This window comes from Achromobacter sp. NPDC058515 (genome assembly GCF_042721735.1).
In the GTDB taxonomy this organism is placed as follows: Bacteria; Pseudomonadota; Gammaproteobacteria; order Burkholderiales; family Burkholderiaceae_B; genus Achromobacter.
On the sequence record NZ_JBHXNI010000011.1, the window covers coordinates 1 to 56,077 of the forward strand.

The 56,077-nt window shown below is 67.4% G+C and carries 50 protein-coding genes (1 of these 50 cut by a window edge); 16 read left to right on the forward strand and 34 right to left on the reverse strand.

Translation table 11 applies throughout. The annotated features are described in order from the left end of the window. Positions 1-694: DNA mismatch repair endonuclease MutL (gene mutL, locus ACFWP0_RS18845; RefSeq protein ID WP_377844558.1), on the reverse strand; the 694-nt coding region annotated here is incomplete at its 3' end. Positions 695-792: 98 nt separating this feature from the next. On the opposite strand from mutL, the gene ACFWP0_RS18850 reads away from it, so the two are divergent. Continuing rightward, the gene (locus ACFWP0_RS18850) at positions 793-1,428 is read left to right on the forward strand and encodes a VTT domain-containing protein (RefSeq protein WP_377844560.1); all 636 of its coding nucleotides are present in this window, start codon (positions 793-795) and stop codon (positions 1,426-1,428) included. Positions 1,429-1,617: 189 nt separating this feature from the next. On the opposite strand, the gene ACFWP0_RS18855 is transcribed toward ACFWP0_RS18850, so the two are convergent. Both ACFWP0_RS18855 and tsaE read right to left on the reverse strand, forming a co-directional pair. Beyond that, on the reverse strand, positions 1,618-3,003 hold the full coding sequence (locus tag ACFWP0_RS18855; RefSeq protein ID WP_377844561.1) for an N-acetylmuramoyl-L-alanine amidase: 1,386 nt from the start codon (positions 3,001-3,003) through the stop codon (positions 1,618-1,620). Continuing rightward, a complete protein-coding gene (gene tsaE, locus ACFWP0_RS18860; protein ID WP_377844563.1) occupies positions 2,931-3,470 on the reverse strand; it encodes a tRNA (adenosine(37)-N6)-threonylcarbamoyltransferase complex ATPase subunit type 1 TsaE in 540 nt (179 codons plus the stop codon). The genes ACFWP0_RS18855 and tsaE overlap by 73 nt, the downstream gene beginning before the upstream one ends. A gap of 163 nt (positions 3,471-3,633) precedes the next feature. On the opposite strand from tsaE, the gene fumC reads away from it, so the two are divergent. Beyond that, positions 3,634-5,031, forward strand: coding sequence for a class II fumarate hydratase (gene fumC, locus ACFWP0_RS18865; protein WP_377844565.1), 1,398 nt, complete (start codon positions 3,634-3,636; stop codon positions 5,029-5,031). 57 nt (positions 5,032-5,088) lie between these two features. On the opposite strand, the gene ACFWP0_RS18870 is transcribed toward fumC, so the two are convergent. After that, the gene (locus ACFWP0_RS18870; protein ID WP_377844567.1) at positions 5,089-6,072 is read right to left on the reverse strand and encodes an AEC family transporter; all 984 of its coding nucleotides are present in this window, start codon (positions 6,070-6,072) and stop codon (positions 5,089-5,091) included. A 164-nt stretch (positions 6,073-6,236) separates the two neighbouring features. Here ACFWP0_RS18870 and ACFWP0_RS18875 point away from each other — a divergent pair, with 164 nt between their 5' ends. Beyond that, positions 6,237-7,229, forward strand: coding sequence for a tripartite tricarboxylate transporter substrate binding protein BugE (locus ACFWP0_RS18875; protein WP_377844569.1), 993 nt, complete (start codon positions 6,237-6,239; stop codon positions 7,227-7,229). Positions 7,230-7,318: 89 nt separating this feature from the next. Here the strand turns inward: ACFWP0_RS18875 and ACFWP0_RS18880 are convergent, their stop codons facing one another. Beyond that, positions 7,319-8,224, reverse strand: coding sequence for a LysR family transcriptional regulator (locus ACFWP0_RS18880; protein WP_377844570.1), 906 nt, complete (start codon positions 8,222-8,224; stop codon positions 7,319-7,321). 94 nt (positions 8,225-8,318) lie between these two features. Between ACFWP0_RS18880 and ggt the strand changes: the two genes are divergently transcribed. Next, entirely contained in the window at positions 8,319-10,076 is a 1,758-nt protein-coding gene (ggt, locus tag ACFWP0_RS18885) for a gamma-glutamyltransferase (protein ID WP_377844572.1), read from the forward strand. 10 nt (positions 10,077-10,086) lie between these two features. Here the strand turns inward: ggt and ACFWP0_RS18890 are convergent, their stop codons facing one another. The 4 genes from ACFWP0_RS18890 to ACFWP0_RS18905 form a co-directional block, all read right to left on the reverse strand. Next, a complete protein-coding gene (locus ACFWP0_RS18890; protein WP_377844574.1) occupies positions 10,087-11,478 on the reverse strand; it encodes an APC family permease in 1,392 nt (463 codons plus the stop codon). 222 nt (positions 11,479-11,700) lie between these two features. After that, positions 11,701-12,810 (reverse strand): CaiB/BaiF CoA transferase family protein, encoded by a 1,110-nt coding sequence (locus tag ACFWP0_RS18895; RefSeq protein WP_377844576.1) that lies wholly within the window; start codon positions 12,808-12,810, stop codon positions 11,701-11,703. An 11-nt stretch (positions 12,811-12,821) separates the two neighbouring features. Continuing rightward, complete coding sequence (locus tag ACFWP0_RS18900; protein ID WP_377844578.1) at positions 12,822-13,805, reverse strand: Bug family tripartite tricarboxylate transporter substrate binding protein; 984 nt, start codon at positions 13,803-13,805, stop codon at positions 12,822-12,824. Positions 13,806-13,849: 44 nt separating this feature from the next. After that, positions 13,850-15,550, reverse strand: coding sequence for an acyl-CoA dehydrogenase family protein (locus ACFWP0_RS18905; RefSeq protein ID WP_377844580.1), 1,701 nt, complete (start codon positions 15,548-15,550; stop codon positions 13,850-13,852). A gap of 121 nt (positions 15,551-15,671) precedes the next feature. Here ACFWP0_RS18905 and ACFWP0_RS18910 point away from each other — a divergent pair, with 121 nt between their 5' ends. Next, positions 15,672-16,562, forward strand: coding sequence for a LysR family transcriptional regulator (locus ACFWP0_RS18910; protein WP_377844582.1), 891 nt, complete (start codon positions 15,672-15,674; stop codon positions 16,560-16,562). A 10-nt stretch (positions 16,563-16,572) separates the two neighbouring features. Here ACFWP0_RS18910 and ACFWP0_RS18915 read toward each other — a convergent pair whose 3' ends face one another. Genes ACFWP0_RS18915 through ACFWP0_RS18940 form a run of 6 tightly spaced genes read right to left on the reverse strand, consistent with a single transcriptional unit; the run spans position 16,573 to position 22,118 of the window. After that, on the reverse strand, positions 16,573-17,343 hold the full coding sequence (locus ACFWP0_RS18915) for a fumarylacetoacetate hydrolase family protein (protein WP_377844584.1): 771 nt from the start codon (positions 17,341-17,343) through the stop codon (positions 16,573-16,575). A gap of 11 nt (positions 17,344-17,354) precedes the next feature. Next, positions 17,355-17,783 carry a nuclear transport factor 2 family protein gene (locus ACFWP0_RS18920; RefSeq protein ID WP_377844586.1) on the reverse strand — a complete coding sequence of 143 codons (429 nt, stop codon included), beginning with the start codon at positions 17,781-17,783 and terminating at the stop codon, positions 17,355-17,357. Beyond that, on the reverse strand, positions 17,780-18,973 hold the full coding sequence (locus ACFWP0_RS18925) for an alpha-hydroxy acid oxidase (protein WP_377844587.1): 1,194 nt from the start codon (positions 18,971-18,973) through the stop codon (positions 17,780-17,782). Before ACFWP0_RS18925 ends, ACFWP0_RS18920 begins: the two co-directional genes overlap by 4 nt. A gap of 31 nt (positions 18,974-19,004) precedes the next feature. Further along, positions 19,005-19,988 carry a Bug family tripartite tricarboxylate transporter substrate binding protein gene (locus tag ACFWP0_RS18930; protein ID WP_377844589.1) on the reverse strand — a complete coding sequence of 328 codons (984 nt, stop codon included), beginning with the start codon at positions 19,986-19,988 and terminating at the stop codon, positions 19,005-19,007. A gap of 20 nt (positions 19,989-20,008) precedes the next feature. Continuing rightward, positions 20,009-20,884, reverse strand: a complete 876-nt coding sequence (locus ACFWP0_RS18935) for a TauD/TfdA dioxygenase family protein (protein WP_377844591.1) — start codon at positions 20,882-20,884, stop codon at positions 20,009-20,011. 43 nt (positions 20,885-20,927) lie between these two features. Then, a complete protein-coding gene (locus ACFWP0_RS18940) occupies positions 20,928-22,118 on the reverse strand; it encodes an iron-containing alcohol dehydrogenase family protein (RefSeq protein WP_377844593.1) in 1,191 nt (396 codons plus the stop codon). A gap of 86 nt (positions 22,119-22,204) precedes the next feature. Between ACFWP0_RS18940 and ACFWP0_RS18945 the strand changes: the two genes are divergently transcribed. Next, positions 22,205-23,110 (forward strand): LysR substrate-binding domain-containing protein, encoded by a 906-nt coding sequence (locus ACFWP0_RS18945; RefSeq protein WP_377844595.1) that lies wholly within the window; start codon positions 22,205-22,207, stop codon positions 23,108-23,110. A 6-nt stretch (positions 23,111-23,116) separates the two neighbouring features. On the opposite strand, the gene purU is transcribed toward ACFWP0_RS18945, so the two are convergent. The 6 genes from purU to ACFWP0_RS18975 form a co-directional block, all read right to left on the reverse strand. After that, positions 23,117-23,971: a formyltetrahydrofolate deformylase gene (gene purU, locus ACFWP0_RS18950; RefSeq protein WP_377844597.1), complete on the reverse strand. Its 855-nt coding sequence runs from the start codon at positions 23,969-23,971 to the stop codon at positions 23,117-23,119. A 40-nt stretch (positions 23,972-24,011) separates the two neighbouring features. Continuing rightward, positions 24,012-25,121 (reverse strand): NAD(P)/FAD-dependent oxidoreductase, encoded by a 1,110-nt coding sequence (locus ACFWP0_RS18955; RefSeq protein ID WP_377844599.1) that lies wholly within the window; start codon positions 25,119-25,121, stop codon positions 24,012-24,014. After that, positions 25,118-25,642 carry a flavin reductase family protein gene (locus tag ACFWP0_RS18960; RefSeq protein ID WP_377844601.1) on the reverse strand — a complete coding sequence of 175 codons (525 nt, stop codon included), beginning with the start codon at positions 25,640-25,642 and terminating at the stop codon, positions 25,118-25,120. Before ACFWP0_RS18960 ends, ACFWP0_RS18955 begins: the two co-directional genes overlap by 4 nt. 53 nt (positions 25,643-25,695) lie before the next feature. Continuing rightward, positions 25,696-26,325 (reverse strand): pyridoxamine 5'-phosphate oxidase, encoded by a 630-nt coding sequence (gene pdxH, locus ACFWP0_RS18965; protein WP_377844603.1) that lies wholly within the window; start codon positions 26,323-26,325, stop codon positions 25,696-25,698. Between the two features lie 115 nt (positions 26,326-26,440). After that, complete coding sequence (locus ACFWP0_RS18970) at positions 26,441-27,097, reverse strand: gamma-glutamylcyclotransferase (protein WP_377844605.1); 657 nt, start codon at positions 27,095-27,097, stop codon at positions 26,441-26,443. Between the two features lie 8 nt (positions 27,098-27,105). Then, entirely contained in the window at positions 27,106-28,314 is a 1,209-nt protein-coding gene (locus ACFWP0_RS18975; protein ID WP_377844607.1) for an MFS transporter, read from the reverse strand. Between the two features lie 389 nt (positions 28,315-28,703). Here ACFWP0_RS18975 and ACFWP0_RS18980 point away from each other — a divergent pair, with 389 nt between their 5' ends. The 4 genes from ACFWP0_RS18980 to ACFWP0_RS18995 are packed head-to-tail and all read left to right on the forward strand — an operon-like array spanning position 28,704 to position 34,179. Next, the gene (locus ACFWP0_RS18980) at positions 28,704-29,888 is read left to right on the forward strand and encodes an efflux RND transporter periplasmic adaptor subunit (protein ID WP_377844609.1); all 1,185 of its coding nucleotides are present in this window, start codon (positions 28,704-28,706) and stop codon (positions 29,886-29,888) included. Between the two features lies 1 nt (position 29,889). After that, positions 29,890-31,848, forward strand: a complete 1,959-nt coding sequence (locus ACFWP0_RS18985; protein WP_377844611.1) for a MacB family efflux pump subunit — start codon at positions 29,890-29,892, stop codon at positions 31,846-31,848. Positions 31,849-31,853: 5 nt separating this feature from the next. Further along, on the forward strand, positions 31,854-33,287 hold the full coding sequence (locus ACFWP0_RS18990) for an efflux transporter outer membrane subunit (protein ID WP_377844613.1): 1,434 nt from the start codon (positions 31,854-31,856) through the stop codon (positions 33,285-33,287). Between the two features lie 52 nt (positions 33,288-33,339). Beyond that, positions 33,340-34,179, forward strand: coding sequence for a ThiF family adenylyltransferase (locus tag ACFWP0_RS18995; protein ID WP_377844615.1), 840 nt, complete (start codon positions 33,340-33,342; stop codon positions 34,177-34,179). 16 nt (positions 34,180-34,195) lie between these two features. Here the strand turns inward: ACFWP0_RS18995 and ACFWP0_RS19000 are convergent, their stop codons facing one another. The 3 genes from ACFWP0_RS19000 to ACFWP0_RS19010 are packed head-to-tail and all read right to left on the reverse strand — an operon-like array spanning position 34,196 to position 36,257. Next, positions 34,196-34,507 (reverse strand): non-heme iron oxygenase ferredoxin subunit, encoded by a 312-nt coding sequence (locus tag ACFWP0_RS19000; protein WP_377844616.1) that lies wholly within the window; start codon positions 34,505-34,507, stop codon positions 34,196-34,198. A 15-nt stretch (positions 34,508-34,522) separates the two neighbouring features. Further along, positions 34,523-34,996, reverse strand: coding sequence for an aromatic-ring-hydroxylating dioxygenase subunit beta (locus ACFWP0_RS19005; RefSeq protein ID WP_377844618.1), 474 nt, complete (start codon positions 34,994-34,996; stop codon positions 34,523-34,525). Between the two features lies 1 nt (position 34,997). Further along, positions 34,998-36,257 (reverse strand): aromatic ring-hydroxylating dioxygenase subunit alpha, encoded by a 1,260-nt coding sequence (locus tag ACFWP0_RS19010; RefSeq protein ID WP_377844620.1) that lies wholly within the window; start codon positions 36,255-36,257, stop codon positions 34,998-35,000. Between the two features lie 212 nt (positions 36,258-36,469). Here ACFWP0_RS19010 and ACFWP0_RS19015 point away from each other — a divergent pair, with 212 nt between their 5' ends. Continuing rightward, the gene (locus ACFWP0_RS19015) at positions 36,470-37,372 is read left to right on the forward strand and encodes a LysR family transcriptional regulator (protein WP_377844622.1); all 903 of its coding nucleotides are present in this window, start codon (positions 36,470-36,472) and stop codon (positions 37,370-37,372) included. Here the strand turns inward: ACFWP0_RS19015 and ACFWP0_RS19020 are convergent. The 3 genes from ACFWP0_RS19020 to uvrA form a co-directional block, all read right to left on the reverse strand. Continuing rightward, a complete protein-coding gene (locus ACFWP0_RS19020; protein ID WP_377844624.1) occupies positions 37,369-38,001 on the reverse strand; it encodes an aminotransferase class IV family protein in 633 nt (210 codons plus the stop codon). The two genes, ACFWP0_RS19015 and ACFWP0_RS19020, sit on opposite strands and share 4 nt — an antisense overlap. A gap of 68 nt (positions 38,002-38,069) precedes the next feature. After that, positions 38,070-39,206: an aminodeoxychorismate synthase component I gene (locus ACFWP0_RS19025; protein ID WP_377844625.1), complete on the reverse strand. Its 1,137-nt coding sequence runs from the start codon at positions 39,204-39,206 to the stop codon at positions 38,070-38,072. 2 nt (positions 39,207-39,208) lie between these two features. After that, entirely contained in the window at positions 39,209-45,004 is a 5,796-nt protein-coding gene (gene uvrA, locus ACFWP0_RS19030; RefSeq protein ID WP_377844627.1) for an excinuclease ABC subunit UvrA, read from the reverse strand. A 240-nt stretch (positions 45,005-45,244) separates the two neighbouring features. Between uvrA and ACFWP0_RS19035 the strand changes: the two genes are divergently transcribed. The 4 genes from ACFWP0_RS19035 to ACFWP0_RS19050 all read left to right on the forward strand — a co-directional run bounded on the left by ACFWP0_RS19035 (position 45,245) and on the right by ACFWP0_RS19050 (position 47,950). Next, a complete protein-coding gene (locus ACFWP0_RS19035; RefSeq protein WP_377844629.1) occupies positions 45,245-46,030 on the forward strand; it encodes an IclR family transcriptional regulator in 786 nt (261 codons plus the stop codon). Between the two features lie 22 nt (positions 46,031-46,052). Beyond that, a complete protein-coding gene (locus ACFWP0_RS19040) occupies positions 46,053-46,703 on the forward strand; it encodes a bifunctional 4-hydroxy-2-oxoglutarate aldolase/2-dehydro-3-deoxy-phosphogluconate aldolase (RefSeq protein ID WP_377844631.1) in 651 nt (216 codons plus the stop codon). Next, a complete protein-coding gene (locus ACFWP0_RS19045) occupies positions 46,696-47,634 on the forward strand; it encodes a sugar kinase (RefSeq protein ID WP_377844633.1) in 939 nt (312 codons plus the stop codon). The genes ACFWP0_RS19040 and ACFWP0_RS19045 overlap by 8 nt, the downstream gene beginning before the upstream one ends. Positions 47,635-47,821: 187 nt before the next feature. Then, positions 47,822-47,950: a hypothetical protein gene (locus tag ACFWP0_RS19050; RefSeq protein WP_006226408.1), complete on the forward strand. Its 129-nt coding sequence runs from the start codon at positions 47,822-47,824 to the stop codon at positions 47,948-47,950. A gap of 80 nt (positions 47,951-48,030) precedes the next feature. On the opposite strand, the gene ACFWP0_RS19055 is transcribed toward ACFWP0_RS19050, so the two are convergent. After that, positions 48,031-48,990 carry a LysR substrate-binding domain-containing protein gene (locus tag ACFWP0_RS19055; RefSeq protein ID WP_377844634.1) on the reverse strand — a complete coding sequence of 320 codons (960 nt, stop codon included), beginning with the start codon at positions 48,988-48,990 and terminating at the stop codon, positions 48,031-48,033. A 223-nt stretch (positions 48,991-49,213) separates the two neighbouring features. On the opposite strand from ACFWP0_RS19055, the gene ACFWP0_RS19060 reads away from it, so the two are divergent. Then, positions 49,214-50,149, forward strand: a complete 936-nt coding sequence (locus tag ACFWP0_RS19060) for a glycosyltransferase family 2 protein (protein ID WP_377844636.1) — start codon at positions 49,214-49,216, stop codon at positions 50,147-50,149. A 129-nt stretch (positions 50,150-50,278) separates the two neighbouring features. Here the strand turns inward: ACFWP0_RS19060 and ACFWP0_RS19065 are convergent, their stop codons facing one another. The 6 genes from ACFWP0_RS19065 to ACFWP0_RS19090 form a co-directional block, all read right to left on the reverse strand. Beyond that, positions 50,279-51,040: an ABC transporter ATP-binding protein gene (locus ACFWP0_RS19065; RefSeq protein ID WP_377844637.1), complete on the reverse strand. Its 762-nt coding sequence runs from the start codon at positions 51,038-51,040 to the stop codon at positions 50,279-50,281. After that, positions 51,041-52,834: an ATP-binding cassette domain-containing protein gene (locus ACFWP0_RS19070; RefSeq protein WP_377844639.1), complete on the reverse strand. Its 1,794-nt coding sequence runs from the start codon at positions 52,832-52,834 to the stop codon at positions 51,041-51,043. Further along, the gene (locus tag ACFWP0_RS19075; protein ID WP_377844640.1) at positions 52,831-53,871 is read right to left on the reverse strand and encodes a branched-chain amino acid ABC transporter permease; all 1,041 of its coding nucleotides are present in this window, start codon (positions 53,869-53,871) and stop codon (positions 52,831-52,833) included. The genes ACFWP0_RS19070 and ACFWP0_RS19075 overlap by 4 nt, the downstream gene beginning before the upstream one ends. Before the next feature lie 97 nt (positions 53,872-53,968). After that, a complete protein-coding gene (locus ACFWP0_RS19080; RefSeq protein ID WP_377844642.1) occupies positions 53,969-55,120 on the reverse strand; it encodes an ABC transporter substrate-binding protein in 1,152 nt (383 codons plus the stop codon). 176 nt (positions 55,121-55,296) lie between these two features. After that, positions 55,297-56,025, reverse strand: coding sequence for an SDR family NAD(P)-dependent oxidoreductase (locus ACFWP0_RS19085; RefSeq protein WP_377844643.1), 729 nt, complete (start codon positions 56,023-56,025; stop codon positions 55,297-55,299). Between the two features lie 36 nt (positions 56,026-56,061). Continuing rightward, positions 56,062-56,077 carry the final stretch of a cyclase family protein gene (locus ACFWP0_RS19090; protein WP_377844645.1) on the reverse strand. It continues 770 nt past the right edge of the window, so 16 of the gene's 786 nt are visible here — the last part of the coding sequence; the start codon falls outside the window, past its right edge; the stop codon is at positions 56,062-56,064.

The window sequence follows — 56,077 nt, forward strand, 5'->3', positions numbered from 1 at the left end:
GGCTGACGGCGCCCACCGAGTGCGACAGCAGCAGGCCGTGTTCGGCGAACTCCGCGCCCAGCACATCGCGGATGCGCTGCGGCGGTTCGGCGGGCAGCCATTGGCGCTGCGCGCGGTCATGGTGGAACAGCCGGAACGCGATCTGCGGATGCGCCAGCGCAATGCGCTCCATGGCGTCGACGCAGTGACCGAATTCGGTAGCCTCCGAGCGCAGGAACTTGCGGCGGGCCGGCACGGCGTCAAAAAGCTGGCGCACGTCCACCGTGGTGCCCGGCGGGCCCGAGGCGGGGCCGACCTGCATGCTGCCGGCGTCGATCTGCCAGGCATGCTCGCCGTCGCGGGTGCGGGAGATGATGGACACCTGGGCGACCGAGGCGATGGACGCCAGCGCTTCGCCGCGGAATCCCATCGAGGCCACCGATTCCAGCTCGTTCAGCGATCGGATCTTGCTGGTGGCGTGGCGCGCCAGCGCCAGCGGGAGTTCGTCGGGCGGGATGCCGCCGCCGTCGTCGGTGACGGCGATGCGGCGGATGCCCCCGCCCTCCAGGCGCACCTCGATGGCGCGCCCGCCCGCGTCGATCGCGTTTTCAAGGATTTCCTTGAGCACGGACGCGGGCCGCTCGATCACCTCGCCGGCGGCGATCTGGCTGATCAGCAGGTCGGGAAGCGCAAGGATGGAACGGCGTTCAGTCATGGGGCTCGAGTCTGGTAGCTATGTGGATGATTTTAGCGTCATGGCCCGGTGGGCTATAGTCGCTGACAAATTCCCCTTCCGATATCAGGGCTGCTTCAATGCTTGAGTTCTTCAATATGGTGCTCCACATCGACCAGACGCTGGGCGTCTGGGTCGAGCAATACGGCGTGTGGGTGTACCTGGTGCTGTTCTTGATCGTCTTCGCGGAAACCGGGCTGGTCGTGCTGCCCTTCCTGCCGGGCGATTCGCTGCTGTTCATCGCCGGCGCGTTCGGCGCCACGGGGCACATCGATCCGATCCTGATGTCCATCCTGCTCATCATCGCCGCGGTGACGGGCAACACGCTGAACTATGCGATCGGCCGTTACATCGGTCCGCGCGTGTTTTCGATGAACCTGCGCTTTCTGGACCGCGGAGCCTTGATGCGCACGCATGCGTTCTACGAAAAGCACGGGGGCAAGACGATCGTGATGTCGCGCTTCATTCCGGTGGTCCGCACCTTCGCCCCGTTCGTGGCGGGCGTGGCCGACATGTCGCTGGCCCGGTTCCAGATGTTCAACATCCTGGGCGCGCTCATCTGGGTGATCAGCCTGGTGGCGGCCGGCTACTTCTTCGGCAATATCCCGCTGGTCCGCGAGCACCTGAACACCATTGTCCTGCTGGGCCTGGCCGCGGCCATCGTGCCGGTGGTGGGAGCAGGCCTGTTCAAGCTGTTCCGGTCGCGCCGCGCCTGATCATGCACGGTGTCTGACACCCTTGATGATGCACGGTGTCTGACACCCTGGGGAGACCGTCTTCAATCCGAGGCGGTGCGGAAAGGGTGTCAGACACCTTGGTTTTCGGTGTCTGACACCTTGGTTTTTGTCCGCGAAAAAAAGGCTGTGCGCCGTCAGGCGCACAGCCTTTTTCATTGCTCCGGCGGGCTAGCTGACGTCGCCCAGCCGCGCCAGCGGCGGATTGGCCGTGAAGTAGCGCTGGATGCCGGTCATCATGGCTTGCGCCAGCTTGTCCTGGTGCGAGTTGCTGCGCAGCAGCGCCTCTTCCTGGGGATTGCTGATGAAGGCGGTCTCGACCAGCACGGACGGAATGTCCGGCGCCTTCAGCACGGCAAAGCCGGCCTGTTCGACGCTGTTCTTGTGCAGGCGGTTGATCTTCTTGATTTCGTCCAGGAAGGCGTTGCCGACCTTCAGCGAATCGTTGATCTGCGCGGTGGTGGACAGGTCCAGCAGCACCTTGGCGACCTGGCGGTCGTGGCTGCCCAGGTTGACGCCGCCGATCAGGTCGGCCGCGTTTTCCTTGTCGGCCATCCAGCGCGCCTGGGCGCTGGTGGCGCCGCGCTGCGACAGGGCGAACACCGACGAGCCATTGGCCGAGGGCTTGACCCAGGCATCCGCGTGGATGGAGATGAACAGGTCCGCATGCACGCGGCGCGCCTTCTGCACGCGCACGTGCAGGGGCACGAAGTAATCGTCGTCGCGTGTCAGGTAGGCGCGCATATAGGGCTGGCTGTCGATCAGCGCCTTCAGCCGCCGCGCGATGCGCAGCACCACGTCTTTCTCGCGCAGGCCGCTGCTGCCGATGGCGCCGGGGTCCTCGCCGCCGTGGCCCGGGTCCAGCGCGATGGTCAGCATGCGCTGCTTGCCGCGGCTGGCGGTGGACGGCGGCTTGGCGGGCGCCGTGGGCAGCGCGGGCGCGGGCTGCTGGCCGCGCACGCGGGGCGGCTCGGGCGGATCCGCGCGCGTCACCGGGTTGCGCTGGATGTCTTCCAGGATGCGCGCCAGCGGATCGTCCACGTCGGGGCCGCTCTGCTTGTTCAGGATGGCGATCAGGGGATCCTGGGCGATTTTCGGGTACAGGTCCAGCACCAGCCGGAACTGGTAGTCGGCCACCGGCTTCAGCGTGAACACCTGGGGCGCCACGGGTTGCTTCAGGTCGAACACCAGCCGCACCACGTTGGGGCGGTTCTGGGCGACGCGCAGGCTCTGGATGTAGGGATCGTCGGGGCGGACCTTGGAGACCAGGTCGTTCAGCGCTGCGCTAAGGGTCAGTCCCTCGATATCGACCACCAGGCGGTGGGGATTTTCCAGCGTGAATTGTTCGGCCTTGAGCTCGCTGTCGAGCTCGAGCGTGACCCGGGTGTATTCCTCGGCCGGCCAGGTGCGGACGGCCAGGATCGTTGCCGCCTGCGCCAGGCGCGGCAGGACCGGCAGGACGAGCAGGGTGGCAGCAACGCTGATCAGGCGGCGCCGGGTGGCGCCTGCCGAGGGGAGGGCGCCGTCAGAGGCGGGGGGACAATCGCGTTCAACCATGTTTGTCCTCGAGCGGTGTACGCGGTCAGGGTGGCGTCACGTCCTTCGCCGGCATAGGCAAGGGAAATAAGCAGGTCGGGCGGGGGTAAAAGACCCTCTGCCCGCTCCGGCCATTCGATCAAAACGACCGCATCGTCACGCAGTAAATCCCGAAATCCTGCGTCCAACCATTCGCGCGAATCACTAAATCTATAAAAATCAAGATGATAGAAGTATAAGTTAGAAATTTTATAGGATTCAAGCAGCGCGTAGCTAGGACTTTTGATTCGGCCGGTGATGCCACATCCGCGCAACAATGCCCGGGTGAAGGCCGTTTTGCCTGCGCCCAGGTCTCCCTGGAGGTGGATGCAGGCGCCCGCCGGGCCGGTTTGGCCGCCGGACACCAGAGGGGCGAGCTGCCGCGCCAGCGCTTCCGTGGCGGCTTCGTCGGGCAGGTGCAAGGTCAGGCTGCAAAGAGGGGCGGACATGGCGCGGAGCGAGTGGTAAAAAACGATGATCGGAGCACAGATTGGAGCAATTATAGGAATGCGGGTTTCTGCTAACCTATAAGTGATTGCTATTCTCAATAATGTCGTGAATGACGGCCGCCCCGCCGCCCGCGACTGACGCCGCCACGGAGTTGTACGCGCCATGAAGACCCGCATCGAAAAAGATACGTTTGGCCCCATCGAGGTTCCTGAAGACCATCTTTGGGGCGCGCAGACCCAGCGTTCCCTGCATTTCTTCGCGATTTCCACCGAGAAGATGCCGGAACCGCTGGTCAATGCGATGGCGCGGCTCAAGCGCGCGGCCGCCAAGGTCAACGCCGATCTGGGCGAACTGGACCCGAAGGTCGCCGACGGCATCATGCGCGCCGCCGACGAAGTCATCGCCGGCAAATGGCCCAATGAATTTCCGCTGTCGGTCTGGCAGACCGGCTCGGGCACGCAAAGCAACATGAACATGAACGAGGTGCTGGCCAACCGCGCCTCGGAGCTGCTGGGCGGCGTGCGCGGCGAAGAGCGCAAGGTGCACCCGAACGACCACGTCAACCGCGGCCAATCCTCGAACGACACCTTCCCCACCGCCATGCATGTGGCCGCCGCCGTGCAGGTGGAACATCACCTGCTGCCGTCCCTGAAGGCGCTGCGCGCCACGCTGGCGGCCAAGAGCGCCAAGTTCTACGACATCGTCAAGATCGGCCGCACCCACTTGCAGGATGCGACGCCGCTGACCCTGGGCCAGGAGCTGTCGGGCTATGTGGCCCAGCTGGATCTGGCCGAACAGCAGATCCGCGCCACCCTGCCGGGCCTGCATCAGCTGGCCATCGGCGGCACGGCCGTGGGCACGGGCCTGAACGCGCATCCGCAGTTCAGCGCCAAGGTATCGGCCGAACTGGCCCACGCCACCGGCACGGCCTTTGTGTCCGCGCCCAACAAGTTCCAGGCGCTGGCGTCGCACGAAGCGCTGCTGTTTGCGCATGGCGCGCTGAAGTCCCTGGCGGCCGGCCTGATGAAGATCGCCAACGACGTGCGCTGGCTGTCCAGCGGCCCGCGCTCGGGCCTGGGCGAGATCAGCATCCCCGAGAACGAGCCGGGCAGCTCGATCATGCCGGGCAAGGTCAACCCGACGCAGTGCGAGGCCATCACCATGCTGGCCGCGCAGGTCATGGGCAATGACGTGGCCATCAACATCGGCGGGGCCAGCGGCAACTTTGAGCTGAACGTGTACAAGCCGCTGGTGATCAACAACTTCCTGCAGTCGGTGCGCCTGCTGACGGACGGCATGGCCAGCTTCGACCAGCATTGCGCCGCGGGCATCGAGCCCAACTGCGAGCGCATCGCCGAACTGGTGGACCGTTCGCTGATGCTGGTGACGGCGCTGAACCCGCACATCGGCTACGACAAGGCCGCGCAGATCGCCAAGAAGGCGCACAAGGAAGGCTTGTCGCTGAAGGAATCGGCCCTGGCGCTGGGTTATGTGACCGAGGCGCAGTTCGCCGAATGGGTCGTGCCGGGCTCCATGACCAACGCGCACAAGCCGTCGTAGTCCGCGGCGCAGTCCGTGCAAAGGCTGCCCCTGCGGGCGGCCTTTTTTTCGCGCGCCTTATGCCTGCCCGGCGAACAGCAGCCACAGCGGAATCGTGGCCGCCGACAGCAGCGTGCCCAGCGAGACCAGCACCGCCACCATGCGGCCGTCGCCGCCCATGCGCATCGCCAGCACGTAGGCGGCGGAGGCCGTGGGCAGCGCGGCGAACAGCAGCAGCATCCGCGCCTCCAGCGGCGGCAGGTCCAAGAGGCGCGCCACCAGCAAGGCGACGGCGGGAAGCGCGACGAGCTTGACCGCCAGCATCCACGCGATCAGCGCCCCGTAGCCCTTGCCCCCTTCCCATGCCAGGCTGGCGCCCACGCAGATGATGCCCAGGGCGATGGCGGCGGCGCCCAGCCGGGCCAGCACCGTGTCCACGGGGCCGGGCAGGTGCAGGCCGGCCAGGTTGCAGGCCAGGCCCAGCAAGGTGGACACCACCAGCGGATTGCGCGCCAGCTCGCGCAGCAGGTTGCCGCCGCTGTGGCGCGCCAGCCCGTAGACCGCGGCCACATTGGCCATGGGCACCGCGAAGCCGACGATCAGCGCCATGACCGTCTGGCCTTGCGCCCCCGCCAGGCTGGCCGACAGCGCCAGGCCGATATAGGTGTTGAAGCGGTAGCCGCACTGCGCGGAAGAGGCCAGGCCCAGCGACGAGGGCCGCAGCGCCAGGCCGGCCAGCCAGGCCAGCGCCACGCCGGCGGCCACCACGGCCGCGGTGGCCTGCAACAGCATGGCGGCGTTGCCCGCCGTGATGGGGGTGCGCAGAATGGACTGGAACAGCAGCGCGGGAAACAGGACGAAGTAGACCAGGCGCTCCGTGCCGGCAAAGAACTCGCGCGCGAACCCCAGTTTGTGACGCAGCGCCCAACCCAGCGCAACCAGCATGAAATCAGGGAAAACCAGAAGGGCAACCGACATGGGGCAAGTGCGTTGTTTATCCAGCGTCAAACCGGGGATCGGCGCGCTATGCGTATGTAAGCATTTGCTGCTATTCTCCGTCATTCTGGCGGGCGCGTGTGTGCCACAAGCAACCTATAAAAGCAGTGCTTAAGACGCTGCGCACAAGCAACGCGCCCCCACCGTTATCTGCTGACCCGTCTACAGGCGGGTACGTCGCACAACGGTCCGTTCACATACGGGCTCGCAATCTTGGAGGAAACACACCTATGAATAAAGTTCGCTCCCTGGCAGTGGCTATCGCGTTGGCCACCGGCGCCGCCGGCACGCTTGGCGCCTCCGTCGCCCACGCCGCCGACAAGTACCCCAGCAAGGCTATCCGCGTGATCGTTCCGTTCGCGCCTGGCGGTTCCACCGACATCATTGCGCGCCTCGTGACGCAGCGCATGAGCCAGGAACTCGGCCAGCCGATGGTCGTGGAAAACAAGGGCGGCGCAGGCGGCGCCATCGGCGCGGTCGAAGCGGCGCGCGCCGATGCCGACGGCTACACGCTGTCCATCGCCACCGTGTCGACGATGGCCGTGAACCCGGCTTGCCGTCCGAAGGACCTGCCGTACGATCCGATCAAGGATTTCCAGCCGGTCACCAACTTCGCCAACACCGCCAACGTGGTCGCCGTGAACCCGAAGTTTCCCGCCAAGGACTTCAAGGGCTTCGTCGAAGAGCTGAAGAAGAACCCGGGCAAGTACTCCTACGGCAGCTCGGGCACCTGCGGCGTTCTGCACCTGATGGGCGAATCGTTCAAGATGGCCACGGGCACCGACATCGTGCACGTGCCCTACAAGGGTTCGGGCCCGGCGCTGGCGGATGCCGTCGGCGGCCAGATCGAAATCCTGTTCGACAACCTGCCTTCCTCGATGCCGCAGATCCAGGCGGGCAAGCTGCGCGCCATGGCCATCGCCTGGCCCGACCAGATCGCCGCCGTCAAGGGCGTCCCGACCTTCAAGGAAGCGGGCTTCCCCGTGCTGAACCAGCCCGTCTGGTACGGCCTGCTGGCGCCCAAGGGCACGCCGATGGAAATCGTCAACAAGCTGCGCGACGCCGCTGTGGTGGCCCTGAAGGACCCGAAGGTCATCAAGGCGCTGGACGAGCAGGGCTCGGCGCCGTCCGGCAATACGCCGGAAGAGTTCGCCAAGGAAATCAAAGAGCAGTTCGACTGGGCTCAGGACGTCGTGAAGAAGCAGAACATCAAGCTGGACTGATGCTGCGCGGGGCGGGCCATGCCCGCCTCGGCCGACCATGCACAACGGGCGCCTTCGGGCGCCCGTTGTGCATTCAGGCGGTGGACCGCTCAGGCCTGTGCGTCCAGTCCGGCCAGGCGCGCGTCGCAGGCGGCGCGCAGGCGCTCGATCAGTTCGCGGTGCAGCGCGGACAGGGGGTCCTGGCTGCGCGCCATGATGCTGAGCGGCACGCGCAGCGCGGGCTCCAGCCGGCGCAGGCTCATGCCCGGGCGCAGCATCGCCTGCGCGGTGATGGCGTCCACGATGGCGTCGCCGCAGCCCGCCTCCACCAGCGCGCATGCGACGTAATGCGTCTGCACCTGGATGGCGACCTGCGGAGCCAGCCCTTGCGCATCCAGCGCCAATTGCAGCAGCGCGCCCGAGGCGTCGCTGGCGTCCAGCACGATCAGGGTGTCGCCTGAAAGATCCGCAAGGTCCGACAGGCACATGGGGCCGGTGGCGGGCTTGCGGCTCAGGTGCACCAGTTCGGTATGGCCCAGGCTTATGCGGGTCAGGCCCGGGTAATCGTTGGTGTCGAACGTGATGGCCAGGTCCAGTTCCCGGGTCAGCAGGCCCTGCACCAGCTCGGCGCTGTGATGCGTATGGATGTCGAAGGTGATGCCGGGCTGCGCCTCGCGGCTGTCGCGCACCACGCCCGGCAGCAGCCCCAGGCCCAGCGCGGGGGCGCAGCCCAGGCGCAGGTGGCCGTTGGGCCGGTCGCGCAGGTTGGAGGCCAGCCTGCGCACGCTGTTGAGGTCCTGGCTCAGGCGCGCGATCTCGGGCGTGAGGATGTCCGCCTCGCGCGTGGCGACCAGCCGGCCCTTAACGCGGTCAAACAGCTTGAAGCCCAGCTGGGCCTCGGCATGGGCCAGCAGCTTGCTGGCGGCGGGCTGGGAGATGTGCAGCGCGGCGGCGGCTTCCGTCAGGGAGCCGGTGCGGCGGATCGCTTCGAATATCTCGATGTGGCGCAGGCGCATGACGCGGTTGGGGGAAGGTGGACCGGAACCGCGATTCTATGTCGGATCTATCATGAACCCCTGCCGGACGTCCGGCGCCACCCTGGAGCCACTCATGCGCGTACGCCTCCACGCCGTCCTCCTTGCCGCCGCGATGGCCGCCATGCCCGTTCTCTCCACCTCCTGGGCGCGCGCGCCGCAGGCGGCCGAGGACCTGAACCCGGAAGCCGCCAGCGGCGTCCAGGAGCGCCGGCTGGTGCGCGCGCCGCATTTCATGATGGTGTCGGCCAACCCGCTGGCCACCCGGGCGGGCGACGAGATGCTGCGGCGCGGCGGCAGCGTGGTGGATGCCGCCATCGCGACGCAGCTGGTGCTGAACCTGGTGGAACCGCAGTCGTCCGGCATAGGCGGGGGCGCCTTCCTGGTGCTGTATTCGGCCAAGGACGGCCGCATCCATACCTACGACAGCCGCGAGACGGCGCCCGCGGCGGCGCGTCCCGACCGCTTCCTGGATGCCGAGGGCAAGCCGCTGCCCTTCGCCCAAGCCGTCAACAACGGCATGTCCGTGGGCGTGCCGGGCTTGCTGCGCGGCCTGGAACTGGCGCACAAGGAGCAGGGCGCGTTGCCTTGGGCCGATCTGTTCCAGCCCGCCATACGCCTGGCCGAGCAGGGCTTTGCCGTATCGCCGCGCCTGCACGCGCTGCTGGCGGGCAACAAGGCCTTGCCCGCCCAGGCTGCCGCCGCCGCCTACTTCTATGCGCCCGACGGCGCGCCCTGGCCCGTGGGCCATGTGCTGAAGAATCCCGAATTCGCGCGCACGCTGCGCGCGGTCGCGCAACAGGGCGCGGACGCGTTCTATCAGGGCGACATCGCGCGCGACATCGTGGCCGCGGTGCATGGGCACGCAGTGCCCGGAGACCTGAGCCTGGCGGACCTGGCCGGCTACCGCGCGAAGACGCGCGAGCCGGTCTGCGGCGCCTACCGCGGCTACGAGCTGTGCGGCATGGGGCCGCCCAGCAGCGGGCCCATCGCCGTGCTGCAGATGCTGGGCGCGCTAGAGCAGTTTCCCCTCGGCCGCTATGCGCCGGGCAGCGCGCAAGCCGTGCATTATTTTTCCGAAGCCGGCCGCCTGGCGTTCGCCGACCGCGATTTCTACGTCGCCGATCCCGACTTCGTGCGGGTGCCGGTGCGCGCGATGCTGGATCCGGCCTATCTGCGCGCGCGCGGCGCCTTGATCCAGCCCGACCGCAGCATGAAGGTCGCCCTGCCCGGAGACCCGGAGGGCAAGCTCCTGTCCCTGGGCCGCGACAACGCGCTGGAGCTGCCCTCCACGAGCCATCTGGTGGCGGTGGACGCCCGCGGCAATGCGCTGAGCATGACGACCACGATCGAAAGCGAATTCGGCAGCAAGATCTTCGTGCGCGGGTTCCTGCTGAACAACGAGATGACGGATTTTTCCTCGTCGTTCAAGGACCCCGAGGGCCGGCTGGTGGCGAACCGGATCGAGCCGGGCAAGCGTCCGCGCAGCGCGATGGCGCCGATGATCGTGCTGCGCGACGGCAAGCCCTACCTGCTGGTGGGGTCGCCCGGGGGCAGCGCGATCATCAACTACGTGGCCAAGACCATCGTGGGCGTGCTGGACTGGGGCCTGGACATCCAGGCGGCCATAGCCCTGCCCAACATGGGCAGCCGCAACAAGGACACCGAGCTGGAGAAGGGGACGCCGCTGGAGGCGCTGGCGCCGGAACTGGAGCGCATGGGGCACCCGGTGCGCATCACCGAGTTTCCCAGCGGCATCCACGGCATCGTCATCGACGGCGGGCTGCAAGGCGGGGCGGACCCGCGCCGCGAAGGCCTGGCCGAGGGCGGCTGACGCCGCGCGGTCATTCCAGCGTGGACGGGTCCATCTCCATCTTGCGTTCGCGGCGGTGCGCCAGGTAGGTCACGCCCCACATCGCGACGCCCAGCAACAGCAGCCAGCCCGCGACCTGGTACTGGATCACATCGCGCCCCGTCAGCGGGGTGACGAGGAACAGGCAGGCGGCCGCGCCCAGCCACGGGACAATGCGGTTGATGGTGAAGTGCTCATGCTTGACCTTGTCGCGCCGCAGGACCAGCACCGCCACGTTGACGAAGGCGAACACGCCCAGCAGCAGCAGGGCGGTGGTGCCGCCCAGCGCCCGGATGGCTTGGGAGTCGGCCAGCGCCACCAGGATGATCAGGCCGAAGGCCAGCGCGGTGGTGAACAGGATGGCGGTCCAGGGCGTCTGGTTCTTGCGATGCACGTGGGCCAGGAAGGCCGGCAGCACCCCCTGGCGCGACATGCCGTACAGCAGGCGGCTGGCCATCATCATGTTGATCAGCGCGGAGTTCGCCACGGCGAACATCGAGATGATGGGCATGATGTATTCCACCGGCAGTCCGGGCGCGGCGCGCTTGACCACCAGCACCAGCGGCGTGCTGCTCTTGGCCAGCTCGCCCACCGGCACCAGCGCCACGGCGCAGATCGACACCAGCACGTAGATCACCGCGGTGATGCCCAGCCCCGTCAGCATGACCTTGGGAAAAATGCGGCTGGGTTCGTGCGTTTCCTCGGCCATATTGACCGAGTCCTCGAAGCCGACCATGGCGAAGAACGCCAGCGCGGTGGCCGAGGTCACCGCCAGGAACACGCTCTTGTTCTCGGGCGTGTCGAACGCGACGACGCGCGAGAAATCCGCCTGTCCGCCGGAGATGGCGTAGAAGCCCAGCACGATCACCATCAGCAGGCCGGACAGCTCGATCAGGGTGAGCACCACGTTGGCCTTGACGCTTTCCGCGGCGCCGCGCAGGTTGACCAGCATGACCAGCAGCATGAACCCCAGGGCGCCGAACGTGATCCAGCTCTTGTCGGCCTTCACGCCCATGGCGACGAACAGGTTGGCGGCAAAGGCCTGCGAGGCGGTCGCGGCCGAGGTCAGGCCCGAACACATCACGGTGAAGCAGACGATGAACGTCAGGAAGTGCAGGCCGAACGCCTTGTGGACGTAGAGCGCCGCGCCGGCGGCCTTGGGATACTTGGTGACCAGTTCAAGATAGGACAGCGCGGTCAGCAAGGCGACCGCGAAGGCCACCAGGAACGGCAGCCAGGCCGCGCCGCCGACCTCGGCGGCCACCTGTCCGGTCAGGGCATACACGCCGGTGCCGAGGATGTCCCCCACAATGAACAGCAGCAACAGCTTGGGGCCCATCACCCGCTTGAGCGGGGCGTGGTCCTGCGGATCTTTCGTGGCCATAGTCCTTTCTCCTCTTTCTTTGGTTTTCGGGAGGCGCGCCAAGGCAACGCGAGGTGATGGAAAAGTCTAAGGCGGCGAGCGGCCGAGTGTTGCAACGAAATGTCTAAGTTGTTGGAGGCTGTGAGATGCCGGTCAACGTTTCGCGGCACGTTGTGCCAGCGGAAAAAAAGCCCGGCATGAGCCGGGCTGGAAACGCGCTTGCCTGTCGTCCGGCCCGGAGGACTAGGCCAGCGCGGGCGGCAACTTGCGCAGCGCGGCAGGTGTGCGCGACAGCTTGATCGGCGATCCCACGCCCTTGTAGTCGCCCTGCTCCAGCACCATGCCGCGGTGCCGGGTATGCGGATGTGCAAGCGCCTGATCCACCGTTTGCACGGCCGCGGCGGGCACGCCCGCGCGCAGCAGGCGATCGGCCAGCGCGGCCGCGTCGTGGCCGGCCAGCAGCGCGGACAGTTCGTCCCGCAGCGCCTGGCGGTTCTGCAGTCGGTCGGCATTGGCGGCATAGCGCGTGTCCTCCGCCAGCCCCGGCGCGTCCAGGACCTGCGCCAGCAGCGCGAACTGCCGGTTGTTGCCCACGGCCAGGAAGATAGGGCCGCTGGCGGTGGGCAGCGTCTCGTAGGGCGCGATGTTCGGATGCTGGTTGCCGCTGCGCTTGGGCGTCTTGCCGCTATAGAAGTAGTTGGGCGCATGCGGGTGCAGCAGCGACAACGCGCAGTCGTACAGCGTGATGTCCAGGAACTGGCCCAGTCCGCTGCGGCCGCGCTCGTTGAGCGCCAGCAGGATGGCCACGGCCGCGTTCAGGCCGGTCACCATGTCCACCACGGGCAGGCCGACGCGCGTGGCGTCGCCGTCCGCTTCGCCGTTCACGCTCATCAGGCCGCACATGGCCTGCGCGCAGGCGTCATAGCCTGGCAGCCCGCCCAGCGGGCCGTCCGAGCCGAAACCGCTGACGCGGCAATGGATCAGCTTCGGGAACGCCTCGCTCAAGGCTTCGTAGCCCAGCCCCCACTTCTCCAGCGTGCCGGGCTTGAAGTTCTCGACCAGCACGTCGGCGTCGGCGAGCAGGTGGCGCAGCAGCTCCTGGCCCGCGGCTTGCGACAGGTCCAGCGTCATGCCTTCCTTGTTGCGGTTCACGCCGATGAAGTAGGACGCCGTATCGCCCAGGAAGGGCGGTCCCCAGCCCCGGGTCTCGTCGCCGCCGGGCGGTTCTATCTTCAGCACGTCGGCGCCGTGGTCCGCCAGGATCTGCGTGCAGTAGGGTCCGCCCAGCACGCGGGACAGGTCGATCACCTTGCAGCCCGCCAGGGCGCCGGCGTTGGGTAGGGATGGGGCCATTATGTTCTGCTTCAGTCGATGGAAACGTTGGCGCTCGTGATGAGCTCGCGCCACTTGGGGACTTCCGTGGTGATGAACGCGGACAGGCCCTGCGGCGTCTTGTCCTGGGCTTCGACGATGCCCTGCGTGCGCAGGGCCTGTTCGATGGCGGGGTCGGACAGCGCCTTCTTGAAGGCCTGGTTCAAGGTGTCCACCACCTCGGCCGGCGTGCCCTTGGGGGCGACGATGCCGAAGAAGACGCTGACGTCATAGCCCGCCAGGCCCTGCTCGGACAAGGTGCGCAGGTCCGGCAGCGCGTCGGACCGCTGGGCGCTGGCCAGGCCGATGGCGCGCAACTTGCCGGCCTTGATGTAGGGCAGCGCGGTCAGGATGTCGGTGAACGACATCGACACCTGGCCGCCCAGCAGGTCGTTCAGCGCGGGGCCCGTGCCCTTGTATGGGATATGCATGATCTTGGTGTCGGCCATGCGGTTGAACAGGATGCCGGCAAGGTGCGACGAGGCGCCGTTGCCCGACGAGGCGTAGCTCAGCTTGTCCGGGTTCTTTCTGGCGTAGGCGATGAGTTCCTGCACGCTGTTGGCCGGCACCGAGGGGTTCACCACCAGGATGTTGGGCAGGTGGCCGATGCGGATGACGGGCGCGAAGCTGGTTTCGGGGTTGTAGCCCTGGTTCTTGTACAGGCTGACGTTGATGGCCAGCGGGCCCGAGGTGCCGAACAGGATGGTGTAGCCGTCGGGCTTGGCTCCGGCAACGTATGCGGCGCCGATATTGCCGCCGGCGCCGCCGCGGTTCTCGACGATGACGTTCTGCTGCAGCGGTTCGCGCAGCTTCTCGGCCAGCCGGCGAGCCAGAGCGTCGGTGGGGCCGCCGGGGGGAAAGGGCACGATCAGCGTCACGGGGCGCGCGGCAGGGTAGGCATCGGCGGCCAGCGCGGGCGACGTGGACGCGGCGGCGGCGGCCGCCGCCAGCAACAAGGGGGCGAAGTAGCGTTTCATGTTTGTCTCCTGAGGGGCGCGCCGGCTGTGCCGCCGGCGTCGATTTACAGCGCGTATTGCAGGATGGCCTGGCAGGCCGCGGTTTCGTCGGGGGGAATGGCGTAAGGGTCGCGCGGCGCCAGGCGGTGCAGCAGCACCTGGTCTGCCAGCCGCGCGCGGCTCTCCAGGCCGGCGCCGGCGGCTTCCCAGCGCAAGGCGGCCATGGACACGGCGTGATAGAGCAGCGAGGCGGCCTGGCGCGCCAGTTCGGCGTGGTCGCCCTGCGCGGCGTGGTCGGCCAGCGCATACGTCTGCTCCAGGGCGCGCGCCTGCGCGTCGGCCAGCGCGGGCGGGCAGGGCGCGCCATCGGCCAGCAGCCGCTCGATATGGCTGCGCAATGCGGGCAGCGAGTTTTCTTTCTTGATGGCCCGCAGCACGTCCAGGGCAACGATGTTGCTGGTGCCCTCCCAGATGGAGCCCAGGTGCGCGTCGCGGACCAGGCGGGGCTCGGTCCATTCCTCGATGTAGCCGCAGCCGCCTCGCACTTCCATGGCGTCGCCGGTCACCTTGCGCGCGTCGCGGCAGGCGCGGAACTTGATCAGCGGCGTCAGGATGCGGGCCAGCGCGGGATCGGCCGCGCCCTGGTCGGCGTCGGCCAGCGCGCGCGCCGTCTGGAACATGACGCTGCGCGCCTGCTCGGCCCAGACCGTCATCTTGACGAGCTGGCGCTGCATCAGCGGCATGTCGATCAGGCGCTTGCCGAAGGCGCGGCGGTGCTGGGACACGTAGATGGCTTCGGTGACGGCCCGGCGCATCAGCCCGGCGGCGCGCATGCCGTTGGACAGGCGCGAGTTGTTGATCATGTCGGCCATGTGCTTGAAGCCGCGGCCGCGCTCGCCCACCAGCCAGGCGACCGCGCCTTCCAGGCGGATCTCGCCGCTGGCCATGGAGCGCGTGCCGAGCTTGTCCTTCAGGCGCAGGATGCGGTAGTGGTTGTGCGTGCCGTCGGCCAGGTCGCGCGGCAGCAGAAAGAGCGACACGCCCTTCAGGCCGGCCTGCGGCTCGCTGCGCGCCAGCACCATGGCGTAGCCCGCGTCCGGGTTGGAGCAGAACCACTTGTCGCCATGGATGCGCCAGGTGCCGTCGTCCTGCGCCTGGGCCGTGACCTCGGTGGCGCTCACGTCCGAGCCTGCGGCCTGCTCCGTCATGAACATGGCGCCCTGGCGCAGCGTGTCGAAATCCTGGGAAGTGACCTGCGGCAGCACCCGCTCCACCAGGGCGGGGTCGCCGAACTTGCGCAGGGTGCGGGCCAGCGAGTCCGTCATGCTGACCGGGCAGCACAGGCCGAACTCGGCCTGCACGAACAGATGGCTGAGCGCGTACTTGGCGGCGGCCGGCATCGGCTCGGGCCAGCCCAGCACGCCGCCCCGGTGCGACAGCGCGGCCAGGCCGAATTCGCTGTAGGCCAGGCGCTCAAGCTCTACATAGGCCGGGTGCTTGTCGATGCGGGATTCGTCCGTGCCGGCGCGGCTGCGCACCGACAGGGTGGGGGGATGCTTGTCCGCCGTGGACGCCAGCTCGTCCATGACGCCGCCGGCCAGCTCGCCCAGCCTTTCCAGGTGGGGCAGCAGATGGGCATGCAGCGCCGGGGGAAGGTAGCGCCCGCTGAGCGCCGCCGCATACGGGTCCGCGTTGAACAGGTTCAGCCCGCGGGAGTCCGGGACGGCGGTGGCGGTGGGGGCAACGGTCATGACGGGGGTATCCATGGCGGCATCCAGGTCGAAACGGGAAAGATGCCCCGATGTTGCTTGGCTAGATTAATCTATGCAAATACTGTTTTGATTTAGAACAATCCAAAAAAAATATAGATAGGGTAAGGAGCGACGCATGGACCTGGACCCGCGCCTGCTGCGCTATTTCATCGCCGTGGCGGAGGAACGCCATTTCAGCCGGGCGGCGGCGCGCCTGCACATTTCGCAGCCGCCGCTCAGCTACGCCATCCGGCAACTGGAGGAAAACGTGGGCGCGCGCCTCCTGGCCCGCACCAGCCGGCATGTGGAACTGACCGACGCCGGGCAGGTGTTGTACCGCGAGGCGCACATCCTGCTGCGCCAGGCGGAAGAGGTGCGCACGCTGGTGCAGCGGGTGGATGCGGGACTGCGCGGCAGGCTGCGCATCGGTTTTGTCGGGTCGATGCTCTATCGCGGCCTGCCCGCCCTGCTGAACGCGATGCGGACGGAACTGCCGGACGTGGAGCATGTGCTGACGGAACTGAACTCGCACGACCAGATCGAGGCGGTGCGGCGCGGCGAGCAGGATTTGGGCTTTATCCACGCCAACCCGGTGCCCGCCGAGGTCCAGGCGCGCGACCTGATGGCCGAGCCCTTCGTGGTGTGCCTGCCGCAAGCGCATCCGCTGGCCGGCCGGCGGACGCTGCGCCTGGCGGAACTGGCGGGGGACGACTTCGTGTTCTTCGCCCGCGCGGCCTCGCCCAGCTATTACGAAACCGTGTTGTCCATGTGCGTGTCGGCGGGCTTCATGCCGGTCATCCGGCACGAAGTGCGCCACTGGCTGAGCGTCGCGTCGCTGGTGTCGCAGGGGCTGGGGGTGTCCATCGTGCCGGCCTGCCTGTCGCGCAGCGGGCTGGCGGGAACGCGCTTTATCGCGTTCGAGCATGAGGCCCGTTCCGTCAGCCAGGCGATCTGGCCCGCGGCGGCGCGTTCGCCGCTGCAGGAACAGGCAGTGGCCCTGGTGGCCCGGCAGTTTCCCGCCCAGTGATCCGGCTGGCCTAGCGGGCGTCGGCGATGCGGACGAACCGGTTCGCCAGCGTTCCCAGCCCGGTCAGCGACACGTCGACCACGTCGCCGTCCTGAAGGTCCGGCGAGTGGCCGTCGGTTCCCATCCACAGGATGTCGCCGGGGTACAGGGTCAGGTGCCGGCTCATCGCGCTGATGAAGGCGTCCACGCCGAACAGCATATCGTTGGTTCCGAAGCGGGTTGTTTCCCTGCCGTTCACGCGGACCACCGTTTCCATGCGGTCCAGGTCCGCGCTGGTCTCGATCCAGGGGCCCATCGGCTTGAACGTGTCGCTGTTCTTGGCCCGCCAGAATGTCCGGTCCGAGGCCTGCCAGTTTCGCTCGCTGACGTCGTTGCCGATCGTATAGCCCAGGATGCATGACCGCGCATCCTCGGGGCTCAGGTTTTTCGCCTGCTTGCCGATCACCACCACCAGCTCGCCCTCGTAGTGCACCCTGGCCGCATCGGCGGGCATGAGCACATCCTGTCCGTGCGCCAGCAGCGCGTTGTTCGCGCGGTAGCCGACGTCGGGCTTCTCGGGGATGTTCTTGCCTTCGGCGCCGATATGCTTGACGTAGTTCAGGCCGACGCAATAGAAGGTAGGCGGAATCACCGGCACCTCGATCCGGACGTCGGCCAGGCGCAAGATCTCCGCCCGCTTTTCGTAGCCCTTGAACGGGTCTCCCTGCACGGGAATGATCCTGTCGTCCTCCAGGATGCCGTAGAACGTCTTGCCGCCCTGCGAACAGCGTATCCATTTCATGGTGGGTTCCTTCAAGCCGCCTGCGCGGAAAAACTGGGATCGTCGCTGGCCATCCGCGCAATGAGCCATTGGCCGCCGATGCGCGCCAGTTCAATGCGGGTAGTGCGGATGTTCTCCACGCCCGCCAGCGGCGCCGGGCCGGACAGCGGCATGCCGCTGTCGTGCCGCACAACCAGCATGTAGGCGCGCATGGCGCACCGGTCCCCGTCCCAGGCGTCCGCCACCAGGTTGCAGATCAAGTGGTGGATGCGCTGGGTCGCGGACCGCCCGGAGAGCGCGGCTAGCGCCGCGTCGCGGCCTTCCAGCGTCCTGCCTTGGCGCAGCCAGATCCCGTCGGGGGCCAGGCGCCGCGCCAGGTCGCCGTACCGGTTCTCGTCAAGGTCGCGGAAAAACGCCATGACCTGGTTATGGCACAAGCTCAAGGTGTCGTTCATGGTCATGCGTTTCCCGTGGCGGCGGCAGCCGCGATGCTCGCGGCGCCATCCATTCTCAGCATGTCGCCGCCTATGTCGTTCAGGGCGCTTGCGCCGCAAAGCTGCATGGTGCGCGCAAGCTCGTCGCGCAGGATCTGCAGCGCCTTGCACGCGCCGGGGTAGCCGCCCGCCAATACCCCGTAGAGCGTGGCGCGCCCGGTCAGGACGCCCGCCGCGCCCAGCGCGAGCGCCTTGAAAATGTCGCTGCCGCGCCGGATTCCGCCGTCCAGCAGTACGGGCACCCGTCCGCGCGCGGCGGCAAGCACCTCGGGCAAGGCGGACATCGAGGCGATGCCGGTGTCCAGTTGGCGCCCGCCATGGTTGGAGACGACCAGCGCGTCGGCCCCGATGCCCACGATCGCGTCCACGTCCAGCCCGTTGACCACGCCCTTGACGATGAGCCTGCCCGGCCAGCGGTCGCGCAGCCGCGCCAGATCCTCAAGCTTGAACGCGGGATCGTAGTTGCGGCCCGCGACGGATTTCAGCGCCTTGCGGTCGGATTCGATCCGGTCCAGGCCCGCGAGGCTGGGCATGGCCGGGGGGCGCCGCAGCAGCATGTCCAGCGACCAGGCGGGCTGGCGGGCGAACTGGCAGAAGTTGCGCGGGGTGATTTTCATGGGGAACGCCAGCCCATGCGCCAGGTCGCGTTCGCGCTTGCCGCCCACCGGCAGGTCCACCGTGATCACCAGCGCCTCGTAGCCGGCCGCGCCGGCCCGCCGGATCAGGTCGGACAGCCTGGCCTTGTCCTGCAGGATGTAGGCCTGGAACCAGAGCCTGCCCGGGGCCCGGTCGGCGATCTCCTCGATGGAGGCCGTCGCGGAAGTGGACAGCGCATAGGGAATGCCCGCTGCCGCGGCGGCCCGGGCCAGCGCCACGTCGCCGCCGCGCCAGCCGAAGCCCACCGCGCCGGTGGGGCCGATGGCGCAAGGCAGGGCTGCCGGCGCGCCGAGGAGCGAAGCCGCCATGTCCACCTGCGAGACATCACGCAGCACCCGCGGCGACAGCCTCAGGCGCTGGAAAACGGCGGCGTTGTCGCGCAGCGTGATTTCATCCTCCGCGCCGCCGTCAAAGAAATCGAACACCGGGCGCGGCAGGCGCGACCTTGCCGCTACCCGCAGGCGTTCGATGGAATAGCAATCGTCCAGTCGCAATGTCATGGCAGTTTTTTCCCAGGCTGCAAGCGCCCAATCACTCGCCCTTGACGTTGCCTTTCTTGATCACGTCCGCCCAGCGTGTCCTGTCCTGGATCAGGAATTGCCGGAATTGCTCCGGCGTCCCTCCGTCCACCATCGCGCCCAGCGAGGCGAACTGCTGGTGCACCTCGGCGCTGGCCAACGCTTCGCCGGCGGCCTTGTTCAGCTTGTCGACGATGGCCTTGGGCGTGCCGGCAGGGGCAAGCATGCCGACCCAGGACGCGCTTTGCTCGAATCCCTGGTAGCCCAGGCTGTCCAGCGTAGGCACGCCGGGAAAGTCCTTCTGGGGTTCCTTGGTGCCGATCGCAAGCACGCGCAACTGCTTCTGCGCGACATAGTTGGCGATGCCGACGCTGGGATAGAACATGAAGGAGATGCGCCCCGCCAGCATTTCCTGCAAGGCCGGCCCGTTGCCTTTGAAGGGAACGTGCATCATCCGCGCGCCTGTCATGGCGGCCAGCATCTCCGCCGCCAGGTGCGCCGAACCGCCGATGCCCGACGATCCGAACGTGAGCTTGTCCGGATTGGCCAGGCTGGCGGCGACCAGTTCCCGCATGTCCTTGTATGGCGAGTCGTAGCTCGTCACCACCACCATGGGCAGCTTGGCGAAATTGCTGACGGGCGCGAAATCCTTGACCGCGTCGTAGTTGTAGCGGTCCGGGTACAGCAGCGGATTCACGTTCAGGGTCAAGGACGTCACCAGGACCTTGTAGCCGTCAGGGTCCGCGCGCATCACGTCGTTGGCGGCGATCGAAGCGCTGGCGCCAGGCTTGTTTTCCACCACCACCGAGACCTTCAGGCTCTCCGACATGTGTTTGGCGATGATGCGCGCAATCACGTCGGTGGGCCCGCCCGCCGCGTAGCCCACCTGCATCCGGATCGGGCGCGACGGATAGTCGTCGGCCCAGGCCGGCGCTGCGGCGCCCGCGGCGAAAAGCGCCGCACAGAACAGGGTTATCCAGTTTTTCTTGTTCATCATGTCTCCTCCTCTTTCCTGCATCAGTATTGTTCGGGGAAATACTTGTCGGCCATGACCTGGCAGCGCTTGATCAGGCGCGGCTCTTCCGGCCGGTAATCCGCCACGGCGTTGTGTATGGTCCCCATGTTGTCCCACATGAGCACGTCGCCTTCCTCCCAGTTGTGGCGGTACCGGTACTTCTCCTGCAACTGGTGCTTGAACAGGAACTCCAGGACCTCGGCGCTGCGCGCCTCCGGCAGTTCGTTGATCCTCACCGAATAGCCCGGGTTCGCGTACAGGACCTTCTTGCCGGTGATGGGATGCGTGAGGAAGACGGGATGCGACACCGGCGGCTTGCGGCGCCTCTGCTCCTCGGTCAGGGCAGGGCGGGTGCTGCCTTTTTCACGGCGCATCATTTCCCAGAACTTGTTGAAGTCGTGGGTGATGGTCATGCCGTCCAGCTCGTCCTTGAGCGCATCCGGCAGGTCTTCATAGGCCGCATGCATGTTGGAGAATTCGGTATTGCCCAAGGACCTGCCGTCGCGCATTGGAATGCGTATGCCATAGAGCACGTTGCTGAACGCGATGGTGCGGCTGTAGGACATGTCGGTGTGCCAATCCTGGCCGGCATCGCTCAAGCCCACCGGCTTGCCGTTTTCCACGATGTTCGACAGGATCATCACCTCGGGCAGGCCGGGTTCGAAGTACATGTTCGCAACGTTCAATTCCAGCGTTCCGAAATTCTCCGAGAACGCCTTCAGGGCCTGCGCGCTAAGCGCCTGCTTCGGAAAGCTGACCACGCCGTGCCGGCCCAGCGCCGCCTCGATGGCGCCGTAGTCCTCCACGGCCAAGGGCTGGGCCAGGTCGATATCCAGAATGCGGACGCCCAAGGAACTCCCGCTTGCAACGATCTTCATAATGTCTCCTGTCTTTGAGATTTCCAGGGCCTGTCGGCGGCCCCTAGAATGCGGCTCGCAAAATCGCCAGCACCTCGGCCGCGCTCGTCAGCGGCCGGGGGTTCAGCGCCAGCCCCCTTTCCGTCATGACGGCGCGCGCCATCGGCTCCAATTCGTCCCGCGGCACGCCCAGGTCGGACAGCCGGGCCGGCATCGAATGGCGGCGCTGGAGCGCCGCCACCCACGAGGAAAGCGCGGGATAGGGCTCGGGCGACTGCCGGTTGACGGCATCCAGCGCGGGACGCAGCGCATCCGTTGCCGCCGGCTCGTTGAATGCCAGCGCATGCGGCAGGATCACGCTATTGACCGCGCCGTGGGAAAGCCGCTGGCGCGAAGCCACGACGTGGCAGATCGCGTGGTGCAGGCAGCTGCGCGCCATCGACAGCGCAAGGCCGGCCAGGTGCGCCGCCTGCAGGATGCCGCGGCGCTGGTCCGCCTCGGCCGGAGCGTCGCGCCCCAAGGCCTCCTGGAACATCCCGAGCGCCTGTATGGCGACGCAGTCGGACACGGGGGAACGCCCCTTGGAGTACAGGCCCTCCAGCGCATGCGCAATGCCGTTCATGGCCGTGTCGCGCATCATGGAGATCGGCAGGTCTGCGCTCAGCAGCGGGTCGATCAGCAGGGTTGCCGCCGCCACGCGGCGGTTCCAGAACATCAGCTTGTGCCCGTCTTCGCCGCGCACGCCGAACGAGGATGTGGTTTCCGCGCCGGAGGCGGTCGTGGGTATCCCGATGATGGGAAGCTGCGGGCGGACGCGCCGCGGAATGTGCACCGTGGCGGGCGGGACGAACGTGGTCACGTGGTCCGCCAGTTGGCCGCCTTCGGCCAGCAGCAGGGCCAGGGCCTTGGCCGAATCGGCCACGCTGCCCCCGCCGACGGCCACCAGGCAATCCGCGCCGAAATCCGCCGTTTTCCTGGTCATTGTTTCCACAAACTCTACGCTGGAGTGCGTAGGAACGCCGGGAAGCTCCAGGAAATCCAGCCCGGCCCAAGACCGGGACAGCGTCCTGTACTGGTCCGAGCGCGCCATCCTGTCTTGCGCCAGAATGGCTGGCCGGGAACAGCCAAGCGCCGTAAGTTCTTTTAGAATCAAGGATGAAACGCCATCGCCGAAACAGACGTGCGTGCCGAACAGGTGGTAATCGAATGGGCGGGAGACGCTCGCGGCTGCGGCGCTGTGGTTGTCTTGAATCATGCGGCCAGTATAGTTAGCCGCCTTCGGTCAAAAAATCACCAAAAAAGGAAATGTTTTTTTCCTTTTTGGAAACACACGGGTTCTGGATGAACGTAATCGACTGTCTTGAAGTGTTCGTCGAAGTCGGCAAAAGCCTGAGCTTTTCCAAGGCCGCCGAAAGCCTGGCTTCCAGCCGGTCGGCGGTCACCAAGAAAATCGCGTGGCTCGAAGCGCACTTCGAAGTGCAATTGCTCAACCGCAATACCAAGCACGTCAGCCTGACCGAGAGCGGCCGCCTGCTGCTGGAGAATGCCGATTCGCTCGCGCTGAGCCTGCGCAATCTCAAGGAACTCGTGCAGGGGCCTGTGCTGACGGCAAGCGGCCGCATCCGGATCGGAACGCCGCCGTCCTTCGGCACGGTGCACATGGTTCCGGCCATCCAGGATTTCCTGGCCCGCTACCCCGCGGTCAAGGTGTCGTTGCTGATCGACGATGGCCGCAGCGATCTCATCGCGGAAAACATCGACCTGTCAGTGCGCATCGCTCCGCGCCTGAAGGACTCCAACCAGATCGCCTACAAGATCACCGTGGTGCCGCAGGTCGTCGTTGCAACCCAGGCATACGTGGCGCGGCACGGCATGCCGGAAACCCCGCAAGACCTGGAACGGCACAATTGCTTGGTGCACAACCTGAAGGCGCCCACCGGGCAATGGAGCTTCATCGACGCGCAGTCAAACACCCACGCCGTGCGCGTGGGCGGCTCGTTCAATTCGAATCTGGGCGAGGCCATCCTGAACATGGCCAAGCGCGGGGGCGGGATCTCCATGCATCCGCGCTACATGGTCGAAAAAGACCTTGCCGAAGGCACGCTGCAGGTATTGCTGCCGGGCTATGAGCCGGAGGGGCTGGATATCCACGCGATCGTGCAGACCAGGCGCAACCAGCCAGACAAGGTCAGGCTGATCGTCGAGCATTTGCGCAATTGGTTCAGGGACGCCGACTGGAAGCGTTGAACAGGCCTAGCGGAAGACCACCGTCTTGTTGCGGTTCAAGAGGATGCGGTGCTCGACATGGCTGCGCACCGCGCGCGACAGAACGAGGGATTCGATGTCGCTGCCGACCTGGGTCAGGTCCTGGGTCGTCATCGTGTGGTCCACGCGTTCGATGTCCTGGTCGATGATGGGGCCTTCGTCCAGGTCGGACGTGACGTAATGGGCGGTGGCGCCGATGATCTTCACGCCGCGCGCATGCGCCTGGTGGTAGGGGCGGGCGCCCTTGAAGCTGGGCAGGAAGCTGTGGTGGATGTTGATGGCGCGGCCGGTCAGCGCGCGGCACATGCCGGCCGACAGGATCTGCATGTAGCGGGCCAGCACCACCAGGTCGATGCCTTCCTTGTCCACGATGTCCAGCACCTGCTGCTCCTGCTCCAGCTTGGTCTCGGCCGTAACGGGCAGGTGGTGGAACGGGATGCCGTAAGACGCCGCCAGGCTGGCGTAGTCGTTGTGATTGGAGACGATCGCGGCCACTTCCGCGTGTAAATGCCCGCTATGCACGCGGAACAGCAGGTCGTTCAGGCAATGGCCCTGCTTGCTGACCATGATCAGCAGGCGTTCCTTGCGGCGGGCGTCGTGCAGTTTGAGCTCCATGCCGTACTCCGTGGACATGCCGTCCAGGCGGGCGCGCAGGTCGTCGGGCGACGCGCTGACGGGCAGGTCGAAATGCACGCGCAGGAAGAAGCGGCCGGTTTCCTCGTCGCCGAATTGCTGCGAATCCAGGATGTTGCAACCCAATTCGAACAACAGGCCGCTGACGCGGTAGACGATGCCCGTGCGGTCGGGGCAGGACAGGGTCAGGATGTAGTCGTTGTGCTGCATGATGAGGAGGGGCCGAAATAGGAAAATGGAACGGGCGGGATCAGGCGGCCAGGCGCGCCAGGGTCTCTTCCGCCAGGGCCAGGCTGGAGGTCAGCCCGGGGGATTCAATGCCGAACAGGTTTACCAGGCCGGGCACGCCATGCGCGGCCGGGCCGGCGATGACGAAATCGGCGGCGGGTTCGTGCGGGCCCGAAATCTTGGGCCGGATGCCCGTGTACCCGGGAGCCAGCGCGTCGTCGGGCAGGGCCGGCCAGTAGCTGCGGACGGCCGCGTAGAACACGTCGGCGCGAGCCGGGTCCAGCGTGTAGTCCTCGGTGCCGACCCATTCGGTGTCGGGGCCGAACTTGGCCTGTCCGCCCATGTCCAGCGTCAGGTGCACGCCCAGGCCGGCGTGCTGCGGCACGGGGTAGATCAGGCGCGAAAAGGGCGCGCGGCCGGCCAGCGTGAAGTAGCTGCCCTTGCACAGGTAATCGGTGGGGATGCTGTCCGCCGGAACGCCGTCGATGCGGCGGGCCAGCGCGGGCGCCTGCAGGCCGGCGGAGTTGATCAGCACGTTGCAGGTGAGGCTCATGGCCTCGTCGCCGCCGAACTGCAGTTCGAAGCCGCCTTCGGGGCGGACGCGCCCGGACACGAGCGGAGTGTGGAACACGCATTGGGCGCCGGCGTTCTCGGCGTCGCCCTGGAAGGACAGCATCAGCGCGTGGCTGTCGACGATGCCGGTCGACGGCGACACCAGCGCCGCCGTGCATTGCAGCGCGGGCTCCAGGCGCATGGCTTCTTCGCCGGAGATGTACTGCAGGTCGTCCACGCCGTTGGCGCGGGCGCGCTGCGCGATGCTTTCCAGCTGCGCGGCCTGTTCCGGGCTGGTGGCCACGATGAGCTTGCCCAGGCGCTTGTGCGGCACGCCCCGTTCGGCGCAATACGCGTAGAGCAGGTGCTTGCCGCGCACGCAGAGGCGGGCCTTGAGGCTGCCCGCCGGGTAATAGATGCCGGCATGTATGACTTCGGAATTGCGCGAGCTGGTGCCGGTGCCGATGGCCTCGGCCGCTTCCGCCACCAGCACCTCGCGTCCCGATTGGGCCAGCGCGCGCGCGATCGCCAGGCCCACCACGCCGGCGCCGATGACGACGCAGTCGACGTCGGCGCTCATGGCGTGTTCCTTTCGGATCGGGTGCCGGCCGGCGTCAGGTCGAATCCGCCGGCATGGAAGACCAGCGGCGGTTCGCCGCTATGTCCGCAACGTTCGACTTCTCCCACCATGATGACGTGATCGCCCTCCACGTAGCGGCTGCGGTTGCGGCATTCGAACCAGGCGGCGCAGTGGCGGTCCAGCATGGGCGTGCCGCCCGGCGCGTGATGCACCGTCAGTCCCGCATAGCGGTCCGGCGTCTTGCCCGTGGCGAAGCGGCGCGCCAGCGCGATCTGCTCCGCGCTCAGCACATTGACGACGTAGCGTTCGCATTGCTCGAACGCGGCCAGGGACGATGAACCCAGCGACAGGCTCCACAGGACCAGCGGCGGGTTCAGCGAGACCGAGTTGAATGAGCTGACCGTCAGCCCGATGGGGGCGCCGTCGAGGCCGGCGGTCGTCACGACCGTCACGCCCGTGGCGTAGCGGCCCAGCGCGGTGCGGAAAAAAGCGGCGTCAAAATCAGGGAAGGAGGCGGACATTCAATCGATATTCGGGCGGGTGCGCTGGGCGCCCGCATCAGGGGCGCCCGGCATCAGGGCGACAGGCGTTCGATCTTCCAGGCCTGACCGTCGGCGGCATAGCGCAGGCGGTCATGCAGGCGCGACGGCCTGCCTTGCCAGAATTCAAAGGCGGTGGGCTTCAAGCGGTAGCCGCCCCAGTGCGGCGGGCGCGGCGGCTGCTCGCCGAAGCGCTCGCGGAATTCCTGTTCGCGGGCTTCCAGCTCTTCGCGGGTGACGGGCTGGCTCTGGCGCGAAGCCCAGGCGCCGATGCGCGAGCCCGCGGGCCGGCTGTGGTAGTAGGCGTCCGACTCTTCGGCGGCCACTTTTTCCACTACGCCTTCGATCCGGACCTGGCGTTCCAGCGGCTGCCAGAAGAACAGCAGGCAGGCGCGCGGTTCGGCCTGCAGATCCAGGCCCTTGCGGGATTCGTAATTGGTGAAGAATGTGAAGCCGTGCTCGTCAAAGCCCTTGATCAGGACGATGCGCGCGCTGGGCTGGCCGTTGGCGTCCACCGTGGCCAGGGTCATGGCGTTGGGTTCGGGCACCTTGGAGGCCAGCGCTTCGTCGAACCACCGGGTGAATTGCTCGAACGGAGAGGGGGCCGCCTGGCTTTCCAGGAGCACGTTCTTTTCGTAGCTTTGACGCAAATCTGAGACGGACATGGGGCGTGGGATTCAGCGTTGATAACAGGGAGTTTATACCGCTTGGGCCATGGCTCCCCTATTGACCCCGCGCAGGTCTCAGGCAAGTTCGCCGCCCGGGGGCGGCGGGGGCTTCCTATGCGCCTTCCGGCAGGGGGCGCCCGTCCAGTTCGAGCCGGCGGGCGATGGCGTCCAGGCGGGCGTCATGGATGCCGGCGGCGCGCAGGGCCTGGGCGGTCTGCACCACATAATCCGTGCAGGGGCCGTAGCGCCCGGCGGCGCGGCGCACGATGGCCAGCAGCTCGGCTTCGGGCAGGGCGCGGATATAGGCGGGGTTGTCCCGGTTCATGATGAAGACCAGCGCCCGGACGGCGCCGGTGTCGGTCGTGCAGTTGATCCAGCGGGGCAGGTAGGCGCCGGTGGACATCTCGCGCTCCCAGAGCGCGGGGAAGTAATGGGGAACCTGATCGCCGGCCAGCCGGTAGACCACGCCCCGGCAGGAGCCGCCGCGGTCCAGGCCGAACACCAGGCCGGGGCACTCCGGCGTGCCGCGGTTGACCCGCGACCACAGGCACAGCGCCCGGTGGTGGCCGCGCAGGGTCGCCAGCCTGCGTTCCATGAAGTCGAAATCGGGGCGCCAGATCAGCGAGCCGTAGCCATACACCCACACATCCTCGCCCGCCTGCCAATGCCGCAGGGCGTCGTCCAGCGAGGCCTGCCGCTCCTCCTGGGTCCAGAGGCGAAAGGGCAGGCTGGCGCCAGGGACGCCGGGGGCGGGTGGGGAGGACTGCATGTTCACGACTACGTTTTCCGGTCAGACTCGAGCGGGGGATTGCGATTGGCCCAGCCCCCGGCCATCAGTGCCACGGAGTAGGCCCAGAACAAGGGGGCAACGCCAATTACCGCACCCAGCGCGCCGAAGGTCAACGGCAGCGACACCTGCGATCCGTTGATCAGCGCCATCCGCAGGCCCACGGCCTCGGCGGCGCGGCCCGGCGGCGAATGCTGGTGCAGCAGGGACAGCATGCTGGGCTGGCAGCAGCCCAGGGCGAGCCCCAGTATGAAAGACAGCGCGATCAGGACGCTAACGTCCGTGAACAGCGGGTAAAACATGAAGTCGATGGCGGCGGTGGCCATGGCCACGCGCACCAGCGTCCATGACCGCACGCGGCGCTGGATCAGGGGCAGAATCAGGCGGATGACGAAAGTTGCCGCCGCGAAGGACGCCAGTATCACGCCGATCGTGGTGGCGGACAGGCCGATCGCCACGCCGAAGATGGGGACAACGAACAAATGCGTGTCCCAGGCGCCGGACAATATGGTGTTGACCATCAGGATGCGGCGCAGGGCCGGCACCGCCAGCAATTCGGTGACGCGGCGGCGCTGGGCTTCCCGGACGCCGGTCAGCTGGGAATCCACGGCCTTCAATTGGTGACGCAAGGCATACAGGCCGGCCGCCGACAGCAGCGGGCCCAGGGCCAGCAGGCCGAAGGCCGTGCGGGTGCCCAGGTGGTCGATCGCCAGCCCCGCGATAAGGGGGCCGGAGAAGCCCGAGCCCGCCAGCGCCAGCGACATGAACGAGAAATTGCGCAGGCGCTGGGCCGGCTCGGCATGGCCGAGCAAATCCTGCGTGGCCACCTGGTGCAGCATGAAGCCGATGCCGATGCAGCAGGACGCCACCAGCAGCGCGGTCTGGGTTTGGGAGATAAAGGGCAAAGCGGTGCCGATCGCGACCAAAGCCGTCCCGATGACGAGGGGACGCACGATGCCGACTCGGTCGACCCAGCGTCCGGCGCGCACCGAGAACAGCATCGGCAGCACCGCGAACACGGCGACCAGCGTGCCGACCTTGAAAGTCGACAGGCCCATCTGCAACGCCGTCAGCGAGACTGTGATCCGTCCCCCTGTCAACGCCACATGATTCATCATTGCCAGCAGGCACAAAAGCACCGCCCCGGAAAATTCCGGGGAACTGGAAGGCGAGGAGGGGGATCTGTTGGAGGTAGACACGGCTTAACTGCAGCCATTCTGGTCGTAACATCCGTCTATGTCGAGGCGAGGATTTTTTGCGCCGCCGCAATCCGGTCGTTCGCGTGGTAACGAGATAGCTGTCATCTAGAGGCGAAGTCGCGTGCTTACGATGCAAGATGGCGGCACGTTCGCCGCAGGTGCGGGAAAAGGGCTCCGCCAGTGACACATAGCCGTTGTATCGTTCACGCAACGGAACAATTGTGCGTCGTACGCCCGGCTTTACCGTTTTTCACTTTTCAGGCGCAGATTGGCCCTGTTTTGAGCCAGGGCGCCGTTTAGCATGTGCAGGCGCCGGGCATCGTCCCTTTTGTCTAATTCGTCAGTCGCAGGCATTACCGGCAACGCCGGCTTCAATCCGATCAGGTTCAATGAAAAAGTCCCGCAGCAAATTCAAGCGCTACGCCCTGATAGCCGTACTACTCCTGGTGGTCGTTTTTGGCGTCCGGGCCGCATTCTTCACGGCGCCGCCGCCGCCCACGTTCGCCGTGGCCGAGGTCACCCGCGCCAATCTTGAAGACAGCGTGCTGGCCAGCGGCACCATCGACGCGGTCGAGCGCGTGAGCGTCGGCGCGCAGGCGACCGGGCAGCTGAAGTCCCTGAAGGTGGCGCTGGGCGACCGCGTCAAGAAAGGGCAGCTGGTGGCCGAGATCGACGACCTGACCCAGCAGAACGACCTGCGCAACGCCGAGGCGGCGCTGCTGACCCGGCGGGCCGAGCGGGCCGCCAAGGTCGCCATGCTCAAGCAGGCCGAACTGGCCTTCAAGCGCCAGCGCCAGATGCTGGCGGCGGACGCCAGTTCGCGCGAAGCCTATGAAACCGCCGAGGCCACGCTGGGCGTGACCCGGGCGGAGATCGCTTCGCTGGATGCGCAGATCGCCCAGGCCGAGATCCAGGTCGACACCGCCCGCGTCAACCTGGGCTACACGCGCATCGTCTCGCCCATCGACGGCATGGTGGTGGCGGTGGTCACGAAGGAAGGGCAGACGGTCAACTCGATCCAGAGCGCGCCCACCATCATCAAGGTGGCGCAGGTGGACATCATGACCATCAAGGCGCAGATTTCCGAGGCCGACGTGACCCGCGTGACGACGGGCCTGCCGGTCTATTTCACCATCCTGGGCGAGCCCGACCAGCGCTATCACGCCAAGCTGCGCGCCGTGGAGCCCGCGCCGGACTCCGTCCAGAAGGACGACGCCACGGCCTCGCTCACGTCCTCCAGCAGCACCTCCACGAGCGCGGCGGTCTACTACAACGGTCTGTTCGACGTGCCCAATCCCGACGAGAAGCTGCGCATCTCCATGACCGCGCAGGTGTTCATCGTGCTGGGCGAGGCCAAGGACGCCGTGGTGGTGCCGGCGTCGGCGCTGGGCAAGCGCGGCGAGGACGGGCGCTACGCGGTGCGCGTGGTCCAGAAAGACAACAAGACCGAGGTGCGCCAGGTCCGGATCGGCATGAACAACAACGTGCAGGCGCAGGTGCTCGAAGGGCTGGAGGTGGGCGAACGCGTGGTGTCGGCGGATTCCGCGCCGGCCGTCGCGGCGCCGGGGGCCTGACATGAGCGGGCCGCTTATCTCGCTGACCGGGGTGCGCCGCGAGTTTCCCGCGGGCGAGCAGACCATCGCCGTCCTGAAGGACATCAACCTCGTCATCGAGGCCGGCGAAATGGTGGCTATCGTGGGCGCGTCGGGGTCGGGCAAGTCCACGCTGATGAACATCCTGGGCTGCCTGGACCGTCCGACCCGCGGCGACTACCAGGTCAGCGGCCGCAGCACCAACGCGCTTGACCCGGACGAACTGGCCGAGCTGCGCCGGGAGCACTTCGGCTTCATCTTCCAGCGCTATCACCTGTTGTCGGACCTGAGCGCGCTGGGCAACGTGGAAGTGCCGGCCGTCTATGCCGGCAAGCGCCGCGAGGCGCGCCTGGAACGCGCCACGGAATTGCTGGAGCGGCTGGGGCTGGGCGACCGGTCCGAGCACCGGCCGGGCCAGCTGTCCGGCGGCCAGCAGCAGCGCGTCAGCATCGCGCGGGCGCTGATGAACGGCGGCGACATCATCCTGGCCGACGAGCCCACCGGCGCGCTGGACACGCACACGGGCCAGGAGGTGCTGCGCATCCTGGAAGAGCTGAACGCCGCCGGGCACACCATCATCATCGTCACCCACGACATGAACGTGGCGCGCCATGCGCAGCGCATCATCGAGATCAGCGACGGCGAGATCGTCGCCGACAAGCGCAATCCGGACGCGCCGCGCCGCGAGACGGTCAAGGAGGACGCGCCCGCGCTGCCGCAGCGCCCGGCGTGGCAAGCCTACCTGGACCGTTGCGGCGAAGCCCTGCGCATGGCGCTGCTGGCCATGAACGCCCATCGGCTGCGCACCTCGCTGACCATGCTGGGCATCATCATCGGCATTGCGGCCGTGGTGTCGGTGGTGGCGCTGGGCGAAGGTTCGCGGCGCAAGATCCTGGAGGACATCAGCGCGATCGGCACCAATACCGTCGAGGTCTTTCCCGGGAAGGACTTCGGCGACGAGAAGGCGATCAACATACGCACGCTGGTCGCGGCCGACGCCGAGGCGCTGGCGCGCGAATCCTATGTCGACAGCGTCACGCCGGAAGTCGCCACCAGCAACACGCTGCGCTATCGCAACGTGTCCGTGAACGGTTCGATCCAGGGCGTGGGGGAACAGTATTTCCGCGTGCGCGCGGTGAAGCTGGCGCAGGGCAAGTTCTTCGACGAAACCAGCATTGCGCGCCGCGCGCAGGAAGTGGTGATCGACGACGGCACGCGGCGCGCCCTGTTCGGAACCCATACCGAGGCGATCGGACAGGTGGTGTTCCTGGGATCGATGCCGGCCCGCGTGATCGGGGTGACGGAGAAGAAGGACACGGTTTTCGGCAACAATGATGCCCTCAACGTGTGGATCCCGTATACGACGGCGTTGTCGCGCGTGCTGGGGCAGCAGCATCTCAAGAGCATCACGGTGCGCGTCAACGACGCGACGCCGCCCGCCGCCGCCGAGCAGGCCATCGTGCGCGTGCTGACGCGCAGGCACGTCGTGAAGGACTTCTTCGTATTCAACACCGACGCCATCCGCAAGACCATCGAGCGCACCACGGCCACGATGACCCTGCTGGTGTCCCTGATCGCGCTGATTTCGCTGATGGTGGGCGGCATCGGGGTCATGAACATCATGCTGGTGTCCGTCACCGAACGCACGCGGGAGATCGGCGTGCGCATGGCGGTCGGCGCGCGCCGCAGCGACATCATGCAGCAGTTCCTGATCGAGGCGGTGCTGGTGTGCCTGATCGGCGGGGCGGTGGGGATCCTGCTGTCGCTGGGGCTGGGCGTGCTGGTGTCCAGGGCCACGGGCGGTTCGTTCCAGATGATCTATTCCACGGCATCGATGGTGGCGGCATTCACGTGCTCGACCTTGATCGGTGTGCTTTTTGGCTATTTGCCGGCGCGCAATGCGGCGCGCCTGGATCCCGTCGAGGCGCTGGCCCGGGAATGAGGACGATGAAAGCGGTTTCCCTGATTTGCAAGCCCGCCGCCCTGGCGCTTCTGCTGGCGCTGGGCGGTTGCGGCAGCCTGCTGCGCAGCGACTACGAGCCGCCGCTGACCAGTACGCCAGCGGCCTGGACGCACGCGCCGGCGGCCGGCGCGCAGGCCCCGCTGGCCGAGGGCGGCGCCTGGTGGCGCAATTTCAACGACCCGGTGCTGGACGGCCTGGTCGACGCCGCGCTGGCGCGCAACAACGATCTGGCCGCGGCGGCGATCCGGGTGCGCCGGGCCCAGTACCAGGCGGGCCTGTCGGAAGACAAGCTCATTCCGCAGCTGGGCGGCAACGCCAACGTCACGCGCAACCGCAACCTGTACGGGGACCGCGCCATTTTCCGGAACAACACGGCCGAGCTGACCGTCGGCTATGAAGTCGACCTGTGGGGCAAGCTGTCGCGCCAGCGCGATGCTGCGCAATGGGAGGCGCTGGCGACCGAACAGGACCGCCAGAGCGCCGCGCTGTCGCTGGTGGGCACGACCGCCACGCTGTACTGGCAGACGGCTTTCATCAACCAGCGCATCGCCAGCAGCGAGGAGAGCATCGCCTACGCGCGCCGGACGCAGGATCTGGTGCGCGCGCAATACGCGGCGGGCGGGGCATCCGCGCTGGAGCTGGCCGAGGCCGAGCAGACCGTGGCCAGCCAGCAGGCGGCCCATACGCTGCTGGTGCAGCAGCGGGTGGAATTCACCAATGCGCTGACTATCCTGTTCGACGGGCCGCCGGACCGCAGCATGGCCGACCCGGCGCGCCTGCCGACCTATCCGCTGCCCGAGGCCCGCGCCGGCGTGCCGGCGGAGCTGCTGGGCCGGCGCCCGGACCTGCGCGCTTCCGAGCTCCGGCTGCGCGAAGCGCTCGCCACGGTGGACGCCACCCGCGCAAGCTTCTATCCGCCGCTGACGCTGACGGGCGCGCTGGGAAGCTCAAGTCCGACGCTGTCCAATGTGCTGCAAAACCCTGTCGCCGCCTTGGGGGCGGGATTGACGCTGCCTTTCCTGCAGTGGAACGAGATGCAGCTGAACATCAAGATTTCGAAGGCGGACTACGAGGAGCGCGTCGTCAACTTCAGGCAGTCGCTGTACCAGGCGATGGCGGATGTGGAAAACGCGTTGTCGAACCGGACGCAGTTGACGCTGCAGGCGGAGCAGCTGGAAGTGTCCTTGCGGTCGGCGCGGGACGCCGAGCGTTTGTACGAGGTCCGGTACCGGGCGGGGGCGGTGTCGTTGAAGGATTGGCTGGATGCGCAGGAGAAGCGGAGGACGGCTGAGATTGCGCGGGATGAGAATATGTTGAATCGGCTGGTGAATCAGGTGACGGTTTATCGGGCGCTTGGCGGGGATGATGTTGTGGGTGGCGCTGGCAGTGCGGGCGCCGGGGCCGAGGCGCGTTCTTAAGACGCCTGGCGCGTCGGACGATGCCGCTCGCGCCCTGCAATAAAATGGCTTCATGAACTCCCCCGAATTTGCTTCTGAGCCCGCCGATCTCGACCGCCGTTTCGGCGGCCTTTCCCGCCTGTACGGTCCCGAAGCGCCTGCCCGCCTGCGCAACGCCCATGTGGCCGTGGCCGGGCTTGGCGGCGTCGGATCCTGGACCGTGGAGGCGCTGGCGCGCTGCGGGGTGGGGGCGCTGACCCTGATCGACCTTGACCATATTGCCGAATCCAACGTCAACCGGCAGATCCATGCGCTGACGTCGACCCTTGGGCAGTCGAAGGTGGATGCGATGGCGGAGCGGGTGCTGGCGATCAATCCGGAATGCCGGCTGACGCGGGTGGATGATTTTGTTTCGCCGGAGAACGTGGGGGAAGTGCTGCCCGGCCCCTATACGGTCATCATCGATTGCACCGACCAGGCGGCCGCGAAGATCGCCATGATCCTGCATGCGCGGGCGCTGGGCGTGCCGATGCTGTTGTGCGGCGGCGCGGGCGGCAAGACGGATCCGCTGGCGTTGCGCGCGGGCGACCTGTCGGCGGCGGTGAACGATGCGCTGCTGTCCAAGCTGCGCAACAAGCTGCGGCGGGAGCATGGCTTTGCGCGGGCGTCCGACAAGAACGGCAAGGCCTTGAAGCGCGTGCCCAAGATGGGCATTCATGCCTTGTGGTTCGACCAGCCGGCCATACTGCCCGACGCCTGGACCCGTCCCACCGAGGGCGAGGACGACATGGGCGCGTCCGGGCAGGTCCTGGCGCCCCAGGGGCTGTCGTGCGCCGGCTACGGGTCGGTGGTGACCGTGACGGCCGCCATGGGGATGGCGGCGGCCAACGAGGCGCTGCGCCTGGCGGTCTGATCGCCGCCCGGGCGGCTCAAAGCGCCACGTACACCATGCCGTCCTCGATCCTGACGGGGTAGGCGGCCAGGTTCTCCCGCAGGGGCGTACAGAGCGCGCGGCCGTCGCGCACGTCAAAGCGACCCTGGTGCAGGGGGCATTCGATCTCATGGCCCGTCAGGAAGCCGTCGCACAGCCTGGCGTTGCCGTGGGTGCAGAGGTTGGCGGTGGCGTAGACCTCCCCCTGGACCCCGTACAGCGCGATCTCGTGGCCGCCCGCCAGCACGGCGATCACGTCTTCTTCCGGCACGTCGGCCCGGGCGATGGCCTTGATCCATTGCACACTCATTGCGTCGCTTCCTTGTCAGATGGGGTAGATCAGCGAATTCGGGATCAGCTCGCTGTCGAAGATGCAGAGCCGCGATTCGAACTTCAGTCCGTCCGGCGTTTCGCGGATGACATCCTGGTAGCGGCCCACGTTGAACACGGTGGTCGGCTGGCTGGGCTTGGTGCGGAACACGGCGTAGTTGGCCTCGGACTCGATGCGGCCGCCCTGCGCCGACAGCACGCGCGGCGCGCCCACCACGTGGCGCTGGTAGTAGGGGTCGTGGAAGATCGTGTCGGTGGCGCCGTAGATGCGGTCCTTCAGCATCCCGCGGCTTTCGAACGCCATGGTCGCCAGCGGATAGCCGCGCTCGTGGTTCTCGCGCGGGACCACCTTGTACACGCAGTCTTCCAGGAAGAACTCGGGCCATTTCTCCCATTCGCCGGCGTCCAGCGCGGCGGCGTAGTCGCTGTACAGGCGGGTCAGCAGGTAGTAGAGCGGAAAGTCCAGCATGTCAGGCCTCCATTACCCGGCGCCAGTACGCGTACATGCCGCGTATCAGCGTTTCCGTGACCATGTGGCCGGTGTTCTCGGCGGTCTTGCCGCCCAGCTCCGCAACGCTGCGGTGCCAGGGCTTTTGCGCGAATCCCGATTGCGAGAATTCGATGACCTCGCCGTCGTCGGCGGAGACAAAGCCCGCCGGGCCGAACAGGTTGGCCTGGCGCAGGCGGCGCCGCGTCATCTCGGGACTGTCGTCGGAAAAGCCGAAATGCGTCCAGACAAAGTCGAAGGCGTCGTGGCCCACCGGCTGGATATGGCGGGTGGACAGCGAGTTCACCTGCTGCTGGATGATGACGCTGGGAAACAGCGTCATCAGCACCGCGGTGGGGCCGTTCCACCAGGGCTCCTGCACGATGTCCAGGAAGCGGTCGTCGTTCAGCGACATCTGCTCCTTGAAGCTGGACACGCCGCTGGTGACGGTGCTCTTGCCGCCCTGGCCGCGCGTGGAGATCATGGCGGCGTGGCGGAAGTGGCGGTCCATCTTCAGCTCGGACCGGTTGTCCGCCCGCCACAGCCCGAAGGTCACGAACCAGGTGTGCAGGAGGCCCGGGTGGTAGGGGTCCTTGATGTTCTCCTGCATCAGCTTCCAGTTGCCCGGGATGCGCTGCCGGCTGTAGCCGTGGATCACCAGTTGGCGGCCGTCGAAGACGCGGTCGAAGTAATGCAGGATGTCGGGGCCCAGGTAGTCTTCCAGCGGTTCGACGCCGTGGTCGAACGACGCGAACACCACGCCGTTGCGGCAGGCCACCGCGAGCTTGGTCAGGCCGTGCTCTTCGGGCTTGAAGTCGGGCGGCATGCCGCCGTTGACCTTGCCGTCCTGCTTGACCCCGCGCCGGAAGGGCACGCCGATCAGGTTGCCCTGCAGGTCGTAGTTCCACTGGTGGTAGGGGCAGACGAATTCGCTGCGGTTGCCGGCGCGTTCGCGGCAGAACTGCACGCCTCGATGGGCGCACACGTTTTCCACCACGCGCACCTGGCCGTCGTTGTCGCGCAAGAGGATCACGGAGCGCTCGCCCACTGCGGTGCGCTTGAAGTCGCCCGCGTTGGGGATCTCGGCCTCCAGGCCTACGTAGCTCCAATGCGCCCGGTAGAAGAAGCGCTCCAGTTCGCGCTGGTGCAGCGCGGCATCGGTATAGACGCCGAAGGGAATGCGGTGCGAGCCGTCGTCCTGCCAGCGCGGGACGACGTGGACGGGATGTTCGGGGGCGTTCATGGGCAGCCCCCCGGACAGGGCGTGGCGGTGCAATGCGTACAGGCGCGCATGGGGTTGTCTCCTGTTTCCATCTGGCCGCGTGGCGGCCGGGCAGGGCCATGCGCGACATGGGCGCTGGCGTTTGCTGCATCATCGGACAGGCGGTTTAATAAATAAATAGAATCTGCTTGATGACATGAATCACCAAAATCAATATTGGTGGAGACAAGCGCATGAACCTGAAAGACGTGGACCTGAATCTGCTGGTCGTTTTCAATGAATTGCAGAAACTGGGCCGGGTGTCGGCGGTGGCCCAGAGCCTGGGCATTTCGCAGCCGGGCGTCAGCAATGCGCTCGGCCGGCTGCGCAAGCTGCTGGGCGACGACCTGTTCCTGCGCACCTCGCGCGGCATGGTGCCCACGCCCTACGCCGAGAGCCTGGCCCGGCCCATCGCCGACGCGCTGGGCGCCTTGCACAGCACCTTGAACGCGCATGCCTCGTTCGACCCCGCGCGCAGCGAGCGCGCCTTCGTGATCGGCGTGAACGACGTGGGCGAGACCTACTTTCTGCCGCGGCTGATGCAGGCGCTGGACGCGGCCGCGCCGGGCGTCACCATCCGCACCGTGCGCACGACTTCGATCGATGTCAGGGACGAGATGGAGCGCGGCCGCATGGACCTGGCCATGGGCTTTCTGCCGGGGCTGAAAGGCGGTTTTTTCCAGCGCCGCCTGTTCCGCCAGCCTTATGTCTGCATTTTCCGCCAGGACCATCCGCTGGCGCGGTCAGGGGTGTCGGCCCGGCAGTTCCGCGCGGCCGAGCACGTGGCCATCGTGTCGGAAGGCACGGGCCACGGCGTGGTGGACGAGGTGATCGCGCAGGCCGGCATCCGTCGCCGCCTGCGGCTGACGGTGCCGCACTTCATGGCGGTGGGGCCGGTGCTGCAGACCACGGACATGATCGCCGTGGTGCCGCAGCGCTTTGCCGACTGCGCCTGTCAGCCCTTCGGGCTGGCGACCGCGCCCTGCCCGGTGAAGATTCCGGAATCGGTCATCAATGTGTTCTGGCACGCCCGCAACCACCGCGAGCCCGCCAACCAGTGGCTGCGGCAGGTGGTGGTGGACGTGTTCGCGGACTAGGCGTCGCGCAGCGTCACCGTGAACCAGCCGCGCAGCGCGTTGGACAGGCGGATCTCGTCGGCGGCATGCAGGTCGGCCAGGGTCAGGACGCGCTCCTTGGCTTCGCCGGCGTCCAGGAGCTCGCCGCGCTTCACGCCGGGCAGGCAGCCGCTGTCCACGGGCGGGGTGTACCAGGCGCCGCCCATGCGCAGGTAGACATTGCTGCGGCTGCCTTCGCAGAGTTCGCCGCGTTCGTTCAGGTAGAGCAGGTCGAAGATATGCGGATGCGCCGGCAGCCATTCGATTGTCTTGGTGTACCAGGGGCGGTGCGTGGTTTTGTAGCGCAGCAGCGGTTCCGACGAACGCAGCGCCTCCGGCGCCAGCATCACTTCCTGGTGCGCGGGCAGCGGCGGCAGGATGGCGGTCTGGATGTGGCGGCTGCCGTCGCGCGCGACCAGCAGGCGCAGCCGGTGCGGGCCGGGGCTGCCGAGCGCCATGACGGCGACGAGTATGTCGCCTTCCACGGCGCGTCCGCCCCAGACGTACCCCAGCGCCTTGCAGGACATTTCCAGGCGGCTGAGATGGCGCGCCAGCAAGGGCACGTTGCCTGAGGCTTCCACCAGGATGGTCTCGATCAATTCGGGCTGCATGGGACTCTCCTGGTGTATGGCGACCGGGGCCGCGCTCTATGCTACTACTGCTGGCCGGGTTTGCGCGCTCAGGCGCGCAGTATCCGGGCTTTCCAGTGGCATTCCTGCCATTCCTCGGCGGGGTCCGAGTCATACACGATGCCGCCGCCGACGCTGTAGACGCCCTGGCCGGACCGGTCCAGCACCAGCGTGCGGATCGCCACGTTCAGCGAGAAGTCGCCGTCCGGCGCCAGCCAGCCGACGCTGCCGCAGTACAGGCCGCGCGGGGCGGCCTCCATCTGGCGGATGCGGCGCATGGCGGCCACTTTCGGGGCGCCGGTGATGGAGCCGCAGGGGAACAGGGCGCGCAGCACGTCCTCCAGCGAGGCCTGCGGCGCCGTGGCCGACACGGTGGACGTCATGGTCCAGACGGTGGGGTAGCGCTCCAGCGAGAACAGCGCGTCCACCTTGACCGAGCCCGGCTCGGCCAGGCGGCCCAGGTCGTTGCGCAGCAGGTCCACGATCATCAGGTTTTCGGCGCGGTTCTTTTCGCTGGCCAGCAGTTCCTGGCCCAGGCGCTGGTCTTCGGCCGGGTCCGGATGGCGCGGCGCGGTGCCCTTCATGGGCCGGGTCGTCAGCCGGGGGCCTTCGCGCCGGACAAAGAGCTCGGGCGAAAAGGACAGCACGGTGCGCTCGCCGTCCTGGATGAAGGCGCCGTGGGCGACCGGATTGCGCGCGGCGATGTGCCGGTAGAGCGTGGCCGGATCGCCCTGGTGCCGCAGGTCCAGCGGCTGGGTGAAATTGACCTGGTACAGCTCGCCGTCGCGGATCAGCCCGCGTATGGCGTCGATCTGGCGCGCATAGTCCGCCTCGGTCATGCGCGGGGCGGGCAGGCTGATGGCGCCGGGCGGACTGCCCGCGTCCGGCGCGTCCCAGGGGGCTTCGTCCACCTTGCGCTCGAACGCCAGCGCGGTCAGGCGGGGTTTGCCGTCTTCGCGAGGCGGCGTCCAGGGGCCGGCGGGCGGGGCCAGGGCGGCTTCCGGGAGCAGCCATTCGCCCAGTTCGTAGTCCAGCAACAGGGCAATCCAGCGCCCCTGGCGGCGGGCCGCCTCGATGGCGGCCAGCGCCGGGCCGACTTCGGCGGCGGCGCGCGCCTCGATCCGGGAGCAAAACCCCTCGAAGCGCAGCGCGCGGCCAGCCAGCCGGTCTTCAAAACGACAATCCATGCTTATTGCTGCGGTTGATGGGACAGGAATTCCGTCAGGACGCGCCCCGTATGGGAATGGTCGGCCAGCGTCATCACGTGTTCGGGCGAGCCTTCGCCCACGAGTTGTCCGCCGCCCGTGCCGCCTTCGGGGCCCAGGTCCAGCAGCCAGTCGGCTTCGGCGATGACATCCAGGTTGTGTTCGATCACCACCACCGTATTGCCGGCTTCCACCAGGCGGTGCAGCACGTGGATCAGCTTTTCGACGTCGGCCATCGACAGGCCCACCGTCGGCTCATCCAGCACATACAGCGTGTGGGGGATGCGCGAGGCGCGGCCGGTCTTGATCAGGCCGTCGGTCAGGCGGGCCTTGGACAGCTCGGTCACCAGCTTGATGCGCTGCGCCTCGCCGCCCGACAGGGTGGGAGACGGCTGGCCCAGGGTCAGATAGCCCAGGCCCACGTCCTGCATCAGCTGCAGCGGACGGTGGATCTTGGGGTGGGCGGCGAAGTAGCCGATGGCGTCGTCCACTTCCATGGACAGCAGTTCGCCGGCGTTCTTGCCGCGCATCTGCACGCTGAGCGTGTCGTTGTTGAAGCGCGCGCCGTTGCAGGCGTCGCAAGGCACCTTCACGTCGGGCAGGAAGTTCATCTCGATGGTGCGCATGCCCTGGCCTTCGCAGATCGGGCAGCGGCCGTCGCCGGTATTGAACGAGAAGCGCGCCGCCGTCCAGCCGCGCATGCGGGCCTCGCGGGTGTCGGCGAACTGCTTGCGCACGTCGTCCCAGAAGCCCACGTAGGTGGCGGGGCACGAACGCGGCGTCTTGCCGATGGGGGTCTGGTCCACTTCCAGCACGCGGTCGATGGCTTCCCAGCCCTTGATGCTCTCGCAGCCCGCCCAGCCCGGCGCCTTGCCCTGCGAGACGGCCTGGGTCAGGTTGTCCAGCAGCACTTCGCGCGCCAGGGTGGATTTGCCCGATCCGGATACGCCGGTCACCACGCTCAGCCGGCCCACGGGGAACTTGGCGTCCACGCTGCGCAGATTGTGCAGGCGCGCGCCGCGGATCTCGATCATGGGCGTGTCGGCCTCGACCGGGCGGCGGCCCTGCAGCGGATGCGCAAGCGGGGTCTTGAGGTAGCGGCCGGTGACGGATTCGGGTGAATCCATCAGGTCCTGGACGGTGCCTTGCGCCACGACGCGGCCGCCGCGGATGCCCGCGCCCGGCCCGATGTCGATGACGTGCGAGGCCCGGCGGATCGTGTCGTCGTCGTGCTCAACCACCACCAGCGTGTTGCCGTTCTTTTCCAGGCGCGCCAGCGCGTCCAGCAGGATGCGGTTGTCGCGCGGGTGCAGGCCGATGGTGGGCTCGTCCAGCACGTAGCAGACGCCCTGCAGGTTGGAGCCCAGCTGCGCGGCCAGCCGGATGCGCTGCGCCTCGCCGCCCGACAGCGTCGGCGCGGCGCGGTCCAGCGCCAGGTAGTTCAGGCCCACTTCCTGCATGAAGTTCAGGCGGCCGCGGATTTCCGCGAGGATGTCGCGGGCGATCTCGCCTTCGCGGCCGCGCGCCACCAGCCCGGTGAAGAAGGTGTGCGCGTCGGACACAGGCAGCGATGCCAGCTCGGCGATCGACCTGTCGCGCCAGCGCACGGCGCGGGCGACCCGGTTCAGGCGCTGGCCGTCGCATTGCTTGCAGGGCTTGGCCTCGCCTTCGTACCAGGCGTTCCAGGCCGTTTCCTCGCCGGTCTGCTCTTCGTCGAAGCCCTGCAGCTGCAGGCCCGTGCCGAAGCAGCCCGTGCACCAGCCATGCTTGGAGTTGTACGAGAACAGGCGCGGATCGGGTTCGGGGAAGCTGGTGCCGCAAGACGGGCAGGCGCGCTTGACCGAGAAATGCTGTTGCTGCAATTCGCTGTTCAGCGCTTCGTGCAGCTTGCTCACGGGCCAGACCACAGACATCACGCCCTGGCCGTTTTCCAGCGCGCTCTTGACGGCCGCGCGCAGGTCGGCTTCGTTGGCAGGATCCACCACCACGTCGGCCACCGGCAGTTCGATGGTGTGTTCCTTGTAGCGGTCCAGGCGCGGCCAGGGGGCCACCGGGATGAACTCGCCGTCCACGCGCAGATGCGTATGGCCCTTGGAGCCGGCCCACTTGGCCAGGTCCGTGTAGTAGCCCTTGCGGGCGGTGACCAGCGGGGCCAGGAGGCCGATGTGCTCGCCCTTGTGGTCGCGCAGCAGGCGCGCCACGATCTGGTCCGTGTTCTGGGGTTCGACCGCCACGTTGCAGTCGGGGCAGTATTGCGTGCCCAGCTTCACGTAGAGCAGGCGCAGGAAATGGTGGATTTCCGTCATCGTGGCCACGGTGGACTTGCGGCCCCCGCGGCTGGTGCGCTGCTCGATCGCCACGGTGGGCGGGATGCCGAAGATGGCGTCCACATCCGGCTTGCCGGCGGGCTGCACGATGGCGCGGGCATAGGCGTTCAGCGATTCCAGGTAGCGGCGCTGGCCTTCGTTGAACAGGATGTCGAAGGCCAGCGTGGACTTGCCCGACCCCGATACGCCCGTGATGACGGTGAACTTGTCGTGGGGAATCTCCACGCTGATGTTCTTCAGGTTGTGCTCGCGCGCGTTGCGGATCTCGATCGCCATGTTGCCGTGGCGGCGTTCGCGCACCAGCGATTGCAGCGGCGTGCCTTCGCCCGCGCCATAGGCGGCGCCGGGCTCGGCGATGCGCGCGGTCAGGCCGGCCTGCTCGACTTCCTGCGCGTCGATGTCGTGGGTCACCACCACGTCGGCGGGCAGGATGCTGACTTCGTAGTCGCGCAGGGCGGCGCCCGTGTGCGACTTGGGGTTGTCGATGAGATCCTGCGGCGTGCCCACGCCGATCACCAGGCCGCCGGCGTCGCCGCCTTCGGGGCCCAGGTCGATCAGCCAGTCGGCCGCGCGGATCACGTCCAGGTTGTGCTCGATGACCAGCAGCGTGTGGCCCGCGGCCAGCAGCTTGCGGAAGGCGCGCATCAGCCGCGCGACGTCGTCGAAGTGCAGGCCGGTGGTGGGCTCGTCGAACAGGAACAGGCTGCCCTTCTTGGCGACCTTGGCGGTGGAGATGCCGCTGCGCGCGGCTTCCGCCAGGTGGCCGGCAAGCTTGAGCCGCTGCGCCTCGCCGCCCGACAGCGTCGGGACGGGCTGGCCCAGCCGCACGTACTCCAGGCCCACGTCGGCCAGCGGCGCGAGTCCGGTCTGCACATCGCGCAGGCCCTTGAAGAAGTCCAGCGCTTCGCTGACGGTCATGGCCAGCACTTCGTCGATGGAGGCGCTCTTGCCCAGGTGCTCGACGCGCACTTCCAGCACTTCGGGGCGGAAGCGCTTGCCGTCGCAGTCCGGGCAGCGCAGGTACACGTCGGACAGGAACTGCATTTCCACGTGTTCGAAGCCGGTGCCGCCGCAGGTCGGGCAGCGGCCGTCGCCGCCGTTGAAGCTGAACGTGCCCGCCGTGTAGGCGCGCTCGCGCGCCAGCGGCGCCTGCGCGAACAGCTTGCGGATGGCGTCGAACGCGCCCACATAGCTGGCCGGGTTGGAGCGGGCGGTCTTGCCGATCGGCGTCTGGTCCACCATGACGACGTCGGCGATCTGCTCGGCGCCCAGCAGGCGGTCGAAGGCGCCGGGCGCTTCCGACGGCTTGCCCTTCTGCTTGAGCAGGGCGGGGAACAGCACGTCCTGCACCAGCGTGGACTTGCCCGAGCCGGACACGCCGGTCACGCAGACCAGGCGGCCCAGCGGCAGCTCGATCGAGACGTTCTTCAGGTTGTGCGCGTTGACGCCTTCCAGCAGCAGGCGCGGCGTGTTGGCCGCCACCGGCATCGGGCGCGGCGCCTCCACGCGCATGCGGCCGCCCAGGTAGTCGCCGGTCAGCGTCGGGGCCGCGCGCAACTGCGCGGGCGTGCCGTCGAAGACGATGCGGCCGCCGCGTTCGCCGGGGCCGGGGCCGATGTCGATGACGCGGTCCGCGGCCACCATCACTTGCGGGTCGTGCTCCACCACCACCAGCGTGTTGCCGGCGTTGCGCAGGCGATGCATCACTTCGACCACCCGGTGCATGTCGCGCGGGTGCAAGCCGATGGACGGCTCGTCCAGCACGAACAGCGTGTTCACCAGCGAGGTGCCCAGCGCGGTGGTCAGGTTGATCCGCTGCACCTCGCCGCCCGACAGGGTGCGGCTCTGCCGGTCCAGCGTCAGGTAGCCCAGGCCGACGTCGCACAGGAACCGGAGGCGCGCGCGGACTTCCGTCATGAGCAGGTCGGTGGCCGCGTCCAGCGCGCCGGAGAAGGACAGCGTGTCGAAGAACCGGCGCACCCGTTCGATGGGCAGCAGCATCACGTCATGGATGGACAGGCCGTCCAGGCCGTTGAGCTGTTCGCGGCTCCAGTTGGCGCCGACCGGCATGAAGCGCTTGTAGCGGCCGTCTTCCGGCGGCAGCACGGTGTCGGCCTCTTCCTTGGCGCCCAGGCGCCAGAGCAGCGCGTCGGGTTTCAGGCGCGCGCCGTTGCAGGTGGGGCAGGGCGTGTAGCTGCGGTACTTGGACAGCAGCACGCGCACGTGCATCTTGTAGGCCTTGGTTTCCAGCCAGTCGAAAAAGCGCTGCACGCCGTACCACTGGTGCTTCCAGGCGTCGTTGCCGCCCTTCCAGTCGGGCGTGCCGTAGAGCACCCAGCGCTTGTGCTCTTCGCTCATGTCCTTCCAGGGCACGCCCAGCGGGACGCCGGCGCGCGGCGCGTACTTTTGCAGTTCGTCCTGGCATTCCTTGTAGGACGGCGTGGTCCACGGCTTGATCGCGCCTTCCAGGAGGGTTTTCTTTTCGTCCGGAATGACCAGGCCGAAATCGATGCCGATCACGCGGCCAAAGCCGCGGCAGGCCTCGCATGCGCCCAGCGGCGAATTGAACGAGAAGCTGCTGGGCAGCGGGTCGGTGTATTCGATGTCGCAGTCGGCGCAGTGCAGGCGGTCGCTGTACTTCCAGATGTGCGCGTTGCCGCCTTCGGCGTCCATGACGTAGATGGCGATGTGGCCGGCGCCCATGCGCAGCGCCGTGTCCAGCGCTTCCATGACGCGCTCGCGCTCGGTGCCGGCGAAACGGAAGCGGTCCTGGATCACGTGCAGGATACGGCGCGCCTCGGTGGCGGCCTTTGCGGCCTTGCCCTTCTTGGCGCCCTTGGCCGGGGCGGCCCTTGCCGGGGCGGCCCTTGCCGGGGCGGCGGCGCGGGGCACGGCGCTTTCCTCGGCATGCACGCGGGTGTAGCCCTGCTGCTCGAGAAAGCCGCGCACTTCGTCTTCGGTGAAGTTCGCGGGCACGGCGATGGGGAAGGTCACGACCAGGCGCGGATCGCCCGCCGCCGCGGCGCGTTCGGCCAGCGAGTGGTAGACGGAATCCGGCGTATCGCGGCGCACCACCTTGCCGCAGCCGCGGCAATACAGGCGCGCGCCGCGCGCAAACAGCAGTTTCAGATGGTCGTTGAGCTCGGTCATCGTGCCGACCGTGCTGCGCGAGCTGCGCACCGGGTTGGTCTGGTCGATGGCGATGGCCGGCAGGATGCCTTCGATGCGGTCCACCTGCGGCTTGTCCATGCGGTCCAGGAACTGGCGCGCATAGGGCGAGAAGGTTTCCACATAGCGCCGCTGCCCCTCGGCGTACAGGGTGTCGAAGGCCAGCGAACTTTTGCCGGACCCCGACACGCCGGTCACGACGACCAGTTCGCCGGTGGCGATGGTCAGGTCCAGGTTCTTGAGATTGTTCTGGCGTGCGCCAACGATGCGGATTTGGGAGCTCATGGACGGTATCGTAGCCTGAGGGAGGAAGCTGGCCGGCGCGGCGATCCATCGCTGGTTCCGGGCGCGGCGATATGGAATAATTGACTATATTGTGAGGCGGTGGTCCATAATATGGACAAACAGCGCCTCATTAGCTGTACAAATAAACAGTATCGCAGATTCGTCTGAAAATCGCGCTGTTTGCGTTGCGCATCTGCTTATCCATTGTTAATGGCCATTCGCCATTATTTGGGGACGTTCTTGTCGGAAACCAAGGTCGCGGGCGCCGCGGCGTTCGCGAAATTCATGACGGTGCTGCAGGCAGTGGCCGATGCGCCGCATCCGCCCACGGCGGCAACGCTGGCGCGCACCTGCGGCTATCCCCGGCCCACTGTCTACCGGATCATCGCCGCCCTGGCCGAGCAGGGCATGGTCGGCGAAGCCGGCGGCGTCTATCGCCTGGGCCCGCGCCTGATGTCCCTGGCCAGCCGGGCCTGGTCGCAGTTCGACCTGCGGGCCGCGCTGGCGCCCGAGCTGCAGGCCTTGCGCGACGCAACCGGCGAGACCGTGCACCTGGCGGTTCCCGCCGGGCACGAGATGATCTACATCGACAAGCTGGAAAGCCCCGGCCCCGTGCGCATGGTGTCGCGCGTGGGTTCGGCCGTGGCCCTGCATTCCAGCGCAGTGGGCAAGGCCTACCTGGCCGCGCTGGACGATGCCTCGCGCGAACGCCTGCTGCGCGATCTGCCGCTGGCCGCGCGCATGCCGTCCACGGTGACGAGCCTGCCCGCGCTGCGCGCCGTGCTGGGCGAGGCGGCCGCGCGCGGGTACGCCATGGACAACGAGGAAAATGAACCCGGCATCGTCTGCTACGGCGTGGCGCTGTGCGACGCGGCCGGCCGGCCCGTCGCGGGGGTCAGCGTCAGCACGCTGCTGTTCCGGCGGCGCGACGATCCGCAAGCCGCCTATATCGAACCCTTGCTGCGGCTGCGCGACGCCGCCGCGGCCAAACTCGCCGTCCTGCCGGTATCGTCCGGCGGCGCGTGACCGTCAGCCCCAAAGGAATTCCATGACCGCATCCGCTGCTCCCATCGCCTCCAAGCTTGCCGCCCTGCTGGCCGCCCGGGTCGTCCCCGTGCTGCGCTACTCGGACGCGGCCGCCGCGGCCTACGCCGCCGAAGTCGCCGTCGCCGCCGGCTGCACCACGCTGGAACTGACCTGGACCATTCCTGGCGTGACCGACCTGGTGCGCGCGCTGCGCGACAAGCACGGGGCCGGCCTGCTGCTGGGCGTGGGCACCGTGCTCGACGAGGCCCAGGCGCGCGAGGCGCTGGTGGCGGGCGCGGACTTCCTGGTGTCGCCGGCGCTGGCCACCGACATCGTCGACATGGCGCACGCCGCCGGCGCCCTGTGCCTCCTGGGCGCGTTCACGCCCACCGAAGTGCTGGCGGCCCGCCGCGCCGGCGTGGACGTGGTGAAGGTGTTCCCGGCGGATACGGGCGGCCCCAAGCACCTGGCCGCGCTGAAGTCCGTCTACCCGGACACGATCTTCTGCCCCACGGGCGGCATCACCCAGGACAACATGGGCTCGTATTTCGCCGCCGGCGCCGGCCTGGTGGGCATCGGCAGCAACCTCTACGACAAGGCCGCCTTCGCCGCGCGCGACACCGCCGCGCTGGTGGCGCAGATCACCCGCACCCGGGAGGCCGCCCATGGCTGACTTCGATATCGTCGCTCTCGGCGAGCCGCTGGTTGAACTGAACCAGACCCACAAAGGCCAGCTGCAATACCTGCAGGGCTTTGGCGGCGACACCTCCAACGCGGTCATCGCCGCGGCGCGCCAGGGCGCGCGCTGCGCCTACCTTACCCGGGTGGGCAACGACGCCTTCGGCAAGCAATTCCTGGACCTGTGGAACGCCGAGGGCGTGGATACGTCGGGCGTGCAGGTGGACGACGACGCCCACACCGGCCTGTATTTCGTGCAGCACGGCCCGGACGGCCACGCCTTCAGCTACCTGCGCCGCGGCTCCGCCGCCAGCCTGATGACGCCGGCCACCCTGCAGGGCGGCCTGATCGAACGCGCGCGGTTCCTGCACGTCTCGGGCATCAGCATGGCGATCAGCACCAGCGCCTGCGACACGGTTTTTGCCGCCATCGAGCGCGCGCACGCCGCCGGCGCGCAGGTCAGCCTGGATTCGAACCTGCGGCTGCGGCTGTGGCCGGTAGACCGCGCCCGCGCCGTCCTGCGCGAAACGATGCGCGCGGCCGACCTGTTCCTGCCCAGCATGGACGATATGCAGCACCTGACCGGCAACGACGACCCCGAACGCACGCTGGACTGGATCCGGGACGGCGGCGCGGCGGGCGTGGTGGTGCTGAAGCTGGGCAAGGACGGCTCCATCATCGACGACGGACGCACCCGCACGCCGGTAGCCGCCTTGCGCGTGGACGCCGTGGATGCCACCGGCGCCGGCGACTGCTTTGCCGGCAGCCTGCTGGCGCGCCGCTGCCAGGGCGATTCCTGGGAAGACGCGGTGCGCTACGCCAACGCCGCGGCGGCGCTGTCCACGCTGGGCTATGGCGCGGTCGATCCGCTGCCGCGGGCCGAGCAGGTCTGGGAACGGCTGAAGTCGCTTTCCGAAGGCGCCTGAGGGCCGCGGAGCAGGGCGCAAGCCTGATGGGGACAGATGCGGTCGCTGCCGGCGCGCGCTGATTTCCCCATCATTGGCGAAGTTTCCTGATTTCAGGATAAAATGCCAAGTTATCCGAATTTTTCCGCCAGCCCGGTTTCCGGTTGTGCGGTGACTTTTTTTCCGCAAATTCAACTGGAGAATCAATATGGCTGAACGCAAACGCGTGCGTCGCAACACCCTGGAACGCCGTTGCCTGGGCAAGGCCTTCAAGCGCTTGTTCGTCAAGTCGCCCAAGGGCGTGTTCAAGATGCTGGAAAAGATCAAGCGCGTCTAATTGACGTTGCCGGCCGGGCGGTCTGACCAGACCCGGCCTGATCCTGAAAAAACCCGCAGGCTCGCGCCTTGCGGGTTTTTTTATGCTTCGGCGGGGCCGAGCTTGGGGCGGATGAAGTCCATGAAGGCCCGCGTCTTTGCCGGCTGGATGCTCGACGGATACACCACGTAGATCGAGATAGGGTCCACCGACCAGCCCGGCAGCACGCGCCTGAGCGAGTTGCGCTTGATGATCGGGTCCAGGGCCTGGCAGTGCGGCATGCGCGTAATGGCCAGGTCCAGGCCGGCCAGCGTTCCCGCGATGCTCATGTTGTTGGCCGCCAGGTGCCCGCTGACGGGGATGCGTTCCGACACCATGCCGTTGTGCAGCGTCCAGTACGAGTGCGCTTCGTCGATGGTTGTGCGCAGGCACTGGTGCTGCGTGAGATCGGCGGGCGTCTGGGGCTCTCCGTGGCGCTCCAGATAGCGGTCGGAGGCATACAAGTAGTTGTTCAGCGAGACCAGTTCGTGCACCACCGCGCCGCCGATAGGCGGGAAGGCGGCGCCGTTGCCGTTGTCCGAGGCCGCCGGGGGATAGTCGGCTTCGCGGCCAAAGCGCAGCACCACGTCGAACGGCGTGCCTTGCGCGTCGGACGCGGTCATCATGCTCAGGTCGAACTCGCACTCCACTTCCGGGTAGCGCTCGGTGAAATCATTGATGGTTTCGGGCAGCAGCCAGATCGCCAGGCTGTACGGCATGGAGACCCGCAGGTTGCCGGACGGGCCGCCCGACAGCGACTGCAATTGCTCGTGCGCCAGGCGGGCTTCGTCGATCAGGCCCTGGCAGCGGCGCATGTAGGCCGCGCCCGCTTCCGTGAGGTCCAGCCTGCGGGTGTTGCGGTTGATCAGCCGCAAGCCGATGGCGCGCTCCAGTTCGTTGATGCGGCGCGAGAGCGTCGACGTGGGCATGTCCAGCGCGCGGGCCGCCTGGCTGAAGCTCTTGCGCTTGGCAACCTCCACGAACAAGGCAATGTCATTGAGCTGGACGGTCGAGGCTTCCATAGGGGTTCCGAATTTGGCCGCCCGAGTTTACGCCACTACGGCGCGCGGCCCAACGCCCGCACAACCCTGCCATGGCGGAAAAAACCTACCGCTTGTCAGATTTGATTGCAAATTCGAATGCCCAGGCAACGGTTCATACAGGCATATCCCCTACACTTCAGGCGAAAACACAAGAAACAAGACCGCAGCGGTTGCATGGAGATCGCAAAGGGGCACAGTAGGCATGACCGATACACCACCGTTTTTCACAGTTCTGACGCCCACCTACAACCGGGCGGGTACGCTGCACCGGGTATATGAGTCGCTCTCCCGGCAAACATTCAGGGATTTCGAATGGGTCGTGGTGGACGACGGTTCCACCGACAACACCCACGAATCCATTCTGGAGTGGCAGGCGCGCGCCGATTTTCCTATCCGCTACGTCTGGCAAAACAATCAGCACAAGAAGACGGCGTTCAACCGGGGCGTGCGCGAGGCGCGCGGCCAGATGATCGTCGGCCTGGACAGCGACGACGAGATGCCGCCGGACGCGCTGGCCACCTTCAAGGACGCCTGGGAAGCGATTCCGCCCGCCCGCCGCGATTCCTACGTGGCCGTCACGGGCCTGTGCGCGCGGCCCGACGGCAGCGTCGTGGGCGACCGCTATCCGCAGGACGTGTTCGACAGCACGGCGGTGGACGTCTACTTCCGCTATCGCATCAAGGGCGAGAAATTCGGCTGTATGCGCACCGACATCCTCCGGAAGTATCCCTTCCCCGAGGATGTCGCGGGCTTCGTGCCGGAAAGCCTGGTCTGGTGGGCGGTGGCCCGCGCGGGCTTTCTCAGCCGCTTCATCAACCGGGTCGTGCGCACCTATCACGACACCCCGGGCGGCTTGAGCCAGAGCGCGGTCTCGGTGGCCAACAACGCCCAGGGCCTGTATCTCCTGGCCTGGGACATGCTGCAGCATCACCTGGAATTCTTCCGCTACCGGCCCCGCGAGTTCATCATGGCCGCCGCGCGCTACACGCGCTTTCGCCTGCACCTGAAGCACTCCGGCGTCCCGACGGCGGTGGGGGCCTACCGGCTGACGAATCCCGTCGCGACTTTCATGGTGGCCGCGATGTGGCCGCTGGGCTATGCGCTCTACCGCCGCGACAGGCGGCGCGGCGTGGCGTAGACACCCCAATTCCCAGGTGTCTGACACCCCCATGCGACAGGCGTCAAGTTTCCTGGCCCTCCCAAGGGGTGTCAGACACCTGCCGCATCTTGAAGGGGTGTCAGACACCTGCCGTATCTTGAAGGGGTGTCAGACACCTGCCGTATCTTGCGTCGCCGCCGCCGCCCCGTGCCCCAACCCCAGATACACCTCGACCACGCGCGGGTCCTGCGCCACCTGCGCGGCCGGGCCCTCGAGCGTGACGGCGCCGGTTTCCAGCACGTAGGCGTAATCGGCCACTTGCAGCGCCGCGCGCGCATTCTGCTCGATCAGCAGGATGGACACGCCCATTTCCCGCAGCCGCGCCACGATGCGGAACACCTCGCGCACGATGCGCGGCGCCAGGCCCAGGCTGGGCTCGTCCAGCATCAGCAGGCGGGGCTTGGCCATCAGCGCGCGGCCCACTGCCAGCATCTGGCGTTCGCCGCCGGACAGCGTGCCCGCCAGCTGGGCGCGGCGTTCCTGCAGCCGGGGGAACAGCTCATAGACCTCGGCCAGCGTCTTGTCCTGATCGCGCAGGCCGGTGCGAAAGCGGTGAAAAGCGCCCAGCATCAGGTTGTCTTCCACCGTCATTTCGGCGAACAGCTCGCGCTTTTCGGGCACCAGGTTCATGCCGGCGGCCACCATTTCCTCGATCTCGGCGTGTTCCTGCTCGCGGCCGCCAAAGACGATCCGGCCGCGCGAGGGCAGCACGCCCATGATGGCCGACAGCAGGGTGGTCTTGCCGGCGCCGTTGGGGCCGATCACGGTCACGATCTGGCCTTCGCCTACCGTCAGGCTGATGCCCGAGATGGCTTCAACCTTGTCGTAGGCCACGCGCAGGTCGCGCACTTCCAGCAGTTCTGCGCTCATCTATTCCACTCCGCCCAGATAGGCTTCAAGCACCGCGGGGTTTTGCTGAATCTCGGCGGGCAGGCCTTCCGCGATCTTCTCGCCGAAGTCCATGACCACCACGCGGTCCACCAGCCCCATCACGAAATCCATGTCGTGTTCAACCAGCAGGATCGCCATGCCTTCGGCGCGCAGCTTTTTCAGCAGTTCGGCCAGTTCGCATTTTTCCTGGTAGCGCAGCCCGGCGGCCGGCTCGTCCAGCAGCAGGATGCAGGGGTCGGACGCCAGCGCCCGCGCAATCTCCAGGATGCGCTGCTGCCCCAGGGCCAGCGATCCGGCTTCGTCATGCAGATGCTTGCCCAGGCCCACGCGTTCAACCTGGCGGGCGGCCTCGGCCAACAGGCGCGCTTCTTCCGGCCGGTCCATCCGCCAGGCGGCCGGCAGCACGCCGCGATGCCCGCGCAGGTGCGCGCCGATGGCCACGTTCTCCAGCACGCTCATGCGGCCCAGCAGGCGCACGTGCTGGAAGGTGCGAGACAAGCCCAGCCGCGCGATCTTGCGCGCGCCCGCGCCGGCCACCGGCTGGCCCAGCAGCGTCACCTGCCCCGAGGTGGGCGTGTCCACGCCGGATATCTGGTTGAACATCGTGCTCTTGCCGGCGCCGTTGGGGCCGATCAGCGCCAGGATCTCGCCGGCCCGGATTTCCAGGTTCATGGCGTTGTTGGCGACCAGCCCGCCGAACTTGCGGGTGACGTCCACGGCCTTGAGCACCACCTCGCCGCGCGGTGGCATGGGCTTTCTGGGCAGCGGCTCGGCCGACATGTCCAGCTTGCGCGTCTGCTTCTTGACCGGAATCCAGCGCGTCAGCACGGGCCACAGGCCGCTGCGGGCGCGGTGCAGCAGCAGCACCATGCCGAAGCCAAAGACGATGACTTCAAAGTTGCCGGTCTGGCCCAGCACCTTGGGCAGGAGGTCCTGCAGCCATTGCTTGAGCACCGTGAAGACGCCCGCGCCGACCAGCGCGCCCCACACCTGCCCCGCGCCGCCGATGACGGTCATGAACAGGTATTCGATGCCCATCTGCAGGCCGAAGGGGTTGGGATTCACGAAGCGCTGCATGTGCGCGTACAGCCAGCCCGACGCGCAGGCCTGCAAGGCGGCAATGACGAAGATCACCATGCGCGAGCGCGCCGTGTCCACGCCCATGGATTCCGCCATGACGCGGCCGCCCTTGAGCGCGCGGATGGCGCGCCCTTCGCGCGAGTCCAGCAGGTTCTGCGTGGACCAGACCGCGGCCAGCAGGAACGCCCAGATCAGGTAGTAGATGCTGCCGCCCTGGTTCAGCGTCCATCCGAACAGATTGATGGCCGGGATGTCCGGTATGCCGGTGTGGCCGCCCAGGCCCTCGACGGAGCCGAAGGCGAAGTACAGCGACAGGCCCCAGGCGATGGTGCCCAGCGGCAGGAAGTGGCCGGACAGCTTGAGCGTGATCGCGCCCAGCAGGTAGGCAATCGCCAGCGTCAGCGCCAGGCCGGCCAGCAGGGTCAGCCAGGGCGACGCGCCCAGCCAGGCCAGCCAGGACGGCAGGGTGTCGGCGCGGGTGGTGAGCAGCGCCGTGGTGTAGGCGCCCACGCCCACGAAGGCGGCCTGCCCGAAGCTGGTGAGGCCGCCGACGCCGGTCAGCAGCACCAGGCCCAGCGCCACCAGGGCATACAGGCCGATGTAGTTCAGCAGCGTCACATAGAACGGCGGCAGGACCAGGGGTCCCAGCGCCAGCAGAGCCAGGAACGCGAGGAGGATGTGGCGCGGGTTCATTCGTCTTCTTCCTCGACGTGATGGCTTTTCAGTGAACGCCAGAGCAGCACGGGGATGATCAGCGTGAACACGATGATTTCTTTGTAGGCGCTGGCCCAGAACGACGAGAAGGCTTCGATCAGGCCCACCAGGATGGCGCCGGCCGCGGCCAGCGGATAGCTCACCAGCCCGCCGATGATGGCGCCCACGAAGCCCTTCAGGCTGACCATGAAGCCGGAGTCGAAGTACATGGTGGTGATGGGGGCGATGAGGATGCCCGACACCGTGCCGATCAGCGCGGCGAGGAAGAACGTGGCCTTGCCCGCGAAGATGGGGGAAATGCCCATCAGGCGCGCGCCCAGCCGGTTGAAGGCGGCGGCCCGCAAGGCCTTGCCGTACATGGAGCGTTCGAAGAACTGGTAGAGCACGACGATGAGCAGCGCCGACACGGCCACCACCCACAGCGCCTGGCTGTTGACGTTGATGGGGCCCAGCGCCAGGCTGGCGTCGCTGAACGGCGCCGTGCGCGCGCCTTCCGCGCCAAAGGCCAGCAGCCCCAGCCCGACCAGCGCCAGGTGGACCGCAATGGAGACGATCAGGAGCACCAGCGTCGAGGCCGATGCGATGGGCTGGTAGAACAGGCGGTACAGTTGCGGCCCCATCGGCACGACCAGCAGCAGCGTCAGCAGCGCTTGCGCGGCCATGGGCAGCTGCGCCAGCGGCAGGCGGTAGAACAGCGCGGCGAGCGCCAGCGGATAGGCCACCTTGGCCGCCAGGCGCCACGCGCCGCGGTTGCGGCCCGGCCGCTTGCGGCGCGCCAGCAGGTCGGCGGCGGCTTCGGCCAGCGCGAAGGCCAGCAGCAGCCACACCAGCAGCACGGGCTTGCCGGCCTGGATGGCGGCCATGGTCAGCGCGCCGAAGGCGACGAACTCGCCCTGGGGGATGAACAGCACGCGGGTAACGGTAAAGACCAGCAGGATGGACAACGCCAAGAGCGCGTAGATAGCGCCGTTGGTGATGCCGTCCTGCCCGAGAATCAGGGCAATCTGAGCATTCATGCGAATTTCCGACAGGGACGGGACACGCGCGGGACCCCGGCGGGGCGGTCCCGCGCGGCGCGGCCGGCAAAGGCCGGCGGCGCCGCGCCAGGAGGCTTTACTTGACCAGCGTCCAGTTGCCGTCCTTCACGGTGATGAGCTCGCGGCCGCGGTCGTCAAAGCCGCTGTGGTCGGCGGCGCTCATGTTGTAGACGCCCTGCGTGCCCACCAGCTCCTTGGTCTGCTCCAGCGCGTCGCGCAAGGCGCTGCGGAACTCCTTGGTGCCCGGCTTGCCGGCCTTTTCCGCCAGCGGCACGGCCTTTTCCAGCAGCAGGCCGGCGTCGAAGACGTTGGCGCCGAAGGTGGCGGGCTTGGCGCCGTTGATCTTCTCGTAGGCGGCGATGTAGTCGCTGGCGACCTTTTTCGACGGGTTGCTGTCGGGCATTTCGGGCAGCACCAGCATCAGGCTGGCGGCCAGCACCGTGCCTTCGACCTTCTTGCCGCCCAGCTTCAGGAAGTCGGGCAGCGCGGCGCCGTGGGTCTGGTAGAACTTGCCCTTGTAGCCCTGATCGAAGAGCGTCGTCTGCGGCAGCACGCTGGCGGCGCCCGGCGCGGCCACCAGCACGGCGTCCGGCTTGGCGGCCAGGATCTTCAGGGCCTGGCCGGTGACCGAGCTGTCAAAGCGCAGGTAGCGTTCGTTGGCGGCGATCTTGATGCCCTTTTCCGCAGCCAGGCCGGAGAAGACCTTGTACCAGTTCTCGCCATAGGGATCGTTCAGGCCGATGAAGCCGACCGTCTTGATGCCGGTCTTGGCCATGTGGTCCACCAGCGCGCGCGCGATGATGTCGTCGTTCTGCGTGGTCTTGAACACCCACTTCTTCTGGTCGTTCATCGGCAGTACCACGGCGGCGGTGCCCACCGGCGCCAGCATGGGCACGCCGGCTTCGGCCGCGAACTGGATCACGCCCATGGCGTTGGGCGAGCCCGACGGGCCGATCAGCGCGTCCACGTTCTGTTCCGAGATCAGCTTCTTGAAGGCCGTGACCGAGTTGGTGGAATCGCTGGCGTCATCCAGCGAGATGTATTCCACGGTCAGGTCGCCGATCTTCTTGGGCAGCAGCGGCACCGTGTTCTTCTGCGGAATCCCGACCAGCGCGGTGGGGCCGGTGGACGAGGTGACGACGCCGACCTTGACTTGCGCCAGGGCGGGCAGGGCGAACAGGGCGGCGACGGCGGCGGCAGCGGCCAGGGGGAGTTTCTTCGACAGCATGGCAAAACCTCCGGATAGGGAGCAGAGTGGGAGTGCGGCTGGAAAACGGAGAAAGCAGGAACAGCGGGGAATTACTTGTTGCTTAAAATTTCAAAGGGGCAAGGATCAGCACTGTAGACCCGGTCCCCGTGCTTACCTATCCGTCAAAACCCGAAGCGGGCGGTTGGAATACGAGATCAGATGGTGATGGAACCCACGCTGGCGCCGCCGCAGACAAACAGCGTCTGCCCGGTGACGAAGCTGTTGGCGGGATCCGCGAAAAACATGACGGCGCGCGCCACATCGTCCGAACGGCCCAGGCGCTTGACCGGGATGCCGTTGGCCAGCTGCTTCTCGCGTTCGCTGCCGGGTTCGATCACTTCGTAGAACATGTCCGTCTGGATCGGGCCGGGGGCCACCACGTTGACCGTGATGCCGTAGGGCGCCAGCTCCAGCGACCAGGTGCGGGCCATGCCCACCATGCCGGCCTTCGTGGCCGAGTACGCGGTGCGGGTCGGCAGGCCCAGCGCGCCGCGCGAGGACATCATGACGATGCGGCCGAACTTGCGCTCCTGCATGCCGGGCAGCGCGGCCTGGACCAGGCTGATGGCCGCGCCCAGATGGATCTGGGTCAGGCCATGCAGCTCTTCCTGCGTGACTTGCGGCAGCAGGTTCGGCCAGATCACGCCGGCGTTGTGGATAACGTGGCTGATGGGAAACCTGGCCGCGGCCTCGGCCCCGGCCTGCGAGGTCGCCTCGGCGTCCAGCAGGTCGACCTGCACGTTGTGCAGGCGCGGATGGGTGAAGTCGGCGGCGCGGCGCGCCATCGAAATCACTTCATAGCCCGCGTCCAGCATGCTGCGGCAGATCTCGGCGCCGATGCCGGCGCTGCCGCCGGTGACGATGGCAACATTGGTTTGCGTCATGGTTTCCCTTGTTTTCCTGGTGTCGGCCGGACCGGATCAAGCCTTGGGCGCC

Coding starts and splice junctions, on each gene's coding strand:
- ACFWP0_RS18850 (WP_377844560.1), top strand. CDS start 793: ATGCTTGAGTTCTTCAATATGGTGCTCCACATCGACCAGACGCTGGGC.
- ACFWP0_RS18855 (WP_377844561.1), bottom strand. CDS start 3,003: ATGGTTGAACGCGATTGTCCCCCCGCCTCTGACGGCGCCCTCCCCTCG.
- tsaE (WP_377844563.1), bottom strand. CDS start 3,470: ATGTCCGCCCCTCTTTGCAGCCTGACCTTGCACCTGCCCGACGAAGCC.
- fumC (WP_377844565.1), top strand. CDS start 3,634: ATGAAGACCCGCATCGAAAAAGATACGTTTGGCCCCATCGAGGTTCCT.
- ACFWP0_RS18870 (WP_377844567.1), bottom strand. CDS start 6,072: ATGACGGAGAATAGCAGCAAATGCTTACATACGCATAGCGCGCCGATC.
- ACFWP0_RS18875 (WP_377844569.1), top strand. CDS start 6,237: ATGAATAAAGTTCGCTCCCTGGCAGTGGCTATCGCGTTGGCCACCGGC.
- ACFWP0_RS18880 (WP_377844570.1), bottom strand. CDS start 8,224: ATGCGCCTGCGCCACATCGAGATATTCGAAGCGATCCGCCGCACCGGC.
- ggt (WP_377844572.1), top strand. CDS start 8,319: ATGCGCGTACGCCTCCACGCCGTCCTCCTTGCCGCCGCGATGGCCGCC.
- ACFWP0_RS18890 (WP_377844574.1), bottom strand. CDS start 11,478: ATGGCCACGAAAGATCCGCAGGACCACGCCCCGCTCAAGCGGGTGATG.
- ACFWP0_RS18895 (WP_377844576.1), bottom strand. CDS start 12,810: ATGGCCCCATCCCTACCCAACGCCGGCGCCCTGGCGGGCTGCAAGGTG.
- ACFWP0_RS18900 (WP_377844578.1), bottom strand. CDS start 13,805: ATGAAACGCTACTTCGCCCCCTTGTTGCTGGCGGCGGCCGCCGCCGCC.
- ACFWP0_RS18905 (WP_377844580.1), bottom strand. CDS start 15,550: ATGGATACCCCCGTCATGACCGTTGCCCCCACCGCCACCGCCGTCCCG.
- ACFWP0_RS18910 (WP_377844582.1), top strand. CDS start 15,672: ATGGACCTGGACCCGCGCCTGCTGCGCTATTTCATCGCCGTGGCGGAG.
- ACFWP0_RS18915 (WP_377844584.1), bottom strand. CDS start 17,343: ATGAAATGGATACGCTGTTCGCAGGGCGGCAAGACGTTCTACGGCATC.
- ACFWP0_RS18920 (WP_377844586.1), bottom strand. CDS start 17,783: ATGACCATGAACGACACCTTGAGCTTGTGCCATAACCAGGTCATGGCG.
- ACFWP0_RS18925 (WP_377844587.1), bottom strand. CDS start 18,973: ATGACATTGCGACTGGACGATTGCTATTCCATCGAACGCCTGCGGGTA.
- ACFWP0_RS18930 (WP_377844589.1), bottom strand. CDS start 19,988: ATGATGAACAAGAAAAACTGGATAACCCTGTTCTGTGCGGCGCTTTTC.
- ACFWP0_RS18935 (WP_377844591.1), bottom strand. CDS start 20,884: ATGAAGATCGTTGCAAGCGGGAGTTCCTTGGGCGTCCGCATTCTGGAT.
- ACFWP0_RS18940 (WP_377844593.1), bottom strand. CDS start 22,118: ATGATTCAAGACAACCACAGCGCCGCAGCCGCGAGCGTCTCCCGCCCA.
- ACFWP0_RS18945 (WP_377844595.1), top strand. CDS start 22,205: ATGAACGTAATCGACTGTCTTGAAGTGTTCGTCGAAGTCGGCAAAAGC.
- purU (WP_377844597.1), bottom strand. CDS start 23,971: ATGCAGCACAACGACTACATCCTGACCCTGTCCTGCCCCGACCGCACG.
- ACFWP0_RS18955 (WP_377844599.1), bottom strand. CDS start 25,121: ATGAGCGCCGACGTCGACTGCGTCGTCATCGGCGCCGGCGTGGTGGGC.
- ACFWP0_RS18960 (WP_377844601.1), bottom strand. CDS start 25,642: ATGTCCGCCTCCTTCCCTGATTTTGACGCCGCTTTTTTCCGCACCGCG.
- pdxH (WP_377844603.1), bottom strand. CDS start 26,325: ATGTCCGTCTCAGATTTGCGTCAAAGCTACGAAAAGAACGTGCTCCTG.
- ACFWP0_RS18970 (WP_377844605.1), bottom strand. CDS start 27,097: ATGCAGTCCTCCCCACCCGCCCCCGGCGTCCCTGGCGCCAGCCTGCCC.
- ACFWP0_RS18980 (WP_377844609.1), top strand. CDS start 28,704: ATGAAAAAGTCCCGCAGCAAATTCAAGCGCTACGCCCTGATAGCCGTA.
- ACFWP0_RS18985 (WP_377844611.1), top strand. CDS start 29,890: ATGAGCGGGCCGCTTATCTCGCTGACCGGGGTGCGCCGCGAGTTTCCC.
- ACFWP0_RS18990 (WP_377844613.1), top strand. CDS start 31,854: ATGAAAGCGGTTTCCCTGATTTGCAAGCCCGCCGCCCTGGCGCTTCTG.
- ACFWP0_RS18995 (WP_377844615.1), top strand. CDS start 33,340: ATGAACTCCCCCGAATTTGCTTCTGAGCCCGCCGATCTCGACCGCCGT.
- ACFWP0_RS19000 (WP_377844616.1), bottom strand. CDS start 34,507: ATGAGTGTGCAATGGATCAAGGCCATCGCCCGGGCCGACGTGCCGGAA.
- ACFWP0_RS19005 (WP_377844618.1), bottom strand. CDS start 34,996: ATGCTGGACTTTCCGCTCTACTACCTGCTGACCCGCCTGTACAGCGAC.
- ACFWP0_RS19010 (WP_377844620.1), bottom strand. CDS start 36,257: ATGAACGCCCCCGAACATCCCGTCCACGTCGTCCCGCGCTGGCAGGAC.
- ACFWP0_RS19015 (WP_377844622.1), top strand. CDS start 36,470: ATGAACCTGAAAGACGTGGACCTGAATCTGCTGGTCGTTTTCAATGAA.
- ACFWP0_RS19020 (WP_377844624.1), bottom strand. CDS start 38,001: ATGCAGCCCGAATTGATCGAGACCATCCTGGTGGAAGCCTCAGGCAAC.
- ACFWP0_RS19025 (WP_377844625.1), bottom strand. CDS start 39,206: ATGGATTGTCGTTTTGAAGACCGGCTGGCTGGCCGCGCGCTGCGCTTC.
- uvrA (WP_377844627.1), bottom strand. CDS start 45,004: ATGAGCTCCCAAATCCGCATCGTTGGCGCACGCCAGAACAATCTCAAG.
- ACFWP0_RS19040 (WP_377844631.1), top strand. CDS start 46,053: ATGACCGCATCCGCTGCTCCCATCGCCTCCAAGCTTGCCGCCCTGCTG.
- ACFWP0_RS19045 (WP_377844633.1), top strand. CDS start 46,696: ATGGCTGACTTCGATATCGTCGCTCTCGGCGAGCCGCTGGTTGAACTG.
- ACFWP0_RS19050 (WP_006226408.1), top strand. CDS start 47,822: ATGGCTGAACGCAAACGCGTGCGTCGCAACACCCTGGAACGCCGTTGC.
- ACFWP0_RS19055 (WP_377844634.1), bottom strand. CDS start 48,990: ATGGAAGCCTCGACCGTCCAGCTCAATGACATTGCCTTGTTCGTGGAG.
- ACFWP0_RS19060 (WP_377844636.1), top strand. CDS start 49,214: ATGACCGATACACCACCGTTTTTCACAGTTCTGACGCCCACCTACAAC.
- ACFWP0_RS19065 (WP_377844637.1), bottom strand. CDS start 51,040: ATGAGCGCAGAACTGCTGGAAGTGCGCGACCTGCGCGTGGCCTACGAC.
- ACFWP0_RS19070 (WP_377844639.1), bottom strand. CDS start 52,834: ATGAACCCGCGCCACATCCTCCTCGCGTTCCTGGCTCTGCTGGCGCTG.
- ACFWP0_RS19075 (WP_377844640.1), bottom strand. CDS start 53,871: ATGAATGCTCAGATTGCCCTGATTCTCGGGCAGGACGGCATCACCAAC.
- ACFWP0_RS19080 (WP_377844642.1), bottom strand. CDS start 55,120: ATGCTGTCGAAGAAACTCCCCCTGGCCGCTGCCGCCGCCGTCGCCGCC.
- ACFWP0_RS19085 (WP_377844643.1), bottom strand. CDS start 56,025: ATGACGCAAACCAATGTTGCCATCGTCACCGGCGGCAGCGCCGGCATC.